The 56,756-nt window shown below is 60.0% G+C and carries 56 protein-coding genes (1 of these 56 running past the window's edge); 55 read left to right on the plus strand and 1 reads right to left on the minus strand.

Going from position 1 to position 56,756, the window contains the following annotated elements; genetic code table 11:
• The first annotated feature begins 786 nt into the window (after positions 1-786).
• The 44 genes from rfbF (at position 787) to FGA82_RS23930 (ending at position 43,294) form a co-directional block, all read left to right on the plus strand.
• On the plus strand, positions 787-1,560 hold the full coding sequence (rfbF, locus tag FGA82_RS23715) for a glucose-1-phosphate cytidylyltransferase (RefSeq protein WP_141128961.1): 774 nt from the start codon (positions 787-789) through the stop codon (positions 1,558-1,560).
• On the plus strand, positions 1,542-2,624 hold the full coding sequence (gene rfbG / locus FGA82_RS23720) for a CDP-glucose 4,6-dehydratase (RefSeq protein WP_141128962.1): 1,083 nt from the start codon (positions 1,542-1,544) through the stop codon (positions 2,622-2,624). The genes rfbF and rfbG overlap by 19 nt, the downstream gene beginning before the upstream one ends.
• Positions 2,621-3,181 (plus strand): dTDP-4-dehydrorhamnose 3,5-epimerase family protein, encoded by a 561-nt coding sequence (locus FGA82_RS23725; protein WP_141128963.1) that lies wholly within the window; start codon positions 2,621-2,623, stop codon positions 3,179-3,181. The genes rfbG and FGA82_RS23725 overlap by 4 nt, the downstream gene beginning before the upstream one ends.
• Positions 3,178-4,404 carry a class I SAM-dependent methyltransferase gene (locus FGA82_RS23730; RefSeq protein ID WP_141128964.1) on the plus strand — a complete coding sequence of 409 codons (1,227 nt, stop codon included), beginning with the start codon at positions 3,178-3,180 and terminating at the stop codon, positions 4,402-4,404. The genes FGA82_RS23725 and FGA82_RS23730 overlap by 4 nt, the downstream gene beginning before the upstream one ends.
• Positions 4,401-5,252, plus strand: coding sequence for an NAD-dependent epimerase/dehydratase family protein (locus FGA82_RS23735; protein ID WP_141128965.1), 852 nt, complete (start codon positions 4,401-4,403; stop codon positions 5,250-5,252). Before FGA82_RS23730 ends, FGA82_RS23735 begins: the two co-directional genes overlap by 4 nt.
• Positions 5,249-6,319, plus strand: coding sequence for a class I SAM-dependent methyltransferase (locus tag FGA82_RS23740; protein ID WP_141128966.1), 1,071 nt, complete (start codon positions 5,249-5,251; stop codon positions 6,317-6,319). The genes FGA82_RS23735 and FGA82_RS23740 overlap by 4 nt, the downstream gene beginning before the upstream one ends.
• A 17-nt stretch (positions 6,320-6,336) precedes the next feature.
• Positions 6,337-7,074: a cephalosporin hydroxylase family protein gene (locus FGA82_RS23745; protein WP_093439633.1), complete on the plus strand. Its 738-nt coding sequence runs from the start codon at positions 6,337-6,339 to the stop codon at positions 7,072-7,074.
• A 54-nt stretch (positions 7,075-7,128) separates the two neighbouring features.
• Positions 7,129-10,044, plus strand: a complete 2,916-nt coding sequence (locus tag FGA82_RS23750; RefSeq protein ID WP_141128967.1) for a glycosyltransferase family 2 protein — start codon at positions 7,129-7,131, stop codon at positions 10,042-10,044.
• A gap of 23 nt (positions 10,045-10,067) precedes the next feature.
• Positions 10,068-11,069: a UDP-N-acetylglucosamine 4,6-dehydratase (inverting) gene (gene pseB, locus FGA82_RS23755; protein WP_141128968.1), complete on the plus strand. Its 1,002-nt coding sequence runs from the start codon at positions 10,068-10,070 to the stop codon at positions 11,067-11,069.
• The gene (gene pseC / locus FGA82_RS23760) at positions 11,066-12,223 is read left to right on the plus strand and encodes a UDP-4-amino-4,6-dideoxy-N-acetyl-beta-L-altrosamine transaminase (RefSeq protein ID WP_141128969.1); all 1,158 of its coding nucleotides are present in this window, start codon (positions 11,066-11,068) and stop codon (positions 12,221-12,223) included. Before pseB ends, pseC begins: the two co-directional genes overlap by 4 nt.
• 31 nt (positions 12,224-12,254) lie before the next feature.
• Positions 12,255-12,875: a pseudaminic acid biosynthesis-associated methylase gene (locus FGA82_RS23765; protein ID WP_141128970.1), complete on the plus strand. Its 621-nt coding sequence runs from the start codon at positions 12,255-12,257 to the stop codon at positions 12,873-12,875.
• Complete coding sequence (pseF, locus tag FGA82_RS23770; RefSeq protein ID WP_141128971.1) at positions 12,872-13,567, plus strand: pseudaminic acid cytidylyltransferase; 696 nt, start codon at positions 12,872-12,874, stop codon at positions 13,565-13,567. Before FGA82_RS23765 ends, pseF begins: the two co-directional genes overlap by 4 nt.
• Entirely contained in the window at positions 13,564-15,069 is a 1,506-nt protein-coding gene (gene pseG / locus FGA82_RS23775; RefSeq protein WP_141128972.1) for a UDP-2,4-diacetamido-2,4,6-trideoxy-beta-L-altropyranose hydrolase, read from the plus strand. The genes pseF and pseG overlap by 4 nt, the downstream gene beginning before the upstream one ends.
• Positions 15,062-16,114 (plus strand): pseudaminic acid synthase, encoded by a 1,053-nt coding sequence (gene pseI / locus FGA82_RS23780; RefSeq protein ID WP_141128973.1) that lies wholly within the window; start codon positions 15,062-15,064, stop codon positions 16,112-16,114. Before pseG ends, pseI begins: the two co-directional genes overlap by 8 nt.
• A 226-nt stretch (positions 16,115-16,340) precedes the next feature.
• Positions 16,341-17,267 (plus strand): ketoacyl-ACP synthase III, encoded by a 927-nt coding sequence (locus FGA82_RS23785; RefSeq protein WP_095122707.1) that lies wholly within the window; start codon positions 16,341-16,343, stop codon positions 17,265-17,267.
• Positions 17,268-17,355: 88 nt separating this feature from the next.
• The gene (locus tag FGA82_RS23790; protein WP_141128974.1) at positions 17,356-18,645 is read left to right on the plus strand and encodes a motility associated factor glycosyltransferase family protein; all 1,290 of its coding nucleotides are present in this window, start codon (positions 17,356-17,358) and stop codon (positions 18,643-18,645) included.
• Complete coding sequence (locus tag FGA82_RS23795; RefSeq protein WP_141128975.1) at positions 18,642-18,908, plus strand: hypothetical protein; 267 nt, start codon at positions 18,642-18,644, stop codon at positions 18,906-18,908. Before FGA82_RS23790 ends, FGA82_RS23795 begins: the two co-directional genes overlap by 4 nt.
• Positions 18,909-19,150: 242 nt before the next feature.
• Positions 19,151-20,002, plus strand: coding sequence for a flagellin domain-containing protein (locus tag FGA82_RS23800; RefSeq protein WP_141128976.1), 852 nt, complete (start codon positions 19,151-19,153; stop codon positions 20,000-20,002).
• A gap of 72 nt (positions 20,003-20,074) precedes the next feature.
• Entirely contained in the window at positions 20,075-20,434 is a 360-nt protein-coding gene (locus tag FGA82_RS23805; protein ID WP_141128977.1) for a flagellar protein FlaG, read from the plus strand.
• An 82-nt stretch (positions 20,435-20,516) separates the two neighbouring features.
• Entirely contained in the window at positions 20,517-21,965 is a 1,449-nt protein-coding gene (gene fliD / locus FGA82_RS23810; RefSeq protein ID WP_141128978.1) for a flagellar filament capping protein FliD, read from the plus strand.
• Positions 21,966-22,094: 129 nt separating this feature from the next.
• Positions 22,095-22,493 (plus strand): flagellar export chaperone FliS, encoded by a 399-nt coding sequence (gene fliS, locus FGA82_RS23815; RefSeq protein WP_141128979.1) that lies wholly within the window; start codon positions 22,095-22,097, stop codon positions 22,491-22,493.
• 11 nt (positions 22,494-22,504) lie between these two features.
• Positions 22,505-22,801: a hypothetical protein gene (locus FGA82_RS23820; protein WP_007920054.1), complete on the plus strand. Its 297-nt coding sequence runs from the start codon at positions 22,505-22,507 to the stop codon at positions 22,799-22,801.
• A 172-nt stretch (positions 22,802-22,973) separates the two neighbouring features.
• Positions 22,974-24,449, plus strand: coding sequence for a sigma-54 dependent transcriptional regulator (locus tag FGA82_RS23825; RefSeq protein ID WP_007920053.1), 1,476 nt, complete (start codon positions 22,974-22,976; stop codon positions 24,447-24,449).
• A 123-nt stretch (positions 24,450-24,572) separates the two neighbouring features.
• A complete protein-coding gene (locus tag FGA82_RS23830; protein WP_171057352.1) occupies positions 24,573-25,766 on the plus strand; it encodes a sensor histidine kinase in 1,194 nt (397 codons plus the stop codon).
• Positions 25,767-25,771: 5 nt separating this feature from the next.
• Positions 25,772-27,163, plus strand: a complete 1,392-nt coding sequence (locus tag FGA82_RS23835) for a sigma-54-dependent transcriptional regulator (protein ID WP_141128981.1) — start codon at positions 25,772-25,774, stop codon at positions 27,161-27,163.
• A 128-nt stretch (positions 27,164-27,291) separates the two neighbouring features.
• Positions 27,292-27,621, plus strand: a complete 330-nt coding sequence (gene fliE / locus FGA82_RS23840; RefSeq protein WP_123452716.1) for a flagellar hook-basal body complex protein FliE — start codon at positions 27,292-27,294, stop codon at positions 27,619-27,621.
• A gap of 15 nt (positions 27,622-27,636) precedes the next feature.
• Complete coding sequence (gene fliF / locus FGA82_RS23845; protein ID WP_141128982.1) at positions 27,637-29,424, plus strand: flagellar basal-body MS-ring/collar protein FliF; 1,788 nt, start codon at positions 27,637-27,639, stop codon at positions 29,422-29,424.
• Positions 29,417-30,436: a flagellar motor switch protein FliG gene (fliG, locus tag FGA82_RS23850; protein WP_007920042.1), complete on the plus strand. Its 1,020-nt coding sequence runs from the start codon at positions 29,417-29,419 to the stop codon at positions 30,434-30,436. The genes fliF and fliG overlap by 8 nt, the downstream gene beginning before the upstream one ends.
• A 4-nt stretch (positions 30,437-30,440) precedes the next feature.
• Entirely contained in the window at positions 30,441-31,247 is an 807-nt protein-coding gene (fliH, locus tag FGA82_RS23855) for a flagellar assembly protein FliH (protein ID WP_141128983.1), read from the plus strand.
• Positions 31,237-32,595 (plus strand): flagellar protein export ATPase FliI, encoded by a 1,359-nt coding sequence (gene fliI / locus FGA82_RS23860; protein ID WP_141128984.1) that lies wholly within the window; start codon positions 31,237-31,239, stop codon positions 32,593-32,595. Before fliH ends, fliI begins: the two co-directional genes overlap by 11 nt.
• 6 nt (positions 32,596-32,601) lie before the next feature.
• Complete coding sequence (fliJ, locus tag FGA82_RS23865; RefSeq protein WP_141128985.1) at positions 32,602-33,051, plus strand: flagellar export protein FliJ; 450 nt, start codon at positions 32,602-32,604, stop codon at positions 33,049-33,051.
• Between the two features lie 159 nt (positions 33,052-33,210).
• A complete protein-coding gene (locus FGA82_RS23870; RefSeq protein WP_141128986.1) occupies positions 33,211-33,516 on the plus strand; it encodes an STAS domain-containing protein in 306 nt (101 codons plus the stop codon).
• Positions 33,517-33,521: 5 nt separating this feature from the next.
• Positions 33,522-35,225 carry an ATP-binding SpoIIE family protein phosphatase gene (locus FGA82_RS23875; protein ID WP_141129010.1) on the plus strand — a complete coding sequence of 568 codons (1,704 nt, stop codon included), beginning with the start codon at positions 33,522-33,524 and terminating at the stop codon, positions 35,223-35,225.
• 31 nt (positions 35,226-35,256) lie between these two features.
• On the plus strand, positions 35,257-35,604 hold the full coding sequence (locus FGA82_RS23880) for an Hpt domain-containing protein (RefSeq protein ID WP_141128987.1): 348 nt from the start codon (positions 35,257-35,259) through the stop codon (positions 35,602-35,604).
• Positions 35,605-35,708: 104 nt separating this feature from the next.
• On the plus strand, positions 35,709-37,076 hold the full coding sequence (locus FGA82_RS23885) for a flagellar hook-length control protein FliK (RefSeq protein ID WP_141128988.1): 1,368 nt from the start codon (positions 35,709-35,711) through the stop codon (positions 37,074-37,076).
• Positions 37,077-37,519: 443 nt separating this feature from the next.
• Positions 37,520-38,023 carry a flagellar basal body-associated protein FliL gene (gene fliL / locus FGA82_RS23890; RefSeq protein ID WP_007920033.1) on the plus strand — a complete coding sequence of 168 codons (504 nt, stop codon included), beginning with the start codon at positions 37,520-37,522 and terminating at the stop codon, positions 38,021-38,023.
• A gap of 9 nt (positions 38,024-38,032) precedes the next feature.
• A complete protein-coding gene (fliM, locus tag FGA82_RS23895; RefSeq protein WP_038363850.1) occupies positions 38,033-39,001 on the plus strand; it encodes a flagellar motor switch protein FliM in 969 nt (322 codons plus the stop codon).
• Positions 39,002-39,058: 57 nt separating this feature from the next.
• Positions 39,059-39,508, plus strand: coding sequence for a flagellar motor switch protein FliN (fliN, locus tag FGA82_RS23900; RefSeq protein ID WP_007920031.1), 450 nt, complete (start codon positions 39,059-39,061; stop codon positions 39,506-39,508).
• Positions 39,509-39,961, plus strand: coding sequence for a flagellar biosynthetic protein FliO (gene fliO, locus FGA82_RS23905; RefSeq protein WP_141128989.1), 453 nt, complete (start codon positions 39,509-39,511; stop codon positions 39,959-39,961).
• Complete coding sequence (fliP, locus tag FGA82_RS23910) at positions 39,961-40,719, plus strand: flagellar type III secretion system pore protein FliP (protein ID WP_003222895.1); 759 nt, start codon at positions 39,961-39,963, stop codon at positions 40,717-40,719. Before fliO ends, fliP begins: the two co-directional genes overlap by 1 nt.
• Positions 40,716-40,985: a flagellar biosynthesis protein FliQ gene (gene fliQ, locus FGA82_RS23915; RefSeq protein ID WP_007920026.1), complete on the plus strand. Its 270-nt coding sequence runs from the start codon at positions 40,716-40,718 to the stop codon at positions 40,983-40,985. The genes fliP and fliQ overlap by 4 nt, the downstream gene beginning before the upstream one ends.
• A gap of 3 nt (positions 40,986-40,988) precedes the next feature.
• Positions 40,989-41,774, plus strand: a complete 786-nt coding sequence (fliR, locus tag FGA82_RS23920) for a flagellar biosynthetic protein FliR (protein WP_016984315.1) — start codon at positions 40,989-40,991, stop codon at positions 41,772-41,774.
• A 3-nt stretch (positions 41,775-41,777) separates the two neighbouring features.
• Positions 41,778-42,917 (plus strand): flagellar biosynthesis protein FlhB, encoded by a 1,140-nt coding sequence (gene flhB, locus FGA82_RS23925; RefSeq protein ID WP_141128990.1) that lies wholly within the window; start codon positions 41,778-41,780, stop codon positions 42,915-42,917.
• A 140-nt stretch (positions 42,918-43,057) separates the two neighbouring features.
• Entirely contained in the window at positions 43,058-43,294 is a 237-nt protein-coding gene (locus FGA82_RS23930; protein WP_141128991.1) for a hypothetical protein, read from the plus strand.
• Positions 43,295-43,465: 171 nt separating this feature from the next.
• Here the strand turns inward: FGA82_RS23930 and FGA82_RS23935 are convergent, their stop codons facing one another.
• On the minus strand, positions 43,466-43,825 hold the full coding sequence (locus tag FGA82_RS23935; RefSeq protein ID WP_102900463.1) for a DUF6124 family protein: 360 nt from the start codon (positions 43,823-43,825) through the stop codon (positions 43,466-43,468).
• 609 nt (positions 43,826-44,434) lie between these two features.
• Between FGA82_RS23935 and flhA the strand changes: the two genes are divergently transcribed.
• From flhA to FGA82_RS23990, 11 genes are all read left to right on the plus strand, one after another.
• A complete protein-coding gene (gene flhA / locus FGA82_RS23940; RefSeq protein ID WP_064120994.1) occupies positions 44,435-46,564 on the plus strand; it encodes a flagellar biosynthesis protein FlhA in 2,130 nt (709 codons plus the stop codon).
• Positions 46,565-46,575: 11 nt separating this feature from the next.
• The gene (gene flhF, locus FGA82_RS23945) at positions 46,576-47,916 is read left to right on the plus strand and encodes a flagellar biosynthesis protein FlhF (protein WP_008077677.1); all 1,341 of its coding nucleotides are present in this window, start codon (positions 46,576-46,578) and stop codon (positions 47,914-47,916) included.
• Positions 47,917-48,032: 116 nt separating this feature from the next.
• Positions 48,033-48,863, plus strand: a complete 831-nt coding sequence (gene fleN, locus FGA82_RS23950) for a flagellar synthesis regulator FleN (protein ID WP_003222917.1) — start codon at positions 48,033-48,035, stop codon at positions 48,861-48,863.
• On the plus strand, positions 48,860-49,600 hold the full coding sequence (gene fliA, locus FGA82_RS23955) for an RNA polymerase sigma factor FliA (RefSeq protein ID WP_007920004.1): 741 nt from the start codon (positions 48,860-48,862) through the stop codon (positions 49,598-49,600). Before fleN ends, fliA begins: the two co-directional genes overlap by 4 nt.
• 166 nt (positions 49,601-49,766) lie before the next feature.
• Positions 49,767-50,138 (plus strand): chemotaxis response regulator CheY, encoded by a 372-nt coding sequence (locus FGA82_RS23960; protein ID WP_161986607.1) that lies wholly within the window; start codon positions 49,767-49,769, stop codon positions 50,136-50,138.
• Between the two features lie 18 nt (positions 50,139-50,156).
• Complete coding sequence (locus FGA82_RS23965) at positions 50,157-50,945, plus strand: protein phosphatase CheZ (RefSeq protein WP_007920000.1); 789 nt, start codon at positions 50,157-50,159, stop codon at positions 50,943-50,945.
• A 54-nt stretch (positions 50,946-50,999) separates the two neighbouring features.
• On the plus strand, positions 51,000-53,270 hold the full coding sequence (locus FGA82_RS23970; RefSeq protein WP_141128992.1) for a chemotaxis protein CheA: 2,271 nt from the start codon (positions 51,000-51,002) through the stop codon (positions 53,268-53,270).
• 49 nt (positions 53,271-53,319) lie between these two features.
• A complete protein-coding gene (locus FGA82_RS23975; RefSeq protein WP_141128993.1) occupies positions 53,320-54,474 on the plus strand; it encodes a protein-glutamate methylesterase/protein-glutamine glutaminase in 1,155 nt (384 codons plus the stop codon).
• Entirely contained in the window at positions 54,474-55,214 is a 741-nt protein-coding gene (locus FGA82_RS23980) for a flagellar motor protein (protein WP_016987476.1), read from the plus strand. The genes FGA82_RS23975 and FGA82_RS23980 overlap by 1 nt, the downstream gene beginning before the upstream one ends.
• A 12-nt stretch (positions 55,215-55,226) precedes the next feature.
• On the plus strand, positions 55,227-56,117 hold the full coding sequence (gene motD / locus FGA82_RS23985; RefSeq protein ID WP_108226834.1) for a flagellar motor protein MotD: 891 nt from the start codon (positions 55,227-55,229) through the stop codon (positions 56,115-56,117).
• Positions 56,118-56,160: 43 nt separating this feature from the next.
• On the plus strand, positions 56,161-56,756 hold the 5' portion of the coding sequence (locus FGA82_RS23990) for a ParA family protein (protein ID WP_008077691.1). 193 nt of this gene lie beyond the right edge of the window; 596 of the gene's 789 nt are visible here — the first part of the coding sequence; the start codon lies at positions 56,161-56,163; its stop codon lies beyond the right edge, outside the window.

Consider the following 56,756-nt stretch of genomic DNA (forward strand, 5'->3'; position numbering starts at 1 on the left):
GTTCCTTCGCTGCGGGATCGATCCGGGCGCAGCGCCTACGGTTTGCTTCGCTGCACCTCCTCTCGCTGTGTTTGGCTGCGCCAAACGGTCGCTGCGCTCCCACGCCCGGATCAATCCCTCCACTCAGCCTTCCGACGTCGCCCTACAGATCAAAAGCCGCAGCCGAGCTAACGCTCATCCTGTTGAGTGGTGAAGGGCATGCGGTCGGCTTTTGTTCGGTGTTGGATTTGCCCTTCATCGGAACGCTGCCCGCCCAGCCCTCTCCCTCCGGGAGAGGGCTGGGGTGAGGGGCTTTTGATCTGTTTCAGAATCTGAGTTCGACTCGATATTTCACGTCGGCGTACTTCTCGCAAACTCCTCGTTCAGTCCCCTCTCCTTTTGGGAGAGGGCTAGGGTGAGGGGCTTTTGATCTGTTTCAGAATCTGAGTTCGACTCGGTATTTCACGTCGGCGTACTTCTCGCAAACTCCTCGTTCAGTCCCCTCTCCTTTTGGGAGAGGGCTAGGGTGAGGGGCTTTTGATCTGTTTCAGAATCTGAGTTCGACTCGGTATCGCACGTCGGCGTATTTTTCCCAAACTCCTCGATCAGTCCCCTCTCCCTTTGGGAGAGGGTTAGGGTGAGGGGCTTGTGGAGCTGGCGCGTTTCCTGCAAGTCCCCTGTAAATCGCCATAAAACGAGCGCTCGCGGTCACTGCAGCGGCGCCCGGAACGGCAAGAGGTTTAGCCAGAAGGTCCGCGCAGCTCAAGCAAGCCGTGCGCAGCCCGCTGAAGAACAAGAGGGGAGACGATGAAGGCAGTTATTTTGGCGGGTGGCCTCGGCACGCGCATCAGTGAAGAGTCGCACCTCAAGCCCAAGCCAATGATCGAGATCGGTGGCAAGCCAATTCTCTGGCACATCATGAAGCAGTATTCCGCCCACGGAATTCACGACTTCGTGATCTGCCTCGGCTACAAGGGCTATGCGATCAAGGACTTCTTCGCCAACTACTTTCTGCACACCTCTGACGTCACCTTCAACATGCGCGAAAACCGCATGGACGTGCACCAGAACTACAGCGAACCGTGGAGCGTCACTCTCATCGACACCGGTGAAGAAACCATGACCGGCGGCCGACTGTTGCGCGCCAGCCGTTACCTCAAGGATGAAGAGGCGTTCTGCTTCACCTACGGCGACGGCGTTTCCGATATCAACATTGCGCAACTTGTGGATTTCCATAAAGGCCACGGCCGTCTCGCGACCGTCACTGCCGTGCAACCGCCGGGTCGTTACGGCGCCCTTGAGCGTCAGGGCGATCAGGTGCTGGGCTTTACCGAAAAACCTCGCGGTGACGGTGGTTGGATCAACGGCGGTTTCTTCGTGCTTTCGCCGAAAGTGCTGCCGTACATCGCCGATGACGCGACCACGTGGGAAGCCGAACCCTTGGCGCGTCTGGCTGCGGACGAACAACTGAAAGCCTTCGAACACGAAGGTTTCTGGCATCCGATGGACACCCTGCGCGACAAGAACCATCTCGAAGCGCTGTGGCAGAGCGGGGAGGCCCCATGGAAGCAATGGGCCTGAGTGCGGATTTCTGGCGCGGCAAACGCGTGCTGGTCACCGGACATACCGGTTTCAAAGGCAGTTGGCTGACCCTGTGGCTGCAAAGCCTCGGCGCGCAAGTCAGCGGCTTTTCCCTCGATCCGTCGACCGAGCCGAGCCTGTTTGAACTGGCGCGCGTGCACGAAGGCATCAACGATCAGCGCGGTGATCTGCGTGATCTGGGCGCTTTACTGGAAATCATCGCTGATACCGAGCCGGAGATCGTTCTGCACCTGGCCGCGCAGCCGTTGGTGCGCGAAGGCTATCGCGACCCGCTTGGCACTTATTCCAGCAACGTCATGGGCACGTTGAACCTGCTTGAAGCGATTCGTCAGGTCGGTTGCGTGCGCGCCTGTGTGCTGGTCACCACCGACAAGGTCTACGCCAACAAGGAATGGCTGTGGCCGTACCGCGAAGACGAAGCCCTCGGTGGCCACGACCCTTACAGCAGCAGCAAGGCCTGCTGTGAGTTGCTTGCACAATCCTATGCCGCGTCGTTTTTCCCGGCCGACAAGTACGCCGAACACGGTCTGGCCTTGGCCACCGCGCGCGCCGGCAACGTCCTCGGCGGCGGTGATTTTGCCCCAGAGCGACTGATTCCCGACGTGCTTAAAGCGTGGACCGCCGACGAGCCGGTGACCTTGCGCTACCCGCAAGCCGTGCGCCCGTGGCAGCACGCACTGGAGCCGCTGGCCGGTTACCTGCAACTGGCCGCCGGCCTCTACGAACAAGGCCCGGAATACGCCGGTGCGTGGAACTTCGGCCCGGGCGAGGCGGACATGTGCAGCGTCGGCGAAGTGGTCGAACTGCTCGCCAGCCGCTGGCCGCAGGCGCGCGGTCTGCGCATCGAAAAAAGCGAGCTGCACGAAGCCGGTCTGTTGCGTCTGGACAGCAGTCGCGCGCGGCAAGTGCTTGGCTGGCAGCCACGCTGGACCTTGCAGGCCTGCCTGACCCAGACCCTCGACTGGCATCTGGCGTGGCAGAACGGCGATGACATGCGCACCGTCACCCTCGGCCAACTGAACCTGTACCGAGGCGCGCTGTGAGTGAGTTTTCTCTGCAAGCGTTGCCGCTGGCCGGATTGTTCAGCGTTCAGCACAAACGTTTTGAAGACCAGCGCGGGCACTTCGCCCGGCTGTTCTGCGAAGGCAGCCTGAGTGCGTTCGGTAGCGAATTTCATATCCGCCAGATCAACCATTCCTGCACCCGCGAGAAGGGCAGTGTGCGCGGTCTGCATTATCAGAATGCCAACGCCCCGGAAGCCAAACTGATCACCTGCCTGCGCGGTGAAGTGTGGGACGTGGCGGTGGATCTGCGCCCGGACTCCGAAACGTTTCTGCACTGGCACGCCGAGCACCTGCAGGCCGGCGACGGTCGCAGCCTGCTGATCCCGGCCGGCTTCGCCCACGGTTTCCAGACCCTGACCGAAGACGCTGAATTGTTCTACCTGCACAGCACCGATTACGCGCCGGAGCATGAAGGCGGTCTGTCGGTAAACGATCCACGGCTGGCGATTGCCTGGCCGTTGCCTGTCAATAATTTGTCAGCGCGGGATTCCAGCCATCCCGCGCTCGATCAACACTTTGCTGGAGTGCGTCTATGAACTGCCGTGGGTGCGCCGCACCGCTGAGCCTGCCGCTGATCGACCTCGGCACCTCGCCACCGTCCAACGCCTACGTCCACGCCGATCGCCTGGAACAGGCTGAGCAATGGGTGCCGTTGAAGGTCGCGGTGTGCCAGCAATGCTGGCTGGTACAGACCGAGGATTACACTCGCGCCGACAGCCTGTTCGACGCGGAGTACGCCTACTTCAGTTCGTTCTCCAGCACCTGGCTGGCCCATGCCGAACGCTATGTCGCCGAGATGGTCGAGCGCTTCGGCCTGACTGCCGACAGTCGCGTGGTCGAAGTCGCCGCCAACGACGGTTATCTGCTTCAGTACGTTGCCGCTCGCGGCATCGCGTGCCTGGGCGTTGAGCCGACCCGCAGCACCGCACAAGCAGCACGCGAGAAGGGCCTGGAAATCCGCGAACTGTTTTTCGGTCGCGACACCGCCGCGCAGCTGCACAGCGAAGGCTGGGGCGCCGACCTGATGGCGGCCAACAACGTGCTCGCCCATGTGCCGGATATCAATGATTTCCTCGGTGGTTTCGCGACGTTGCTCAAGCCGACCGGCGTGGCTACGTTCGAATTCCCGCAACTGCTGACGCTGATGGCTGGCGCGCAGTTCGACACGCTGTATCACGAACACTATTCGTACCTGTCGCTGACCGCCGTGCAGACGCTGTGTGAACGCAATGGCCTGGAAGTGTTCGACGTCAGCCAACTGACCACGCACGGTGGATCGCTGCGCGTGTTTGTCCAGCGCAAGGATGGCGAACGTCGTCCGGTTCAACCCGCGGTGCAACAACAGCTGCAAGCCGAGCTGGAGGCCGGGGTGAAAACCGCCGAGTACTACGCGACCCTTGCGCCTGCCGCCGAACGTATCAAGCATGACTTGCTGCGCTTCCTGTTGCAGGCCAAGGCCGACGGCAAACGCGTGGTCGGTTATGGCGCGGCGGCCAAGGGCAACACCTTGCTCAACTACGCCGGGGTCAAACCCGACCTGCTGGCCTGGGTGGCTGATGCCAATCCGCACAAGCAGGGCAAGTTTTTGCCGGGCAGCCGTATTCCGATCGTGGCGCCGGCGCAGATCGATATCGACAAACCGGACTACGTGCTGGTGTTGCCGTGGAACCTGCTCCACGAAGTCAGCCAGCAACTGGCGCAAGTGCGTCAGTGGGATGGCCGCTTCGTGATCGCCGTGCCTGAGTTGAGCGTGCTGTGAAGGTTCTGGTCACTGGTGCCACAGGATTTGTCGGTCGGCATCTGGTCGCGGCATTGCTTGCACGCGGCTGCGATGTTCGTGCCGTGGCGCGTAACGCAGAAACCGCACAAGGCATGCAGTGGATCAACAACGTCGAGTTCATCGCAGCGGATATTCACGCCGCCGATCTCGATATCTACGCATTGACCGATGGCATCGACGCACTGGCGCATCTGGCCTGGCCGGGCTTGCCGAACTACCGGGCGCTGTTCCATTTCGAACACAACCTGATGGCCGACTATCGCTTTATCAAAAGCGCGGTCGAGGCGGGTGTGAAGCAGGTTCTGGTGACTGGCACCTGTTTCGAATACGGCATGCAAAGCGGCCCACTTAGCGAATGCACCGAACCACAGCCGAGCAATCCTTACGGTCTGGCCAAGCACACGCTGCACCTGTTTTTGCAAAATCTGCAGCAGGAACAGCCGTTTACTTTGCAGTGGGCGCGCTTGTTCTATCTGCATGGCGAAGGTCAGAACCCCAACAGTCTGTTGGCGGCACTGGACCGGGCGGTCGACGCCGGTGAGCCGTCGTTCAACATGTCCGCCGGTGAGCAACTGCGTGATTTTCTGCCGATTGAAAACGCTGCCGGTTACCTCGCCGCGATCTTGCAAAAACATGACTTCAACGGCGTGATCAATTGCGCCAGTGGCCAACCGGTCTCAGTCCGTTCATTGGTCGAACAACGCCTGCGCGAACGCGACGTGTCGCTGCATTTGAACCTCGGCCACTACCCATACCCAACCCACGAACCCCTGGCGTTCTGGGCGGTGACCGAGCGTTTGCAACAGTTACTGGGAGAGCCGCAATGAAGCACGAGTTGTACCGGGTCACCGACCTGCCGGTGCTGCAGAACCGCACCTTTGCCGATGCCGAAGCGGCGCAGGCCTCGGCCAGTGCCGACATGCTGTTGGTGCAGGATGAGCGCAGCGGTCTGATCTTCAATGCGGCGTTCGATGCCGACAAGCTCAGTTACGACGCCGATTACCAGAACGAGCAGGCGCATTCCGGCCAGTTCCAGAAGCACTTGAGCGACGTCGAAGGCATCATCGCCAAGCACTTCAAGGGTCAGGAACTGATCGAGGTCGGCTGCGGCAAAGGCTATTTCCTTGAGTTGCTCAAGGGCCTCGGTTATTCGATCACCGGCATCGACCCGGCGTACGAAGGCGAAAACGCCGACGTGATCAAGGCACCGTTCACCCGGGGCCTGGGACTGGCGGCAGACGCCATCGTGCTGCGCCATGTGCTGGAGCATATTCAGGATCCGGTGAGCTTCCTCGCCGAAATCGCCAATGCCAATCAGGGCGGGCAAATCTACGTCGAAGTGCCGTGCTTCGACTGGATTCTTGAGCACAAAGCCTGGTTCGACCTGTTCTACGAGCACGTCAATTATTTCCGCCTTGATGACTTGCGCCGGATGTTCGGCACCGTGCATGAGGCCGGTCATCTGTTCGGTGGCCAATACCTGTACATCGTCGCCGACCTGTCGACGTTGCGCCTGACCCCGGAACAACCGGTGCCGCGCCTCGCACTGCCTGACGGTTTTACGGCCAGCCTCGATCGTGCGGTGCAGATCATTCAGTCGGCGCCCGAGCAGGGTTCGGCCATCTGGGGAGCGTCCTCCAAAGGCGTGATCTATTCGCTGTTCCTGCAACGCGCAGGTGTCGCGGTGGATCGTGTGGTGGATATCAACCCTGCCAAACAGGGGCGTTATCTGCCACTGAGTGGCGCGCGTGTGTCTTCGCCGCAAGAGGCCATGGACGCGCTGCCTGAAGGCGCCCATCTGTTTGTGATGAATTCCAATTACCTCGAAGAGATCAAGCGGATGACCGGTGGACGCTATGTCTATCACGCCGTCGACAGCGCTTCGTTTCAGTGACCCTTGAGATTATTAAAATGACCGACAACAGCATCAACCAAGCCTTCGAAGCCGAATGCCGGGAACAAATTGCCCAGCAGGGTGACGACCAGAAACTGACCGGCCTGGCCCGCGATTTCTTCAATGAATCGGCCAAGCACAAATACAGCTACCACTTCTCGTGGATGGGCCGTCCGATCATCCAGCTGCCACAAGACATGATGGCCATGCAGGAGATCATCTGGCAGGTCAAACCGGATCTGGTCATCGAGTGCGGCATCGCCCACGGCGGTTCGATCATCTACTACGCCTCGTTGCTGGAGCTGCAAGGCCACGGCGAAGTGCTGGGCATCGACCTCGACATTCGCCCGCACAACCGCGAAGCGATCGAAAGCCACCCGATGGCCAAACGCATCAAGATGATCGAAGGTTCGAGCATCGATGCCGGCATTGCCGCTCAGGTGCAGGCTGCAGCGAAAGGCAAGAAAGTCATTCTGGTCCTCGACTCCAACCACACCCACGATCACGTCCTCGAAGAGCTGCGTCTGTACGCACCACTGGTGTCGGTCGACAGCTATTGCGTGGTGATGGACACCGTGGTTGAAGACATGCCGGCCGATTTCTTCCCGGATCGTCCATGGGGCCCGGGCGACAACCCGAAAACCGCCGTGTGGAAATACCTGGAAGAGAACCAGGATTTCGAGATCGACCAGCAGTTGCAGAACAAGCTGCTGATCACCGTGGCGCCGGACGGCTATCTGCGTCGCGTCCGTTAATTCGCAACATCACCAAGCGTTGTTTCGGCGAGTCGCCGGTTGTGGAGAGAAGTTATGCAAGGCAAGTACAGTACTGAAATGGCGCTACCGCTCGAAGAGCTATTGACCGTCGTCCTGATTACTCACAATCGGCCGGCGTTTTTGCGCCGGGCGGTGAAGTATTACAGCAGCTTGCCCTGCAGAATCATGGTGCTCGATTCGACTCTGGATCGACCTGAAGGCGACTTTTCCGCTGTCGACTACCACCACGTGCCGCAGTTCGCGTACTGGGGCATGCAGGCCAAACTGGCCTATGGTGTCGAGCATCTGACCACGCCGTACATGGTGCTGGCGGCCGACGACGACTTCATCCTGCATGATTCGCTGGCAGAGTCGGTCGGCTTCCTGCATGCCAATCCTGATTACGGTATGTGCCACGGCTATTGCCTGATGTACCTGTCATTGGCCCATGGCGTGAACTACTACCGCCGCGACAAGAAAGTCCAGGAAGACTATGCGTCCGAGCGAGCGCAGGATCGTGTCCTCGATTACATGCACCAGTACATCCCGCCGTTCTACGCGGTAACCCGTACTGACCTGATGAAAAACTGGCACGCGGCGTTGCCGCCGGGGACCAATTTCCAGTGGCAGGAAATTGGTCACGTCTACTACCTGCTGGCCAGTGCCAAAGCCCGCATCCTGCCGATTCCGTACGTGGTGCGCGAGATCAACTACGGTGTCTCCGAGCACAATACCGATGTGTATCACTCGCTGACCTACGTCGACGCCAAATCGGTCGCCGAACGCGAGGCCTTTGCCGAATTCCTCGTCTCGCTGCCTACCGCTATCGAAGGGCTGGCTGCCGGGCAGGCCAAGGCCTTTGCCCTGGAGAGTTTCGAGGCAATGGCCGACAGCCTGAAGTCCGGGCGGGCGTTGACTGCCGAGCTGATTATCGAGTCGACCTGGAACCAGGAACTGAAGGCGCCGGATCGTCGTTTTGGCCCGCTGCAGTATGTCGAAATGCCGTTTTACAACCAGGCATTCTTCGATCGTCTGGAGCAGTTCGAATTCATCTTGCACACGCTGCCGGCCGGTCGCATGCAACTGGAAGGGCTGGAAGGCGTGTGGACCCGTCAGGCGCACCTGTTGCAGGCGCGCAACAACGATACAGCGGAAAGTGTGCTGGACCGGTTGTGGCAGGCCCATGATCTCAATGCGTTCAACCAGACCGTGGTCAAACGTCTGGCGGCGCAACTGGACATCGTCGGGGACGAGACCGCCGCGCAAGCCATGCACGAGTGGATCGCCCGCCTCGAAGTGCTGACGGTCGATGATAATCAGCCGGCCTTCGATAAAATGAAGTCCGGTCGTCTGTTGCAGTGGCTGGCGGCTCGCGCGCCGGCAATCAAGCCACTCGAGTCGATCGGCCAACATCTGGCGACTGAAGGCGGTGGTCCGCAATTCGGCATTTTCGTGCTCGACCTGGACAACGACATCGACAAGTTGCAGGTAACGCTCGACAGCCTGCTCGAAGGTCACTGCAAAGCGTTCAGGGTGGTGGTGTTCACCACCGGTGAAGCGCCGGCGGCGACGACCGCGCAAAACACCCTGCACTTTGTGCGAGTCACCCAAAGCAACGTCGTCGACAAGCTCAACCTCAGCGCTCAACAGTCGCCAAGCGATTGGTTGCTGCTGTGTGAGGCGGGTGACCAGTTCACCACCAGCGGCCTGTTGCGCGCCAGTCTGGAACTGATGTCCGCCGACGGCGTGCGTGCCGTTGCCACCGATGAAATCCAGCGCAAGGACAATGGCGCACTGGTTGACGTGTTCCGCCCGGGCTTCAATCTGGATCTGCTGCAAAGCGTACCGTCACTGATGGCGCGCCACTGGTTGATTCGTCGCGAAGTGTTGCTCGACGCCGGTGGTTATCAGGCTGACTTCAGCAAGGCGCTGGAATTTGACCTGTTGCTGCGCATCATCGAGCAGGGCGGCCTCGACGGCCTGGCACACCTCGACGAGCCGCTGCTCATCACCCAGGCGGCGGAGCTGGAAGAAAACGCCCACGAACGTCAGGCGTTGCTGCGTCATCTGGGCAATCGCGGCTACAAGGCCAAGGTCACCTCGACGGCGCCGGGCACCTGGCAGATCGATTACCGCCACAGCGAACAGCCACTGGTGTCGATTATTCTGCCGGTCATCGACGATCTGCCGGTGCTGCGCCGCTGCCTGGAAGGCGTGCTGCTCAGAACCCGTTACAGCCGTTATGAAGTGTTGCTGGCGGCAAACGCTAATCAATCGGCAGCGGTCAACGACTGGCTGGGCACCCTGCGCCACGCCAAGGTCAATGTGCTGCGTGCCGATCAGCCACTGAGTGAGGTCGCGTTGTACAACGCCGCCAGCGAGCAGGCTCAGGGTGAGTATCTGGTGCTGTTGGCCGCTGACAGCGAGGTCGTCAATCCGAACTGGATCGATTCGCTGCTCAACCACGCCCAGCGTCCGGAAGTGGGCGTCGTCGGTGCCAAACTGGTCGACCGCGACGGCAACATCGCTCAGGCCGGTCTGATTCTTGGCCTCAACGATGGCGTGGGTTCGCCCTTCATCGGCGAAAAACACAGCGCAGACAGCTACATGCATCGTTTGACGGTCGAGCAGAATTACTCGGCTGTGTCGAAGGTGTGTCTGATGGTGCGCAAAGAGCTGTTCAACACCCTTGGCGGGCTGGATGAAGTGACGTTCGCCGAGGGTTATGCCGATGTCGATCTGTGCCTCAAGGCGGGTCAGTCCGGTTACCTCACCGTGTGGACGCCGTTGGTGCAGGTGCTGCATACCGGCGAGCTGCCACAGGCGCCGGAAGCACTGGCGGCATTGCGTGAAAAATGGAGCGGCGCCTTCGCCCAGGATCCGGCATACAACGCCAACCTGGCCCTGACCGGCAAAGGGTTCACCCTGGGTGAAAATGCCTCGATCAACTGGGCTCAGTTGCTCGCTTAAGCGTGCCGGACAGGAATCAGCATATGTTCAACGGTAAATCGATTTTCATCTCCGGCGGCACCGGCTCGTTCGGGCGCAAATTCATCGCCCGACTGCTTGAGCAATACCAGCCCAAGCGCGTGGTGGTGTTCTCGCGTGACGAGTTGAAACAGTACGAGATGCAGCAGACATTCAACGCACCGTGCATGCGTTACTTCATCGGTGATGTGCGTGACGCAGACCGTCTGCGTCAGGCCATGCGCGGCATCGACTACGTGGTGCATGCTGCGGCGTTGAAGCAGGTGCCGGCGGCGGAATACAACCCCACCGAATGCATTCGCACCAACGTCAACGGCGCGGAAAACATCATCGCCGCCGCCATCGATAACGGCGTGAAAAAAGTCGTGGCGCTGTCCACCGACAAAGCGGCCAGCCCGATCAACCTGTACGGCGCGACCAAGTTGCTCTCGGACAAATTGTTCGTCGCCGCCAACAATATTGCCGGTGAGCAGCAAACCCGTTTCGCCGTGGTGCGCTACGGCAATGTCGCCGGCTCGCGTGGCTCGGTGGTGCCGTTTTTCAGCAAGCTGATCACCGACGGCGCTACGGAGCTGCCAATCACCGACGAACGCATGACGCGGTTCTGGATCACCCTCGACCACGGCGTGCAGTTTGTCCTCGACAGCTTTGCGCGCATGCACGGTGGTGAAGTGTTCGTGCCGAAGATTCCGTCGATCCGCATTGTCGATCTGGCGCGCGGCATGGCCGAACAGCTGCCGCACAAGCACGTCGGCATTCGTCCCGGTGAAAAGCTGCATGAGTTGATGGTGCCGCTGGACGACGCGCGGATGACCCTTGAATTTGAGGATCACTACACCATCCAGCCGTCAATTCGCTTCACCAGCGTCGATGTCGATTTTGCCGTCGACAAACTCGGCGAGCAGGGGCGTGCCGTGAGCGAAGATTTCGAGTACCGCTCCGACACCAACCCGCATTTCCTTTCGGTCGGGCAGATCGCCGACCTGCACGCGAAGCTCTCGGCATGATTCCCTACGGTCGGCAGAGCCTCGATCAGGCAGACATCGATGCGGTCGTCGAGGTTCTGCAATCGGACTGGCTGACCCAGGGGCCGACCATCGAGCGCTTCGAGCAGGCGCTGGCCGAGCGTTGCCAGGCGGATTACGCCGTGGCGGTGTGCAACGCCACAGCGGCGCTGCACATCGCCTGTCTGGCCGCAGATCTGGGGCCGGGTGATCGCTTGTGGACGACGCCAAACACTTTCCTCGCTTCGGCCAATTGCGGGCGCTATTGCGGCGCTGAGGTCGATTTCGTCGACATCGATCCGCTGACCTGGAACCTTGATGCCTTCGCCCTTGCAGCGAAGCTCGACCAGGCCGAACAGGACGGCACTTTGCCGAAGGTGCTGGTGGCGGTGGCGTTTTCCGGGCAGAGCTGCGACATGCGGCGCATTGCTGAATTGGCCGAGCGCTACAACTTCACGGTGATCGAGGATGCCTCGCACGCCGTCGGTGCCCGTTACGCCGGGCGCCCGGTCGGCTGTGGTGAATTTGCGGCGATGACCGTGTTCAGTTTTCATCCGGTGAAAATCATCACCAGCGCCGAAGGCGGCATGGTGTTGACCAACCGTCCGCACCTGGCCGAGCGTCTGCAACGTCTGCGCAGCCATGGCATGACCCGTGATCCGCAGCAAATGACCGAACCCAGTCATGGCCCGTGGTACTACCAACAGGTCGAGCTGGGTTTCAACTACCGGATCACCGATATGCAGGCCGCGCTGGGCTTGTCTCAGCTGAGCAAGCTGGACGACTTCATCGCCCGGCGTCGCGAGCTGGCGGCGCGTTACGAGCGTCTGTTGGCGTACTTGCCGGTAACGCTGCCCAGCCCTCAGGTTGAAGCAGAGTCGGCGTGGCATCTGTACGTGATTCGCTTGCAGACCGAGCGCATCGGCCTCAGTCACCGGCAGGTGTTCGAAGGCTTGCGCGCCGCCGGGATCGGCGTAAACCTGCACTATATTCCCGTGCATTTGCAGCCCTACTATCGTGATCTGGGTTTTGCCGAGGGCGATTTCCCCGAGGCCGAACGCTATTACGCCGAGGCCATCAGCTTGCCGCTGTACCCGTTGCTGAGTGATCAGCAGCAGGATTATGTAGTCGAGCAATTGCGTCGACTGACCGAATGAATGCCGCCGTGGCGGTGGGTGAGACTGAGTCATGCGTGATCTGAGCGAGCAGGAAAAATTCTGGCAAGGTGAGTTCGGCAACCAATACGTTGAGCGCAATGTCGGCCAACCGCTGGTGGCGGCCAATCTCGCGCTGTTTGCCAAAGCGTTGAGCCGCGCCGGGCGTATTGAAAGCCTGGTGGAACTGGGCACCAACGCCGGCAACAATTTGCAGGCGCTGCATCAGTTGCTGCCGCGCTGTGAGCTGTTCGGCGTCGAGATCAATGACAGCGCCTGTGCTCAGGCGCGGGCGTTGAACATTGCGCAGATCTGGCACGGCTCGCTGTTCGATTTCCCACGTGAGCGCCGCTACGACCTGACCCTGAGCAAAGGCGTGCTGATCCATCTGGCCCCTGAACTGTTGCCGATGGCTTATGCGCAGTTGTACGCATTGAGCCAGCGCTACATTTTGATCGCCGAGTACTACAACCCGGCACCGGTGGAAGTGTCCTATCGCGGTAACAGCGGCAAGCTGTTCAAACGTGATTTTGCCGGTGAGATGCTTGATCGCTATGCTGATCTGCAACTGCTGGATTACGGTTTCGTCTATCACCGCGATGCGCAATTCCCGGCAGACGATGTCACCTGGTTCCTGTTGGAAAAACGTCCTTGAGCAACGTTGCAATCATCCCCGCACGCGGAGGCAGCAAGCGCATCCCGCGCAAGAATCTCTTGCCGTTCGACGGCGTGCCGATGATTGTCCGTTCGATCCGCACTGCGCTGGAGTCGGGTGTGTTCGATCAGGTCGTGGTCAGCACCGACGATGCCGAGATTGCCGATGTCGCGCGGGCCCATGGCGCGCAAGTGCCGTTCCTGCGCCCGGCAGAACTGGCTGACGATTTCACCGGTACGGCGGCAGTGATCGTGCATGCGTTGCAGCAATTGCCAACCTTCGATTTCGCCTGCTGTGTGTACGCCACGGCACCGCTGTTGCAGGCGCGCTATCTGCATCAGGGATTGGAATTGCTGGAACAGCATCCCGACCGGTCTTTTGCGTTTTCCGTGTGCAGTTTCGGTTTTCCGGTGCAGCGTGCGCTGACGCTGGACGGGCAGGGCGCGCTGACTGCGTTGTATCCCGAATTTCGCAATACCCGCTCGCAGGATCTGCCCGAAGCGTTTCAGGATGCCGGTCAGTTCTACTGGGGCCGCAGTGAGGCCTGGTTGCGTGGTGAGGTGGTTTATTCGCCGGCCAGTCTGCCGGTGGTTCTACCCCGGCACCTGGTGCAGGACATCGACACGCCCGAAGACTGGAAGCGCGCCGAATACTTGTACGCCGCGCTCAAGGCGGGCGGAGAGCTGCAATGAGGGTGCTGATTCGCGCCGACGCCTCGCCGACCATCGGCAGTGGCCATATTGCCCGTTGCCTGACGCTGGCGCGGGTGTTGCGCGGGCAGGGCAGCCATGTCGCGTTTGCCTGTCGGCAATTGCCCGGGCATCGGCTGGAGGCGTTGAGCGGCGAAGGGTTTGAAACCTTTGCGCTGCCGGATCGTTACACCGCTGAAGATCCACAGCAAGCCATCGAATCGATGCTGCCGTGGCAGGCCGACATCGACGCACTGGATCTGCTGCTGGCCGGCCATGCCGAATTCGACTGGATCATCGTCGATCATTACGGCCTCGATCATCACTGGCAAACCGCTGCACGCCGCTGGGCGCATCGCATCGCGGCGGTCGATGATCTGGCGACCCGACGCTACAGCGTTGATCTGTTGCTCAATCAGAACTTGTCCGGCCTCAGCGAACACTACTCACCTCTGCTGCCTGAGGGTTGCCGCACGTTGCTCGGCCCGCGCTACGCCATGCTGCGCGAAGAGTTCAATTGCCCGGCCATCGACATCAAACCCACGGCTCGCCGGGTACTGGTGAATTTCGGTGGCTTCGATGCGGCGATGCAGACTCATCACGCGATGCTCGCCCTCGCTGATTTCAGCGAGTTGCAGGTGGATTTCGTTGCTGGTGCCGACAACCCGGCGTGGGCGCAGATGCAGGCCTTGGCCGAGACGCGGCCGAACTGGCGCCTGCACAGTTTCGTCACAGATTTCTACCAACGCATGAGCGAAGCCGATCTGTTTATCGGCGCCGGCGGTGGTACCAGTTGGGAGCGCGCGGCGCTGGGTTTGCCGACGATTTGTATCGCGGTGTCGAACAACCAGCAGATCAACGGCGAAGTCATGGCCGCAGCGGGCGCACATGTGTTCATGGGCGCCCGTGAGCAGGTCAGTGTCGAGCAGTTACGTGACGCTGTCGGCTTTGTCGTGGGCAATCATTTTCTGCGCCAGAGCCTGGCCGAGCGTTCGCGGCAACTGGTCGATGGTCGCGGCGCCGAGCGTGTTGCGGCAGCGCTGGCCGGCGCAGTGCTCAAGCTGCGCCCGGCTACGCTGGACGATGCGCAGTTGCTGTTCGAGGGGCGTAATGCCGAAGCCGTGCGACGCTGGTCGCCGCAGACTGGCGTGATCGATTGGGTGCAACACCTCAACTGGCTGACGGCAAGTTTGCGTAATCCGCAGCGGTTGCTGTTGATCGCCGAGGCGGACGATGGCGCCGTCGGTGTTGTGCGTTATGACCTGCGCGGATTTGAAGCCGAAGTCTCGATCTACTTGCTGCAAGGGCGTATCGGCCTCGGCTGGGGCAGGGCGCTGTTGACCCGTGGTCAGGCATTTGTCGCCGCGCACTGGCCGCAACTGACAGTGATCAACGCCTGCGTCCTGCCGGACAATCTGCCCTCATTGAATGTGTTTCGTGACGCCGGGTTTACCCAAGGGGCCTGCGCGTTCACCCGTGTTTTGAAGGATCACCCCCATGACTAGTTTCAAGATCGGCAACCGCTTGATCGGCGCCGATGCGCCGCCCTTCATCATCGCCGAGATGAGCGGCAACCATAACCAGTCGCTGGATGTGGCCCTGCAAATCGTCGAAGCGGCGGCCAAGGCCGGCGCGCATGCCCTGAAGCTGCAGACCTACACCGCCGAAACCATGACCCTGGATCTGGCCGAAGGCGAGTTCTTTATCAAGGATCCGGGCAGTCTGTGGGCGGGTACTTCGCTCTACGACTTGTATGAAAAAGCCCACACGCCGTGGGAGTGGCATGCACCGATTTTCGCTCGCGCAAAAGAACTGGGCATGCTCGCGTTCTCGACACCGTTCGATGACACAGCGGTGGATTTTCTCGAAAGTCTTGATGTGCCGGCCTACAAGATCGCCAGTTTTGAAAACACCGACTTGCCGTTGATCCGTCGTGTGGCCGCCACCGGCAAGCCGCTGATTATCTCCACCGGCATGGCCAGCATCGCTGAGCTGGATGAAACCGTGCGTGCCGCCCGCGAGGCCGGCTGCAAGGATCTGGTCCTGCTCAAATGCACCAGCACCTACCCGGCGACGCCGCTCAACAGCAACGTGCGCACGATTCCTCACCTGCGTGAATTGTTCGGTTGCGAAGTGGGGCTGTCCGATCACTCGATGGGCGTTGGCGTGTCGGTGGCGGCGGTGGCACTGGGCGCGACGGTGGTGGAAAAACACTTCACCCTCGACCGTTCGGCAGGTGGCGTCGATGCGAGTTTTTCGCTGGAACCGGCGGAAATGGCCAGTCTGGTGCTGGAAACCGAGCGTGCCTGGCAAGCCTTGGGCCAGGTGCATTACGGTGCCACCGAAGCCGAGCGCAAGTCGGTGGTGTATCGCCGCTCGCTGTACGTCACCGCCGACATGGCCGCCGGTGACACCTTTAGCGGGGACAACCTGCGCGCCATTCGCCCCGGTCTCGGTCTGCCGCCCAAGCACACCGACGCCGTCCTCGGCCGCCGCGCACGCGCGCCGATCAAGCGCGGTACGCCGCTGGACTGGTCGTTGGTCGAATAAGCCGATCTGCACCGATTCGGCAAAATAGCGTGACCTGCGAGTCATAACGCGCATCTTCACTGTATTGTATTGATCGGGGAGATGGCGCCTGGCTCGTTTTCGATTCCAGTGATAGCCCTTTGCGCTCCCCGTGGCTGCCCGTTGTGGCGGCCGTTTTCTGTTTGTCGGCGCCCCTCGAAATCCTTGCGAGCGGTGGTCTTGGGCTGTTTTTTATTGGGAAGCCGTAATGATTGGCATAAAAAGCATTGCGAGCTACGTTCCTGTAGCCGGCGTGGACAATTACGCACAAGGTGCAAAATTCGAGAAGGATGAAGAATTCATCCTTGGCAAGATTGGCTCGGCGTTCCTGCCGCGCAAAGACGCTGAACAAGAAACCTCCGATCTGTGCGTGGAAGCGGCCAATGCGCTGTTTGCCAGCAACCCTGAACTGAAACGTGAATCGATCGACGCCTTGATCGTCGTCACTCAGAACGGTGACGAAGAAGGCCTGCCGCACACCGCAGCGATCGTGCAGGACAAGCTCGGTCTGCCGACCAACGTTGCCGCGTTCGACATTTCCCTGGGCTGCTCCGGTTATGTCTACGGCATCTACGCGATCAAGGGCTTCATGGAAGCCGCCGGCCTGAAGAACGGCCTGCTGATCACCGCTGACCCGTATTCGAAAATCGTCGATCCGGAAGACCGCAACACCACCATGCTGTTCGGCGATGCCGCCACCGCTACGTGGATGGGCGAAGATCCGACCTGGGCGCTGGGCAAGGCCAAGTTCGGCACTGACGGCTCCGGTGCGCCGCACTTGAAAGTCACCGATGGCGTATTCTTCATGAACGGTCGTCAGGTCTTCAACTTCGCGCTGCTCAAAGTCCCGGCACACTTGCACGAACTGCTGGATGATTCCGGTCTGAAGGCTGATGACATCGATGCCTTCTGCATTCACCAGGGCAGTGCAGCGATTGTCGATGCCGTGGCGCGGCGCTTCGAAGGCGAGCCGGAGAAGTTCATCAAGGACATGGTCGAGACCGGCAATACCGTGTCGTCGAGCATTCCGTTGCTGCTGGAAAAACACGTCATCGATTCCGACTGGCAGCGTATTGCGTTGAGCGGTTTTGGTGTCGGTCTGTCGTGGGGCTCGGCGATCATCTATCGTCCTTGAGCCGGAGCAAAAACGGCGGATACAAAAATAGCGTTCAAGGTTAACCTTGAACGCTATTTTTTTGCCTGAAGAGGGAGCGCGAGGCGCCATGAGCGAGTTTTTTCAAACCAATGCCGAGGTGTTGCAACGGCGCTGGCCGGCGCTGTTCGAGCGACTGATGGCTGAAGACAGTGCGGCCGTTCCAGCTCAATTGGTTGAGGGGCTTGGCTCGACACTGAGCATCAACGGCATTCAACTCACCAGCCGCCATGACCGCCTCCATGAAGCGCGGACTCAGGCAGCCAGCCTGCCCGACAAAGCGCAATTGCATGTTTATGGCACGGGGCTCGGTGATTTGCCCGGGGTGCTGCTTGAGCGCGAAGGGCTGCAGCGCTTGTATGTGCACATCCTCAACGGCGCGTTGTTTGCGCTGGTGGTGCAACTGCTAGATCAGCGTGAATGGCTGGACGATCCGCGCGTCGATTTGTTTTATGCCGGTGATCACGCAGATTTTTTCACGCCGTTTTTTGCCTTGCCTGCCGAGATGCTGCTGGCCGACGACTTCAACGCGAAAGTCCGTGATCGCTTGGTCAGTGAAGTGCACCTGAGTTTCAACAATCGGGATTTCGATCCGCAGTCGCCGGAGATTCAACAGCGTTTGCAGGCGTGTCTGCCGGTGCTGCTCGGCGATGCGGATGTGGCGCAGTTGTTCGGCACGTGCGCGGGTCGGGAAATCTACGTGATCGCCACCGGGCCGACACTGGAGCAGCATTACCAGCGTCTCGCTGCAATCCGCCAGCGCGCCGAACGCCCGTTATTCATCTGTGTCGACACTGCGTATCGACCGCTGCGCGAACACGGGATTGTGCCTGATCTGGTGGTAAGCATTGATCAGCGCATCAGTTTTCGTCATCTGCCTTTCGAGGAGTCCGACGGCATCCCGCTGGTGTATCTGCCGATGAGCGATCCGGCGGTGTTGAAGGCGTGGAAGGGCAAACGTTACGGTGGTTATTCCGCAAGTCCGATCTACGCGAACTTGCGTGAGCAGCATCCGCGAGCGCAGTTGCACGTTGGCGGCAGTGTGATTCACCCGGCGGTGGATCTGGCGGTAGAGATGGGGGCCGCCAGCATCACGCTGTTTGGCGCTGACTTCGCCTTTCCGATGAACAAGACCCATGCCGGCTGGAACGACGGCGAGCTGGGGCCGTCGGTGAATCAGGCGCGGCATTGGGTGCGCGATGGCCATGGCCAACGGGTCAGCACGCAACTCAATTTTCGCGGTTATCTGTGCGTGCTGGAGCGCTACATCGCTGCGCATCCACAGGTCGGGTTTCTCAACAGCAGCCGCTGCGGGGCGCTGATCGCCGGAACCGCTTTCAATCCGGAGTTTGTGCAATGAGTGCGCTGAGTGTCTGTAAGGATGAATGTCGCCAGTGCGCAGGGTTGTTTCGCCTGGGTCGCGATGTTGAGGCGGCGCTGGCGATGGTCGATGTGTTTGAAAAGGCCCAGCAGTGTTTATCGTCTGCTTCTACAGAGGTGCAGCAGATGTGGGCGCAGCTATTACTGCAAATGCTCGAATCCCAAGAGCGCCAGGACTGGCTGGGGCTGGCTGACGTTATGGAGTATGAACTGGTGGATTTGCTGGAAAGTGTCCCGGCCTGAGTGTGCCGACAGCACTGGCCCGCAGGTTTGCGCGGCAGTCGGTTTTATGACGTCATTTATTCGCGGTGGATGGACTGCTAAGTCTTTGTTTTCTCGGGGGTGGCAGGGTGATGGCAAATTTTTTTCAAAAAGCCCTCAAGCAACCTGCAAACCCGACGATAACTATTACGAAGGTTCTCTAGGCCATACCCGGCGGTTGCCAGGGCCGGAAGCCGCAGTACCCAACCAACGAGGAATTCGTCATGGCTTTAACAGTAAACACCAACACCACGTCGTTGAACGTTCAGAAAAACCTGAACCGCGCTTCCGACGCTCTGTCGACTTCGATGCAGCGCCTGTCTTCCGGCCTGAAAATCAACAGCGCTAAAGACGACGCCGCTGGCCTGCAAATCTCCAACCGTATGTCTTCCCAGATCCGCGGTAACACCCAGGCCATCCAGAACGCCAACGACGGTATCTCCGTAGCTCAGACCGCTGAAGGCGCTCTGCAAGCCACTACCGACATTCTGCAGCGTATGCGTGAACTGGCTGTTAAAGCACGTAACGGTACCAACGGCACTGCTGACCAGACCGCTACCAACGCTGAATTCGCTCAGATGTCTGACGAAATCACCCGTATCTCGGCTTCGACCAACCTGAACGGCAAAAACCTGCTGGACGGTTCGGCTGGTACTGTGACCCTGCAAGTGGGCGCAAACACCGGTTCGGCTAACCACATCGACCTGGTACTGAGCTCCAAGTTCGACGCAGTAAGCCTGTCGGTAGGCAGCGGTACTCTGTCCCTGACCGGTGCTAGCGTTTCTGGCGCTGCTACCAACATCGACAGCGCTATCACTGCAATCGACGCCGCTATCGCTGCAATCGGTTCGACTCGTGCCAGCCTGGGTGCTTCGCAAAACCGTCTGACCAGCACCATCCAGAACTTGCAGAACATCACCGAGAACACCACTGCTGCACAAGGTCGCGTACAAGATACCGACTTCGCCGCAGAGACTGCTAACCTGACCAAGCAGCAAACCCTGCAACAGGCTTCGACCTCTGTTCTGGCTCAAGCCAACCAACTGCCTTCCGCTGTACTGAAGCTGCTTCAGTAATTTCGGAATAAGTTTAAGCGGGGGAGTGTGCTTGTCGCGCTCTCTCGCTTTTTTCGTTAAGAGGTGATGGGCATGGACATGAGCGTAAAGCTTAACGTGTCTTATCCGGCTCCCAAGCCAGCGACACCTGTTGCTGACAAGCCGCCAGAGACACCAAAAGTTGCGAAGGCCGATGCTCCGGTTGCTGACCGCAAAAGTCAGGACACGGATGACGCCAAGTTGAAACTGGCTGTGCAGGAGATCGAGAAGTTCGTTCAATCGATCAAGCGCAATCTGGAGTTCTCGATCGATGAGCATTCCGGTAAGGTCATCGTCAAGGTGATCGCAAGCGAGACGGGTGAGGTCGTTCGACAGATTCCCTCCGCAGAAGCCCTCAAGCTGGCAGACAGTCTCGCCAATGCGAGCCACGTTTTGTTCGACGCCAAAGTCTGATAGCTGGCATGAATAATGTTTGTACGTTCTCAGGACGCCTGTAACGGTCAAAAGAATGGCAACAATCTGAAGGGAGATGCACATGGCAAGTCCAATTCTACCGGGTTCCGGACTGGGTTCCGGCCTGGACATCGGCGCGATCGTGACCGCGCTGGTCAACGCCGACAAGTCTGCCAAGCAGACGCAGATCGACACTCAGACGAAAACCAACTCGCTGAAGATTTCCGGTGTCGGTTCGCTGAAAAGCGCACTGGCGGCGTATCAGAAGGCGATGACCGACCTTAATAAAGCGTCGAGCCCGGCATTTGCCGGTTTTACCGCAACGTCGGACACACCAACGATTGTCGGTGCAACATCGGACAAAACGGCCGTACCGGGTACTTACAGCGTTGTTGTGAAGAACCTGGCCACCGGCTCGAAAGTCGCCAGTGCCGCATTTGCCGGCGGTGCCGCCAGTGCCATTCCGAGTGGTACTCTGAAAATCAGTCAGAATGGCATTGATTACAATGTTGCGATTCCGGCCAATGCCACCTTGCAGTCCACGCGGGACGCGATCAACACGGCGCAGGCCAGCAACGGTATTTCCGCCAACATCGTGACGGACAGTAGCGGTTCCTCGCGCCTGGTGCTGAGCTCGAACAAGACGGGCGCCGGCATGGACCTGCAGGTCAGCGGTATCGCGGGTCTTGAGATCGATGGCACCCAGGAAATGGGTGACAATCCCGCGGCAGGCGCTTCCGGGGCGGTCGGTAAGGTTGCCAAAGATGCCAACCTCACCATTGACGGGCTGGCTGTCAGCAGCAAGACCAACACGGTGACGGGCGCCATCAGCGGCATGACGCTGAATCTGGTGGCTGCGAGTCCTGTGGTCAACGGCACGGCAACCCCGGCCACGGTTTCGGTTGCGACCAATACCGCCGGTATCCAGACGTCGCTGCAGACGTTCATCGATGCCTATAACACCCTGAAGAAAACCGTCGACACGCTGTCCAAGGCGACGCCGGATGCCGATGGCAAGCTGACCGTTTCATCGGCTTTCACCGGTGACGCGTTGCCGCGCTCGTTGATGGCTGATGTGCGTGCTCAGCTGACTGATCCAGGGGCTGGTGGCCAAGGGCAATTGTCCGTGCTGTCGCAGATGGGTGTTCTGACTGACAGCAAGACCGGTTTGCTGACGCTCGACACTGCGGTGTTCAACAAGCGTATGGAACTCCCGGGCATGGCTGGTCAGGTTCAGCAGCTGTTCAGTGGCACCGACGCCAAAAACGGTCTGTTGGCGCGCATGAACGCGGCGGTTGATCCGTACGTCAAGACCGGTGGCCTGCTCGATCAGCGCAGTTCCAACCTGACGAACATCACCTCGGCCCTGCAAAAGCAGCAGACGGCCCTGGACTTGCGCGTCGATAACCTGACGAAGACGTTGACGGCCAAGTACAACGCCATGGACCTGCTGGTCGGGCAGATGAAAGCAACGGCGAGTAATATCACGTCGTTCTTCAGCTCCCTGAATGCTCAGCAGTCCGCGAAGTAACAGGCAGTAACGACAAAAACCCGGCTACGCTTTATCGGCGTGCGCCGGGTTTTTGTCTTTTGATCTAAAGTTATGTGATTCGTTGGCGATACACTGGTTATACGAGTCATTGTGGCAATGAGGTAGAACATGAATCCGATGTTAGCCCTTCGGCAGTACCAGAAAGTCGGCGCACACGCTCAGACATCCGAAGCGAGCCCGCACCGTCTGGTGCAAATGTTGATGGAAGGTGGACTGGCCCGTATCGCTCAGGCCAAAGGCGCCATCGAGCGCAAGGATATTCCTGGCAAGTGCACTTCGATCAGCAAGGCGATTGGCATTGTCAGCGGTCTGCGCGAAGGCCTCGATCTGGAGAACAGCGCAGACACTCTGGCTGATCTGGACGGGCTGTATATCTACATGATGAAGCGCCTCGCCGAGGCGAACATCAGCAGCGATCCGCGCATTCTCGATGAGGTTGCAGGCTTGCTGGGCACGGTGAAAGAAGGCTGGGATGCCATTGCTCCTGTGCCAGCACCGCAGTTCTGAAGGAGATCGTCATGAGTCTAGTATTGCAGCGAATCGCCGATACCCGTGAAGCGTTGGTCACTGCGCTGGCCGAACGCAACTGGGAAGCCATTGGCGAGCTGGATCTGGCGTGCCGTTCCTGCATGGAAGACGTCATGGCTGAAGCTGCGCTGGATGAGGACGCGTTGCGCAACAATCTTGAGGAGTTGCTCCATGTCTACAAGGAGCTTCTTGAGGTGGCGATGGGTGAGCGGCAGGCGATAGCCAACGAGATGTCGCAGATCACCCAAGCGCAAAAGGCGGCAAAGGTTTACCATCTGTTTGGTTAATTAACCTCCAGTTAATCCAGACATGTGCGCCATAAATTTGACTGTGCACGGTTTTTTGACTTAACTAGTGGCTGTTTTCAGATTTCAGGCGTCTACAGGCACATGGTGTCCTGCAAGCGTCTCGCTTGCCCCTTATTTTGGGCATTGAGTTGACTAGGGAAGTTGCTATTGCATGTGGCGTGAAACCAAAATTCTGCTGATCGATGACGATAGCGTCCGCCGCCGCGACCTGGCGGTGATTCTAAATTTTCTCGGCGAAGAAAATTTACCCTGCGGCAGCCATGACTGGCAGCAGGCAGTCGGCTCTTTGTCGTCTAGTCGTGAGGTCATTTGCGTACTGATCGGGACCGTTAATGCTCCTGGTGCGCTTTTGGGCTTGCTAAAGACACTCTCAACCTGGGATGAGTTCCTTCCGGTTTTGTTGATGGGCGATAATTCTTCCGTTGACTTGCCTGAAGATCAGCGTCGCCGTGTGCTTTCGACCCTCGAAATGCCACCCAGCTACAGCAAATTGCTCGACTCCCTGCACCGTGCCCAGGTCTATCGCGAGATGTATGACCAGGCCCGCGAGCGCGGTCGTCATCGCGAACCCAATCTGTTCCGTAGCCTCGTCGGCACCAGTCGTGCGATCCAGCACGTGCGCCAGATGATGCAGCAAGTGGCCGACACCGACGCCAGTGTGCTGATCCTCGGCGAGTCCGGGACCGGCAAGGAAGTGGTCGCGCGCAACCTGCATTACCACTCCAAGCGTCGCGATGCGCCATTCGTGCCGGTCAACTGCGGGGCGATCCCGGCAGAGCTGCTCGAAAGCGAATTGTTCGGCCACGAGAAGGGCGCCTTCACCGGTGCGATCACCAGTCGTGCCGGGCGTTTCGAACTGGCCAATGGCGGTACGCTGTTCCTCGATGAAATCGGCGACATGCCGCTGCCGATGCAGGTCAAACTGCTGCGCGTGCTGCAGGAGCGCACCTTCGAACGCGTGGGCAGTAACAAGACCCAAAGCGTCGATGTGCGCATCATCGCTGCGACGCACAAGAATCTCGAAAGCATGATCGAGATCGGCACCTTCCGCGAAGACCTCTACTATCGCCTGAACGTGTTCCCGATCGAGATGGCGCCGCTGCGTGAACGCGTCGAAGACATTCCGTTGTTGATGAACGAGCTGATCTCGCGCATGGAGCACGAGAAGCGTGGTTCGATCCGCTTCAACTCGGCGGCGATCATGTCGCTGTGCCGTCACGGCTGGCCGGGAAATGTCCGCGAATTGGCCAACCTGGTGGAGCGCATGGCGATCATGCATCCGTACGGGGTGATTGGCGTGGTCGAACTGCCGAAGAAATTCCGCTACGTCGATGACGAAGACGAGCAAATGGTCGACAGCCTGCGCAGTGATCTCGAAGAGCGCGTGGCGATCAATGGCCATACGCCGGACTTCACCGCCAACGCTATGCTGCCGCCGGAAGGCCTGGACCTGAAAGACTACCTCGGCGGTCTGGAACAGGGTCTGATTCAGCAGGCGCTGGACGATGCCAATGGCATTGTTGCGCGTGCGGCTGAACGTCTGCGTATCCGTCGGACCACCCTGGTCGAGAAGATGCGCAAGTACGGCATGAGCCGACGCGATGGAGATGAACAGGCGGAGGATTGACGCCTGTTTTTCAACTGCTTCATTTATAAGCAGTTTTTTTTAGGCACGGGTATTGCTACAGCCCTCGCAACGTTCCGTTTAACTGACGGTCAGCCAAGCGAGAAAACAATGCCCCACGCCCAGATGTCTTCTGCCTCCAGTCCCGAGGGGCAGCCGTCCTCCGTAGAGCAGGCAAGCCGGCAGGGCCTTGAGCAGGCTTTCGAGCTGTTCAGCCAAATGTCCAGCCAACTGACGGATTCCTACAGCATGCTTGAAGCGCGGGTAACCGAGCTCAAGGGTGAGTTGGCGGTGGTCAGCGCTCAGCGTATGCAGGAGCTGGCGGAAAAAGAACGCTTGGCCAACCGTCTGCAAAACCTTCTTGATCTGTTGCCCGGTGGCGTCATCGTTATCGACGGTCACGGCATGGTGCGCGAAGCCAATCCGGCCGCCATCGAACTGCTCGGTCTGCCGCTTGAGGGCGAGTTGTGGCGCCAGGTGATTGCGCGTTGCTTCGCCCCGCGTGAAGACGATGGTCATGAAATTTCCCTGAAAAACGGTCGGCGCCTGTCGATTGCTACCCGCTCGCTGGATGCCGAGCCGGGGCAATTGGTGCTGCTCAACGACCTGACAGAAACCCGTCATCTGCAAGATCAACTGGCGCGCCACGAGCGCCTGTCCTCGCTGGGGCGGATGGTTGCCTCTCTGGCGCATCAGATCCGCACGCCGTTGTCCGCCGCGTTGCTCTACGCCAGTCATTTGACTGAGCAGGAGTTGCCGGTGGCCACTCAGCAGCGTTTCGCCGGGCGTCTGAAAGAGCGCCTGCACGAGCTGGAGCACCAGGTGCGCGACATGCTGGTGTTCGCTCGCGGTGAATTGCCGCTGACCGATCGCCTCACCCCGAATGCCTTGATGCAAGCGCTGCAAGCGGCGGCGTTGACCCATGTGCAGGATTTGCCAATCCGCTGGCAGTGCGACAGTCATACCGGTGAATTGCTGTGCAATCGCGACACGCTGGTCGGCGCGCTGTTGAATCTGATCGAGAACGCGATTCAGGCCAGTGCCGGCGACGTCCGCCTGAAAGTCCATTGCTACACCCGCGACAACAGCCTGCGCTTGAGCGTCAGCGACAGTGGCAGCGGCATCGAGCCGGCGGTTCTGGCGCGGCTCGGCGAACCCTTTTTTACCACCAAAGTCACCGGCACCGGTCTGGGCCTGACCGTGGTCAAGGCAGTGGCCCGGGCGCATCAGGGAGAATTGCGCCTGCGTTCGCAAGTTGGGCGCGGCACGTGCGCGCAGGTGATTCTGCCGCTGTTTTCCGATGTACAGGGAGCTGAGTGAAAGACATGGGCATCAAGGTTTTGCTGGTCGAGGATGACCGCTCGTTGCGCGAGGCGCTGGCCGACACGTTGTTGCTGGCCGGCCACGATTACCACGCGGTCGGTAGCGCTGAGGATGCGCTGACGGCGGTGGCGCGCGAGGCGTTCAGTCTGGTGGTCAGCGACGTCAACATGCCCGGCATGGACGGTCATCAATTGCTTTCCCTGCTGCGTGCCCGCCAACCGCAATTACCGGTGCTGCTGATGACGGCGCACGGTGCAGTCGAGCGCGCGGTCGATGCGATGCGTCAAGGTGCGGCGGATTATCTGGTCAAACCGTTTGAGCCCAAGGCCTTGCTGGATCTGGTGGCGCGGCATGCGCTGGGCAGCATTGGCGCAAGCGATGGCGAAGGTCCGGTGGCAGTCGAGCCGGCCAGTGCGCAGTTGCTGGAACTGGCAGCACGGGTGGCACGCAGCGATTCCACAGTGTTGATCTCCGGCGAATCCGGCACCGGTAAAGAAGTGCTGGCGCGCTACATTCATCAGCAATCCCATCGCGCCAGCCAGCCGTTCATTGCGATCAACTGTGCGGCGATCCCTGACAACATGCTCGAAGCGACGTTGTTCGGTCACGAAAAGGGTTCGTTCACCGGCGCCATCGCGGCGCAGGCCGGTAAGTTCGAGCAGGCTGACGGCGGCACGCTGCTGCTCGACGAAATCTCCGAAATGCCCCTCGGCCTGCAAGCCAAACTGCTGCGCGTGTTGCAGGAGCGTGAGGTCGAGCGTGTTGGTGCGCGTAAACCGATTGCTCTGGATATACGCGTAGTCGCCACCACCAACCGTGATCTGGCCGGCGAAGTGGCGGCGGGGCGTTTCCGCGAGGACCTTTTTTACCGTCTGTCGGTTTTCCCCTTGGCTTGGCGTCCACTTCGCGAGCGCACTGCCGATATCCTGCCGCTGGCCGAAAGGTTGCTGGCCAAACACGTCAATAAAATGAAGCACGCGTCGGCGAAACTATCGCCTGACGCGCAAGCCTGCCTGACCGCTTACCCGTGGCCAGGCAACGTGCGTGAGCTGGATAACGCCATTCAGCGTGCGCTGATCCTGCAGCAGGGCGGTTTGATTCAGCCGCAGGATTTCTGTCTGGCCGGTCCTGTGACGTACACCGCGATGCCCGTCGCTGCGCCGGTTTCTGCGGTGATTCGTGAGGTGGAAATCGATGCAGATTCGGCCGGTGCTCTGGGCGATGACCTGCGCCGCCGGGAGTTTCAGATGATCATCGACACCCTGCGCGCCGAGCGTGGACGACGCAAGGAAGCTGCAGAAAAGCTCGGCATCAGCCCGCGCACCCTGCGCTACAAACTGGCGCAAATGCGTGATGCCGGAATGGACGTCGAAGGCTATCTGTTCGCCACCTGAGCTGTGCTGCAAAAAGTTGAAAACGCTTTTCTGAAAGGGGTGCCCATGAGCTGGCACCCTTGTTGCTAATACCTGTGTACCCGCCGAGTGAGTGTCAAAAAATTGCGGGCCGCCCAAGAGAGTAGACCATGAGCCAAGGTATTGAATTTAATCGGTTGATGACAGACATGAAGGCCATGAAGCTGGATGCCATGTCTGCACCGAAATCGACGACCGCTGTCCCTGAACTGGCGGGCAGCAGCTTTTCCGACATGCTCGGTCAGGCGATCAACAAGGTCAGCGATACCCAGCAGGCGTCGACTCAGTTGGCCAATGCATTCGAAGTGGGCAAAAGCGGCGTCGATCTGACGGACGTGATGATCGCTTCGCAAAAAGCCAGCGTGTCGTTCCAGGCTCTGACCCAGGTGCGCAACAAGCTGGTTCAGGCTTATCAAGACATCATGCAGATGCCGGTTTAAGGACGAGATTGAGTCATGGCAGAAGCAGTCGCCGATAACGTTCCGGCCAAGGCCACCCCGATAGACGGCAAACCGCCGCTGTTCGGCCTGTCCTTCCTGGAAAACCTCTCCGAGATGACCATGCTGCGTCAGGTGGGCCTGTTGGTCGGCCTGGCTGCGAGCGTGGCGATTGGCTTTGCCGTGGTGCTGTGGTCGCAGCAGCCGGATTACCGTCCGTTGTACGGCAGCCTTGCCGGCATGGACGCCAAGCAGGTCATGGACACCCTGGCCGCTGCCGACATTCCTTACAACGTCGAACCGAACTCCGGTGCCTTGCTGGTCAAGGCCGACGACCTGTCCCGTGCGCGGATGAAACTCGCTGCTGCTGGTGTCACTCCCAGCGACGGCAATATCGGTTTCGAAATCCTCGACAAGGAACAGGGTCTGGGCACCAGCCAGTTCATGGAAGCGACGCGCTATCGTCGCGGCCTCGAAGGTGAACTGGCGCGGACCATTTCCAGCCTGAACAACGTCAAAGGTGCCCGCGTGCACCTGGCGATTCCGAAAAGCTCGGTGTTCGTCCGTGACGAACGCAAGCCAAGTGCTTCGGTTCTGGTTGAGCTGTACTCCGGTCGTTCGCTGGAGCCGGGTCAGGTGATTGCGATCATCAACCTGGTCGCGACTTCCGTTCCCGAGCTGAGCAAATCGCAGATCACCGTCGTCGACCAGAAGGGCACCTTGCTCTCTGATCAGGCGGAAAACTCCGAAATGACCATGGCCGGCAAGCAGTTCGATTACAGCCGTCGCATGGAAAGCATGCTCACCCAGCGCGTGCACAACATTCTGCAACCGGTACTGGGCAACGACCGCTACAAGGCGGAAGTCTCGGCCGATATCGATTTCAATGCCGTCGAGTCGACTGCCGAGCAGTTCAACCCGGATCAACCGGCGTTGCGCAGCGAGCAGTCGGTCAACGAACAACGCACTGCCAGCAATGGCCCGCAAGGCGTGCCGGGTGCCCTGAGCAACCAGCCGCCAGCGCCTGCCTCGGCGCCGCAAACCACCGGTGGTGCCGCAGCGCCAGCCGCGATGGTGCAGCCAGGTCAGCCATTGGTTGACGCCAACGGTCAGCAGATCATGGACCCGGCCACCGGCCAGCCAATGCTCGCGCCGTACCCGGCCGACAAACGTCAACAATCGACCAAGAACTTCGAGCTCGACCGTTCCATCAGCCACACCAAACAGCAGCAGGGTCGCCTGAATCGTCTGTCGGTGTCGGTGGTGGTTGACGATCAGGTCAAGGTCAACGCGGCCAACGGTGAAACCACCCGCGCGCCGTGGAGCGCCGACGAATTGGCGCGCTTCACCCGTCTGGTGCAGGACGCCGTCGGTTTCGACGCCAGCCGTGGCGACAGCGTCAGCGTGATCAACATGCCGTTCTCCGCCGAGCGCGGCGAAGTGATTGCCGATATTCCGTTCTACTCCCAGCCATGGTTCTGGGACATCGTCAAACAAGTGCTGGGTGTGTTGTTCATCCTGGTGCTGGTGTTTGGTGTGCTGCGTCCGGTGCTCAACAACATCACCGGCGGCGGCAAAGGCAAGGAGCTGGCCGGTCTTGGCAGCGACGTGGAACTCGGCGGGATGGGCGGCCTGGACGGCGAACTTTCCAACGACCGCGTGAGCCTCGGTGGTCCGCAGAGCATTCTGTTGCCGAGCCCAAGTGAGGGTTATGACGCGCAACTGAATGCAATCAAGAGTCTGGTGGCCGAGGATCCGGGTCGCGTGGCTCAGGTCGTGAAAGAGTGGATTAACGCAGATGAGTGATAACCGAGCCGCAACCGTCAAACTGAACAAGGTCGACAAAGCCGCGATTCTGCTGCTGTCCCTGGGTTCGACCGATGCCGCGCAAGTGCTGCGCCACATGGGCCCGAAAGAGGTTCAGCGCGTCGGCGTGGCCATGGCGCAGATGGGCAACGTCCATCGCGAACAGGTCGAGCAGGTCATGAGCGAGTTCGTCGACATCGTCGGCGACCAGACCAGCCTCGGCGTCGGTTCCGACGACTACGTGCGCAAAATGCTCACTCAGGCATTGGGTGAAGACAAGGCCAACGGCCTGATCGACCGCATCCTGCTCGGTGGCAACACCAGCGGCCTCGACAGCCTGAAATGGATGGAGCCGCGCGCCGTTGCCGACGTGATCCGTTACGAACACCCGCAGATTCAGGCGATCGTGGTCGCGTACCTCGACCCGGATCAGGCCGGTGAAGTGCTCGGCAACTTCGACCACAAAGTGCGTCTGGACATCATCCTGCGCGTCTCGTCGTTGAACACCGTGCAGCCAGCAGCACTGAAAGAGCTCAACCAGATTCTCGAGAAACAGTTCTCCGGCAACTCGAATGCCTCGCGCACCACCCTGGGTGGCATCAAGCGTGCGGCGGACATCATGAACTTCCTCGACAGCTCGATCGAGGGCCAGCTCATGGACTCGATCCGCGAAGTCGACGAAGACCTGTCCGGTCAGATCGAAGACCTCATGTTCGTGTTCAACAACCTCGCTGATGTCGACGACCGTGGCATTCAGGCGTTGCTGCGAGAAGTGTCTTCCGACGTGCTGGTACTGGCCCTCAAGGGTTCCGACGAAGGCGTCAAAGAAAAGATCTTCAAAAACATGTCCAAACGTGCTGCCGAACTGTTGCGCGACGACCTCGAGGCCAAAGGCCCGGTACGCGTCAGCGACGTCGAAACGGCACAGAAAGAAATCCTCACCATTGCCCGTCGTATGGCCGAAGCTGGCGAAATCGTACTCGGTGGCAAAGGTGGCGAGGAAATGATCTAAGCCCATGGACAAGCACGACGACGATGTGACGGATCTGATCCGTGCCCGCGATGTCCGTGGTTTCGAATCCTGGGCCATGCCCAGCTTCGATCCGCCGAAGCCGGAACCCGAGCCAGAGCCGGAACCCGAACCGCCGGAAATGGAAGAAGTGCCGCTGGAAGAAGTCCAGCCACTGACCCTGGAAGAACTCGAAAGCATCCGTCAGGAGGCTTACAACGAGGGCTTCGGCATCGGCGAGAAAGAAGGCTTTCACAGCGCCACGCTCAAGGTCCGTCAGGAAGCTGAAGTGGCACTGGCGGCAAAACTTGCCAGCCTTGAGCAGCTGATGGCGAACCTGTTCGAACCTATCGCCGAGCAAGACACGCAGATCGAAAAGTCGCTGGTCGACCTCGTGCAACACGTCACCAAACAGGTGATCAAGCGCGAACTGGCCATCGATTCCAGCCAGATCGAACACGTCATGCGCGATGCGCTCAAACTGTTGCCGCTGGGCGTCGACAATGTGCGCCTGTACGTCAATCCGCAGGACTTCGAACAGGCCAAAGCCCTGCGCGAACGTCATGAGGAAACCTGGCGCATCGTCGAAGATGAATCGCTGCTGCCGGGCGGCTGCCGGGTTGAAACCGAGCACAGCCGCATCGATGCGAGCATTGAAACCCGCGTTACTCAGGTCATGGCCAAACTGTTCGATCAGTTGCACGAACAGGCTTTGCACCCGGCTGAAGCGGATCTGACTCTGGACATTCCAGAAGACGTAAAACCGGCGGCCATACCTGAAGAACCGCTCGCGGACGAACCCGATGCGCCTTGAACGCACCAGTTTCGCCAAGCGCCTGAGCAGTTATGCCGAGGCCGTTGAAATTGCCGGTGCGCCGATTCTTGAAGGTCGCCTGCTGCGCATGGTCGGCCTCACCCTCGAAGCCGAAGGCCTGCGCGCCGCCATGGGCACGCGTTGCCTGGTGATCAATGACGACAGCTATCACCCCTCGCAGGTGGAAGCGGAAGTCATGGGGTTTTCCGGCAGCAAAGTCTTTCTGATGCCGGTCGGCAGTGTCGCTGGTATCGCCCCTGGCGCCCGTGTGGTGCCACTGGCTGATACCGGGCGTTTGCCGATGGGCATGAGCATGCTCGGTCGCGTGCTTGACGGCGCCGGCCGTGCGCTGGATGGCAAGGGCGGCATGAAAGCCGAAGACTGGGTGCCGATGGACGGCCCGACGATCAACCCGCTCAACCGTGACCCGATCAGCGTGCCGCTGGATGTCGGTATCCGTTGCATCAACGGTTTGCTGACGGTCGGCCGTGGTCAGCGTTTGGGACTGTTCGCCGGTACCGGTGTTGGTAAGTCCGTACTGCTGGGCATGATGACCCGCTTCACCGAGGCCGACATTATCGTCGTCGGCCTGATCGGTGAGCGGGGGCGAGAAGTTAAGGAATTCATCGAACACATTCTCGGTGAAGAAGGCCTCAAGCGCTCTGTGGTGGTCGCTTCGCCGGCGGACGATGCGCCGTTGATGCGTCTGCGCGCGGCGATGTATTGCACGCGCATCGCCGAGTATTTCCGCGACAAGGGCAAGAACGTCCTGTTGCTGATGGATTCGCTGACACGTTTCGCTCAAGCCCAGCGGGAAATTGCTTTGGCCATCGGCGAGCCGCCGGCGACCAAGGGTTATCCGCCATCGGTGTTCGCCAAGTTGCCGAAACTGGTGGAGCGCGCTGGTAACGCGGAGAAGGGCGGTGGTTCGATTACCGCGTTCTATACCGTGTTGTCCGAAGGCGATGATCAGCAGGACCCGATTGCCGACTCGGCCCGAGGCGTACTCGACGGCCACATCGTGCTGTCCCGGCGCTTGGCTGAGGAGGGGCACTATCCGGCCATCGACATCGAAGCGTCGATCAGCCGGGTGATGCCGGCGGTGGTTTCGCCAGAGCACATGCAGCGCGCGCAGTACTTCAAGCAGTTGTGGTCGCGTTATCAGCAGAGTCGCGATCTGATCAGCGTCGGTGCCTACGTTGCCGGCGGCGACCGCGAGACCGATCTGGCGATTTCCCTGCAACCGCAGTTGGTCCGCTACCAGCGTCAGGGTCTCAACGACAAAATCAACATGGGTGAAAGCCAGGCCTACCTCGAGACCTTGTTCGCCCCGGCGGCGGGCGGGTAAACGGTCATGGCCTTCAGCCGCGCCGCACGCCTGGCACCGGTGGTGGACATGGCCGAACAGGCCGAGAAAACCGCCGTGCAACGGCTGGGCTATTTTCAGGGCCAGGTGAAGGTCGCTGAAAGCAAGCTTGCCGACCTCAATGCCTTCCGTCTGGACTACTCCGAGCAATGGATCGTGCGCGGCGCCACTGGCGTGAGCGGGCAATGGCTGCTCGGTTTTCAGGGCTTTCTGGCGCAACTCGACACCGCCGTCGATCAGCAGCGCCAGAGTCTGGTCTGGCACCAGAACAAGCTCGATAAGGCGCGTGAAGAATGGCAACAGGCGTTCGCCAAGGTCGAAGGTTTGCGCAAACTGGTGCAGCGTTATCGCGAAGAGGCGCAACGCCTTGAAGACAAGCGCGAGCAGAAGTTGCTCGACGAGTTGTCGCAGCGCTTGCCACGGCAGAATCCGTTTTAAAACAAAATCAAAAGATCGCAGCCTTCGGCAGCTCCTACAGGGGGATCAGTGTAGGAGCTACCGAAGGCTGCGATCTTTTGATCTGGCTTCTAACCTTGCTGCAACCCTGTGCAGGTGCTAAACCTTGTACAGGTTCGTCAATGACAAGGAAGCCAGTCAATGTCAGTCGTTACAGAAGTCTCTCCAGATGGTCAAAAACTGACGATCTCGGTCAAGGGGCGATTTGATTTCGGTCGTCATCAGGAATTTCGCGATTCCTATGAGCGACTCCAAAAGAAACCTGAGTCCATCGTGGTCGATCTGAAAGAGGCCACCTACCTCGACAGCTCCGCACTGGGCATGCTGCTCCTGCTGCGGGATCACGCCGGTGGCGATAACTCGGACGTGCGAGTAGTCAACAGCAGCTCCGACGTGAAAAAGATCCTCGCCATCTCCAATTTCGACAAGCTCTTCGACATCACTTGACGGCCATGCAGGCGCAAGAGCCGTTGACCATCCTGATCGCCGAAGACAGCGCCGCCGATCGTTTATTGCTGTCGACCATCGTCCGCCGCCAGGGTCACGAAGTCCTGACGGCGGCCAACGGTGCCGAAGCGGTCGAGCTGTTTCGCCGGCAGTTACCTGATCTGGTGCTGATGGACGCAATGATGCCGGTCATGGACGGCTTCGAAGCCGCGCGGCAGATCAAGGCGCTGGCGGGCGAGATGCTGGTGCCGATCATCTTTCTGACGTCGCTGACCGAAAGCGAAGCGCTGGCCCGTTGTCTGGAGGCCGGCGGCGACGACTTTCTGGCGAAGCCTTACAACCAGGTGATCCTCGCCGCCAAAATCAAGGCGATGGATCGCTTGCGCCGTTTGCAAGCGACCGTGCTGCAACAGCGCGACCTGATCGCTAAACATCATGATTACCTGCTCAACGAACAGCGCGTCGCCAAAGCGGTGTTCGATAAGGTTGCGCATTCCGGCTGCCTGAGTGCGCCTAACATCCGCTACCTGCAATCACCTTATGCGCTGTTCAACGGTGACCTGCTGCTGGCGGCCTACACGCCAGCGGGCGACATGCATGTGTTGCTGGGCGATTTCACCGGTCATGGTTTGCCGGCAGCGGTCGGGGCGATGCCCTTGGCCGAGGTGTTCTACGGCATGACCGCCAAGGGCTATGGTCTGGCTGAAACCCTGCGCGAGATGAACGCCAAGCTCAAGCGCATCCTGCCGGTGGACATGTTCTGCTGCGCCACGTTGCTGTGCCTGAGTTTTCAGCGACGCTCGGTCGAAGTGTGGAACGGCGGTATGCCTGACGGCTATCTGCATCGGATCGCCAGTGGTGAGCGTGTGCCGCTGGCGGCGCGGCATTTGCCGTTGGGCGTGCTGAGCGCGCAGGCGTTTGACGACTGTACGGAAGTGCATCCGATGGCCATCGGTGATCGTGTGTTCCTGTTGTCCGACGGGGTGATCGACACCAGCGATGCCAGCGATCAACTGTTCGGTGTCGAGCGTTTGCAGCAGGTGTTCGCCGCCAACCGCGAGCCGGATCGCTTGTTCGAGGACATCGAGCAGGCATTGCGCGATTTCCGCGGAGAGGCCCGTGACGACGTGAGCATGGTCGAGGTCAGCCTGCTCGAACCGGCGCATGTCAAGCCGTCGGCGCCGGTGTATTCCGACAGCGGCCAGTCGTGCCCGCTCGACTGGTCGGTGAGTTTCGAATTCCGTGGTACCACACTAAAACGTTTCAATCCTTTGCCGTACCTGTTGCAGTTGCTGCTTGAGGTGCATGGGTTGCGGGCGCAGAGTGGTGCTTTGTACAGCGTGCTTGCCGAGTTGTATTCCAATGCCCTGGAGCATGGCGTACTCGGTCTGGATTCCAGCCTCAAACGCGATGCGGCGGGTTTCGCTCGCTACTATCAGCAGCGCAACGATCGTCTGGAGGCGTTGCAGGATGGTTTCGTGCGCGTGCATTTGCAGGTGCAACCACGAGGCAAGGGCGGTTGTCTGGTGATTCGGGTTGAGGACAGTGGCAAGGGTTTCGATGTGGCGCGAGTCATGGAGCGGCCGCTGGACGGTGTCCGTTTGTCGGGACGCGGCGTTAGTCTGGTCCGGCAATTGGGGCATAACGCTAGCTGGTCGGACGAAGGTCGTAGTGCCCGCGTAGAGTTTTCCTGGGAGGTTGAGGCATAATTCGCGCAATTCTTGATCAAGGAGTGAACAAGTGGCTGACAAACATATTGATCGCGAGGCGCTGAGCGTACTGCGCGAAGTCATGGAGGAGGGTTATCCGGAGCTTCTGGATACCTTTCTGACGGATTCCGAAAGTCGCTTGGGCGAGTTGCAAAAAACAGCGGATGCCAAGGTGTTGTCGGAAGTTGCCCATAGTTTCAAGGGCAGCGCCAGCAACATGGGAGCTGTCCGCTTGGCGGCGCTCTGCCAGGAGCTCGAATCGGACGCCAAAGACAAGAGCCCGGCGGAAATAGTCAAACTGGTCGCTGAGATCAGTGGCGAATTTGCTGAAGTTCGCCCGGTTTACGAAAGCGAAAAACATCCCGCTCACACGCACTGATCCCGCCGTCCGGCGCTTTTCTCAAGCGCCGGACAAAACTGGCCCGGCACTTGCATTTATCTCCGCAACTGTACCTACGATTCCAGTGCAGCGGAGACCGTTTCATGCCTGCGACCCCCAACATCCTTCTTCAGAGTGCCGCTCAGGCCAAGGCGCAAGCCGCCTCGGCCAAAGCGTCGGCCATGGCCGTCGATACCGGGGATAAAGCCTCTAGCTTCGCCAAAGTGTTCGCCGATCAGGGGTCGAGCAAGCCTGTCGCCAGCGCTGACAATTCGCCCAAGTCGTCGCGTGACAAGGTCGCTGACAACAGCGGCAAAAAGGATCTCGGCAAGGATCAGTCTGCCGCTGCGCAACCGGCGGTTGCCGATAGCGGCAACGGCTTGCCTGCCGACAAAACCGCAGCGACCGATGACACCACCGCCAGCAGCGACGACGGCAAGGACACTTCCCAGACGCCAGTGGTGGATGCTGCGCCGGTTGACCCGACACTTGATCCGGCATTGGCCACGGCTGTGCAGCCTGTGGTGACGGCGCCTGTGGTGCCCGCTCCGGCTGTAACCCCTGCGCAGCCTGAAGCCGAAACTCCTGCGCTCGCCGCATTGCCGGGTATGGTCAAAGATCCGGCACCAGCCACCGGCAGCGATTTCGACCCTTCGGCCGATCCGCTCGACTCGATGCCGGCCGTGCGCATGGCGATGGAGCAGGGCGGGCACATTTCTGCCGCCAGTCAGGCGCAACCGAAGGCTTCGCCGGCTCAGGCTCAGGCCGACGGCGAATTGACTGCCGCCCAAAACTTCGCCGCCGGCATGGCGAGCATGCTCGACGTGCAAGCCGACAAGGACAGCACTAGCCAAGGTGGCGACAAAGCCTTCAGCGGCTTGATCGACGACGGCCTCAAAGATCTCAAGACAGCCACCAGCGATACGCGCGTGGACGACTTCGCCAACCGTCTGGCGGCACTGACTCAAGCCGCCACGCCTAAGACCGCGAACGCGGTGCCGGTGAATCAGCCGATCGCCATGCACCAGAGTGGCTGGACCGAAGAAGTGGTCAACCGCGTCATGTATCTGTCGAGCGCCAACCTGAAGGCGGCGGACATTCAGTTGCAACCAGCCGAACTGGGTCGTCTGGACATTCGCGTGAACATGGTCCCGGATCAACAGACCCAAGTGACCTTCATGAGTGCGCATCCAAGTGTGCGAGAAGCGCTGGACGGCCAGATGCATCGTCTGCGCGAGATGTTTAACCAGCAGGGCATGGGCCAGGTCGACGTCAATGTCTCCGACCAGAGCCGTGGCTGGCAGGGTCAGCAGGGTCAGGAACAGGCGCAGCAGGGCCAGAGTGGCCGCACCAGCGCTGCCGGCGGTCGCCTCGATTCGGCGGATGAAGAATTGGCGCCTGCCGCCATTGCTGAAACCGCTGCGCAAACCACCAGCGTGATCGGCAGCAGCGCGGTCGACTATTACGCCTGATCAAATCAAGAGCCCCTCACCCTAGCCCTCCCGAAACGTCGGACCGCCCGGAGGGAGAGGGGACTGATTGGGGGATGCTCGCGAAGTACGCCGACCGCACGCTTCGGCAGTGAATCCATAATCGACTCGGTGTATCAGGTCGATGTTTCACGACAGAACTCCTCACGCTAGCCCTCTCCCGGAGGGAGAGGGGACTGATTGGAGGATGCTTGCGAAGTACGCCGCCCGGATACTTCTGCTGTAAATCCATAATCGACTCGGTATTTCAGGTCGGCGTATCACGACAAAGCAACTCACCCCAGCCCTCTCCCTCCGGGAGAGGGCTGGGGTGAGGGTGCCTTTGACTTTAGCGTTGTCTCCACTACCACCGACACTTCTGGCATAACACTTGCTCTTGCCTTGGCGTGCGACTGTGAAAACCCGAATAGTGACGGATTATTGGCATGGCGAAGAGCGAAACAGCAGCAGTGAAAGACCCCGCAACCAAAGGCAAACTCAAGCTGATCATTGTGATCGTGCTGGCGTTGCTGTTGGCCATTGGTGCATCCGTGGGAGCGACCTGGTTCTTCATGCACAGTGCCCAGAGCAAACCTGCCGAGGCCGCTGATGCAGCGCCTGTCGGCAAACAACCGGCGATTTTCGAGCCGATGGCGCCAGCCTTCGTTGCCAACTACAACCAGAACGGCCGTCAGCGCTATATGCAGGTGAGCATCACCATGCTGGCGCGCAATCAGGCCGATCTGGAAGCGCTCAAAGTGCACATGCCGGTGATCCGCAACAACCTGGTGATGCTCTTCTCCGGTCAGGATTTCGCCACTTTGGCGACCCCGGTCGGCCAAGAGATGTTGCGCCAGAAGGCCACAGCCAGCGTCCAGGAAGTGGCGCAGAAAGAGCTGGGCAAAGTGGTGATCGAACAGTTGCTTTTCACTAATTTCGTACTGCAGTAGGAACACGACATGGCCGTGCAGGATCTGCTGTCCCAGGATGAAATCGACGCGCTGTTGCATGGCGTCGACGATGGTCTGGTACAGACCGATAACGCTGCCGAACCCGGCAGTGTCAAAAGCTACGACCTGACCAGCCAGGATCGCATCGTCCGTGGACGCATGCCGACTCTGGAAATGATCAACGAGCGTTTTGCCCGCTACACCCGCATCAGCATGTTCAACATGCTGCGCCGCTCGGCGGACGTTGCCGTCGGTGGCGTGCAGGTGATGAAGTTCGGCGAATACGTGCACTCGCTGTACGTACCGACCAGCCTCAACCTGGTCAAGATCAAACCGTTGCGCGGCACCGCGCTGTTCATCCTCGACGCCAAACTGGTGTTCAAACTGGTGGACAACTTCTTCGGCGGTGACGGCCGTCACGCCAAGATTGAAGGGCGTGAATTCACCCCGACCGAACTGCGTGTGGTGCGCATGGTGCTGGAGCAGGCCTTCGTCGATTTGAAGGAGGCCTGGCAGGCAATCATGGAAGTCAATTTCGAGTACATCAACTCGGAAGTGAACCCGGCCATGGCCAACATCGTCGGCCCGAGCGAAGCGATCGTGGTCTCCACCTTCCACATCGAACTCGATGGCGGTGGCGGCGATCTGCACGTGACCATGCCGTACTCGATGATCGAACCGGTGCGCGAAATGCTCGACGCCGGTTTCCAGTCCGACCTCGACGATCAGGACGAGCGCTGGGTCAATGCCCTGCGCCAGGACGTGCTCGATGTCGACGTGCCGATCGGTGCCACCGTCGCTCGCCGCCAGTTGAAGCTGCGCGACATCCTCCACATGCAGCCGGGGGATGTGATCCCGGTCGAGATGCCGGAAGAAATGATCATGCGCGCCAACGGCGTGCCGGCCTTCAAGGTCAAGATGGGCTCGCACAAAGGCAACCTCGCGTTGCAGGTAATCGAGCCGATCGAGCGACGCTGAAGCGGCGCTCCAACCCCCCAAGCATTTAACTGAATTTTTGCCCGCCGAGGACAAATGATGAACGACGATATGAACGCCCAGGACGACCAGGCACTGGCTGACGAATGGGCTGCGGCCCTGGAAGAAACCGGTGATGGTCAAGCTGACATCGACGCCCTGCTGGCCGCCGACGCAGCCAGCGGCTCGCGTCTGCCGATGGAAGAATTCGGCAGCGTGCCGAAGAACAACGATCCGGTGACCCTCGACGGCCCGAACCTGGACGTGATCCTCGACATCCCGGTCTCGATCTCGATGGAAGTGGGCAGCACCGACATCAACATCCGCAACCTGCTGCAACTCAACCAAGGGTCGGTGATCGAGCTTGACCGTCTGGCCGGTGAGCCGCTGGACGTGCTGGTCAACGGCACCTTGATCGCGCACGGAGAAGTGGTAGTGGTCAACGAAAAGTTCGGCATCCGCCTGACCGACGTGATCAGCCCAAGCGAACGCATCAAGAAGCTGCGCTGAGTGAAACGGTTTCTCTGGGCTTTGCTGGCATTGCCATTGAGCGTGCTGGCCGCCGAACCGTCGACCGCCACCACCGTGCCTGCCGCCACCGCGCCGATGGTCAGCAGCGGCGTGGCCGGGCAACTGACGCAACTGGTGTTCGGCCTGCTGCTGGTGCTGGGGTTGATCTTCTTCCTCGCCTGGCTGTTGCGCCGCGTGCAGCAGGCAGGTCCGGCCGGCAAGGGCCAGGTGATCGAGCTGATCGGTTCGCGCGCGCTCGGGCCGCGTGATCGGTTGATGCTGGTGCAGGTCGGCAATGAGCAGATTCTGCTCGGCCTGAGCCCCGGCACGATCACCGCGCTGCATGTGCTCAAGGAGCCGGTTGAAGTACCCAGTGCCAGTGAGAAAGCGACGCCGGAATTTGCCCAGCATCTGCTGAAGATTCTCGGCAAGGATCAGAAGGATAAGAAGTAATGGGTGCGTTACGCATCGTCTTGACGCTGGCCCTGATGCTGGCCGCGCCGCTGGCGTTCGCCGCCGATCCGTTGTCGATCCCGGCGATCACGCTGGGCACCAACGCCGATGGCGCGCAGGAGTATTCGGTCAGTCTGCAGATCCTGCTGATCATGACCGCCCTGAGCTTCATTCCGGCGGCCGTGATTCTGATGACCAGTTTCACCCGGATCATCATTGTCTTCTCGATCCTGCGTCAGGCCCTCGGCCTGCAACAGACGCCGTCGAACCAGATCCTCACCGGCATGGCGCTGTTTCTGACCATGTTCATCATGGCCCCGGTGTTCGACCGGGTGAACAACGATGCCCTGCAACCGTATCTGGCGGAAAAACTCACCGCTCAGCAAGCGGTAGAAAAAGCCCAGGTGCCGATCAAGGACTTCATGCTCGCCCAGACCCGCACCAGTGATCTGGAGCTGTTCATGCGTTTGTCCAAGCGCACCGACATCGCCACGCCGGATCAGGCACCGCTGACCATTCTGGTGCCCGCGTTCGTCACCTCCGAACTTAAAACCGCGTTCCAGATCGGCTTCATGATCTTCATTCCGTTCCTGATCATCGACCTCGTCGTGGCCAGTGTGCTGATGGCGATGGGTATGATGATGCTCTCGCCGCTGATCATCTCGCTGCCGTTCAAGATCATGCTGTTCGTGCTGGTGGATGGTTGGGCGCTGATCATCGGCACCCTGGCCAGCAGTTTCGGAGGTGTCTCGCCATGACGCCGGAAGTTGCGGTCGATATCTTTCGTGAAGCCCTTTGGCTGACCACATTGATGGTCGCGATTCTGGTGGTGCCGAGCCTGTTGGTCGGCTTGCTGGTGGCGATGTTCCAGGCTGCCACGCAGATCAACGAACAGACGTTGAGCTTCCTGCCGCGTCTGCTGGTGATGCTGGTGACGTTGATCGTCGCCGGCCCATGGATCGTGCAGACCTTCATGGAATACATCATTCAGTTGTACAAAAACATCCCGATGGTCATCGGCTAAGCCATGCAATCGCTGCTTCAGCTGACCGACACCCAGATCAGTTCCTGGGTGGCGTCGTTCATGTTGCCGCTGTTTCGCGTGGCGTCGATGCTGATGGTCATGCCGGTGTTCGGCACCACGCTGGTGTCACGGCGGATCCGCCTGTATTTCGCCGTGGCGATCACCGTGTGCATTGCCCCGAGCCTGCCGCCGATGCCGGCGGTCAGTCCGCTGGATCTGAGTGGCTTGATGTTGATTGCCGAACAGATCCTCGTCGGTGCGGTGCTCGGTTTTTCCCTGCAACTGTTTTTCCAGGCGTTTGCCGTGGCCGGGCAGATTGTCGCGATCCAGATGGGCATGGGTTTCGCCTCGATGGTCGATCCGGCTAACGGTGTGTCGGTGGCGGTGATCGGGCAGTTCTTCACCATGCTGGTGACGCTGTTGTTCCTGTCGATGAACGGCCACCTGGTGGTGTTCGAAGTGCTCACCGAAAGCTTCACCACGCTACCGGTCGGCAGCGGTCTGATGACTGCCCATTACTGGGAGCTGGCCGGCAAACTCGGCTGGGTCCTTGGTGCGGCGTTGCTGCTGGTATTGCCGGCGGTCACCGCGCTGCTGGTGGTCAACATCGCGTTTGGCGTGATGACCCGCGCGGCGCCACAACTGAACATTTTCTCCATCGGTTTTCCGCTGACCCTGGTGCTCGGGCTGTTCATCGTCTGGGTCGGTCTGGCGGACATTCTCAATCAGTACCAGCCGCTAGCCACCGAGGCCTTGCAGTTGTTACGCGAACTGGCACGGGCGCGCTGAGTCATGGCAGAGAGCGAAAGCGGTCAGGACAAAACAGAAGACCCCACGGACAAACGCAAAAAAGACTCCCGTGAGAAGGGCGAGATCGCCCGTTCCAAAGAACTCAATACCCTTGCCGTAATGATGGCCGGCGCCGGTGCGCTGCTGGTGTTTGGCGGCATGCTGGCCGAAGACCTGATGGAACTGATGCGCCTGAACTTCACGCTGTCGCGCGAAGTGATCATGGATCAGGGCTCCATGGGCGCATTTCTATTGCAGTCGGGCCAGATGGCGCTGCTGGCGATCCAGCCGATCATGATCACGCTGTTGCTCGCGGCGCTGATCGGGCCGATCTCTCTCGGCGGCTGGCTGTTCGCCGCAGGCTCCATGGCGCCCAAGTTCAGCCGGATGAACCCGGCGGCAGGCCTGAAGCGGATGTTCTCGTTCAAGGCTGTGGTCGAACTGCTCAAGGCCCTGGCCAAGTTCCTGATCACACTGGGTGTGGCGTTGGCAGTGTTGTCGGCGGACGTCGATGACTTTTTGCGTATCGCCCACGAGCCGCTGGAGATGGCGATTATCCACAGCGTCACGCTGGTCGGCTGGAGCACCTTGTGGCTGGCGTGCGGCCTGATCATCATCGCCGCCGTCGACGTGCCGGTACAACTCTGGGAAGCGCACAAGAAACTGCTGATGACCAAGCAGGAAGTGCGCGACGAGCACAAGGATCAGGAGGGTCGCCCGGAAGTCAAACAGCGCATCCGCCAGACCCAGCGCGAAATGTCCCAACGCCGCATGATGGCGGCGATTCCCGACGCCGACGTGGTCATCACCAACCCGACCCACTACGCCGTGGCACTCAAGTACGACTCGGAGAAGGGCGGCGCGCCGATGCTGATCGCCAAGGGCAGCGACTTCCTCGCGCTGAAAATCCGCGAAATCGCCGTGGCCAACAACGTCATGCTCCTCGAATCGCCGGGGCTGGCGCGCTCGATCTACTACTCCACTGAGCTCGACCAGGAAATCCCCGGTGGGCTGTATCTGGCGGTTGCGCAGGTCTTGGCCTACGTCTACCAGATCCGCCAGTACCGCGCGGGCAAGGGCAAGCGTCCGGATCCGCTCAAGGACGACTTGCCGATTCCGCCGGATCTGCGGCGTGATTCTTGACGGTGCTGTGCAGCCATTGGTCTGAGATCTCCCTTTACTGTCAACTCTGACAGGTGCGCTTCCCGTGATTTTGCAGTTTGATGCAAGGTGGCGCCGCCTACGTGGCGCGGTCAGGCGAGCGAGTGCAAGGGAGCACGACAATGAAAGGTATTTTCAGCAGTTATGACGAAAAAACCGGAAGGGGCACCATCACGCCGAAGCCCTCGGGACGATGTATTTCCTTTGCTGAGGCAACCGGTTTTTTTCTGACCGCCAAAGAATACCGATTCAGCATTCCATTGGCCGATGCCCGGCAGGCGAACGTCAAAGTGGGCGGCGAGGTCGAGTTCGAATTGCCCAAGAGCAAGAATGGAAAGGTAAAAATCCTTCGGTATTGAACAATCGATCGCAAAGCCGCTGAAACGGGGCGGCGGTTTTTTATGATCGTTCCCACGCGCAGCAAAGGAATGCAGCCCGGGACGCTCCGCGTCCCTTCCAAAGCCGAACGCGGAGCGTCCATTGAGGCATTCCCACGCAGGAGCGTGGGAACGATCATCGAGCGGGAGGCGCTACTGCGGCAACTCCAGATTATCCATCACCCGATTCACCGCCAGTTCCCCCAGCATGATCAGCTGCGCGATCCCCAACAGCGTCCTGCGCTGCGACGCCGGTATGAGATGGGCAAAGTCATGGGCGATGGTTCTGGCTGAGGCGAGGGTTTCGCTGGCATCGGCCAGCAGTTCCTCGTTTTTGAAGTCGGCGGTGACGGCGTACATCCGACGGGTTTTACGTGGCGGAGGCGTGGAGCCGGGTGGGCAGAGGTAGTGATCGAGGGCGCGGTCGGCGGCTTCGTGGAGTTTTTTTGAATCGAGGGATTCGTAGGGGGAAGTGGGGTCGGTTTCGGGTGGGTTTGGCGTTGGTTTGATCATCGGTAAAGCCTCTAGAGTAGTGAAGCTGCCACCGTTCGCTGCTAACGAAGGAGGTGGCGGCTGTACGCGGGTTAGCAGACCAGGACTCTAGAACCCGGCGCACCGAAGTGCCCCACGCAAAGCCGCCATAACTGCAACGGACTTTGTGCGTCTAGAGTTAATCCGGGCTGCTAAACCCGATCGCTGAAATAATCAGCGACCGACCCACAATAGAACCCGACCCCAAGGCGCACAAGCCGGCGGATTCTGGCTTGGCTGTAGGCAAAGGCGCAAGGATTTGTAGCCTCGAAGGCGTGTCTGAAGGTGTCTTTTAAACACCTGGGTTTAAAAGGCGATTTGCGCTGACTTCACCGGCCCCTTCGCGAGCAAGCTCGCTCCCACATCTGGAATGCAGTCCCCTGTAGGCCTTCGCCTGCTCGCGATGGGGCTTTTTCAGTCGATGGATTCGAACCAGACAGACCGCTATCGCGAGCAGGCTCACTCCTACAGGGGGCGTGTTCATTCCCTCGCTATTTCGTTCCTTGGCAAAAGTTGGAAAGCTTCTTGCAGTACCCGCCGTGAGCCCGCTCTGGGCGTCAAAAGTTTGCTTTAAAGGAACGGGGAAAACCGGTGGATCGCTCTCAGTTATTCAACACAGCTCGCACGAATGTTGCCGACCTCAGTCGAGGCAATCTGGGCGTGCCGTTGCTGTTGCTGGTGATGCTGGCGATGATGATGTTGCCGGTGCCGCCGTTCCTGCTCGACGTGTTTTTCACCTTCAACATTGCCCTGTCGATCGTCGTCCTGCTGGTCTGCGTGTACGCGCTGCGGCCGCTGGATTTCGCCGTGTTCCCGACGATTCTGCTGGTCGCGACGTTGTTGCGGCTGGCGTTGAACGTGGCCTCGACGCGGGTGGTGATGCTCCACGGTCAGGACGGCCACGCCGCCGCCGGTAAGGTGATTCAGGCCTTCGGTGAGGTGGTGATCGGCGGTAACTACGTGGTCGGTATCGTGGTCTTCGCGATCCTGATGATCATCAACTTCGTCGTGGTGACCAAGGGTGCCGGGCGGATTTCCGAGGTGAGCGCGCGTTTCACCCTCGATGCGATGCCCGGCAAACAAATGGCGATCGACGCCGACCTCAACGCCGGTCTGATCGACCAGAACCAGGCCAAGGCGCGCCGTCAGGAAGTCGCCCAAGAGGCTGAGTTCTACGGTTCGATGGACGGTGCCAGCAAGTTCGTCCGTGGTGACGCCATCGCTGGCCTGCTGATTCTGTTCATCAACCTCATCGGCGGCATGGCCGTCGGTATCTTCCAGCACAACATGAGCTTCGGTGATGCCGGCCGGGTTTACGCCTTGCTGACCATCGGTGACGGTTTAGTGGCGCAATTGCCATCACTGTTGTTATCGACAGCGGCGGCGATCATGGTGACCCGTGCTTCCGGTTCGGAAGACATGGGCAAGCAGATCAATCGCCAGATGTTCGCCTCGCCGAAAGCGCTGGCGGTGGCGGCTGGTTTGATGGCAGTCATGGGCCTGGTGCCGGGCATGCCGCATTTCTCGTTCCTGAGCATGGCCGCGCTGGCCGCTGGCGGCGCGTACCTGTTCTGGAAAAAACAGAATGTGGCCAAGGTCGTGGCGCTGGAAGAGGTCAAGCGTCAGCAGGATTTGCTGCCGTCGCCGGCCCGTGCCATGGAAACCAAGGAGCTGGGCTGGGACGACGTAACGCCAATCGACATGATCGGCCTGGAAGTCGGCTATCGCCTGATTCCGCTGGTGGATCGCAACCAGGGCGGGCAATTGCTGGCGCGGATCAAGGGCGTGCGCAAGAAGCTCTCGCAGGATCTGGGCTTCCTGATGCCGACCGTGCACATCCGCGACAACCTCGATCTGGCGCCGAGCGCTTATCGCCTGACCCTGATGGGCGTGATCCTCGCCGAAGCCGAGATCTATCCGGATCGCGAACTGGCGATCAACCCGGGCCAGGTCTACGGCACGCTCAACGGCATCAACGCCAAAGATCCGGCTTTCGGCCTGGAAGCGGTGTGGATCGAAATCAGCCAGCGTGCGCAGGCACAATCGCTCGGTTACACGGTGGTCGATGCCAGCACCGTGGTCGCGACGCACTTGAACCAGATTCTGTACAAGCACTCCAGCGAGCTGATCGGCCACGAAGAAGTGCAGCAACTCATGCAATTGCTGGCCAAAAGCTCGCCGAAACTGGCGGAAGAGCTGGTGCCGGGCGTGGTGTCGTTGTCGCAGTTGCTCAAAGTGCTGCAAGCGTTGCTCGCCGAACACGTGCCGGTGCGCGATATCCGCAGCATCGCCGAGGCCATCGCCAACAACGCCGCGAAGAGTCAAGATACCGCCGCGTTGGTGGCTGCTGTGCGGGTCGGCGTATCCCGTGCCATCGTCCAAAGCATTGTAGGCACTGAGTCCGAGCTGCCTGTGATCACCTTGGAACCAAGGTTGGAACAAATATTGCTCAATAGTCTGCAGAAGGCAGGACAAGGCTCTGAAGAGGGCGTTCTGCTGGAGCCAAGCATGGCCGAGAAGCTGCAGCGTTCGCTCATCGAAGCGGCGCAGCGTCAGGAAATGCAAGGTCAGCCGGTGATCCTTTTGGTCGCTGGCCCGATCCGCGCGATGCTCTCGCGCTTTGGCCGCCTCGCAGTCCCTGGATTGCATGTGCTGGCCTACCAGGAAATACCGGACAACAAGCAAGTGACCATCGTTGCGACAGTAGGGCCCAACGGCTGAGGTAGTGGTTTATGCAAGTTAAGCGTTTCTTTGCCGCCGATATGCGTCAGGCCATGAAGCTGGTTCGTGATGAGCTGGGCGCTGATGCCGCCATCATTGGCAATCGCCGCATTGCCGGCGGTGTCGAGTTGACGGCGGCACTGGATTACAAATTGTCGGCGCTGGCGCCACGGGTTCCGAACATGGAACTCGAAGACGAGCTGCGCAAGACCCAGTCGCGCATCGTCACCGCTCAGGCCGAACTGAGCCTGCGTGGCGAAGCCGACGGCAACAGCAATCGCCAGATTTTCGCCGGGCTGCCGTTGACGGCTGGCCTGCCGTTGACCGCCGCTGAACCGCTGAGCGAGCCGACTTACGCCGCCCCGGCGCGTCCGGCCCCGGCACCTGCGCAGTCCTCTGGCGGTGTTGACCCGCGTGCACTGGATTCGATGCGTTTTGAATTGAACAGCCTGCGCGAGCTGATGGAAGTTCAGCTCGGCACCCTGGCCTGGAATCAGCTGCAAGGCAGCCGTCCGGCGCAAGCCAATCTGTATCGCCGTCTGCAACGTATCGGTTTGTCCGGGCCGTTGTCGCGCGATCTGCTGGCGATGATCACTGACATCGAAGAGCCGCGTCAGGCCTGGCGCATGTTGCTCGCGCACCTGGCTCGGATGATTGCCGTACCGGAAGTCGAGCCGTTGGAAGAGGGCGGTGTGATTGCCATGGTCGGCCCTGCCGGCATGGGCAAGACCACCACGCTGGCCAAGCTTGCCGCGCGTTACGTGCTCAAGTACGGCGCGCAGAATGTCGCGCTGGTGAGCATGGACAGTTTCCGTATCGGCGCTCAGGAACAACTGAAGACCCTTGGCCGTATTCTCAATGTGCCAGTGACTCACGTCGATCCGGGCCAATCGCTGGTGCAGGCGCTGGATCCGTTGCTGCGCAAACGCGTGGTGCTGATCGATACCGCCGGCCTGCAAGCCAGCGATCCAGCCTTGCGCATGCAGCTCGAAAGTCTGGCCGGGCGTGGCATTCGCTCAAAAAATTATCTGGTCTTGGCAACCACCAGCCAGAAACAGGTTCTAACCGCCGCTTATCACAGTTACAAGCGTTGCGGGCTCGCCGGGTGCATCCTGACTAAACTGGATGAAACGGCCAGCCTTGGCGAAGTGTTGAGCCTGGCGATCAGTCATGAATTGCCGGTCGCGTACCTGACCGATGGCCCACGGATTCCGGATGATTTGCATCTGCCGCGCCGTCATCAACTGGTCAGCCGCGCCGTCAGCGTGCAAATGCAGGAAGAACCCAGCGAAGAAGCCATGGCCGACATGTTCGCTGATATCTATCACAGCCCGACCAAGCAGGTAGGCTGAGGTATTCATGAACAGTTTTTGTACCTACATCGATGGTCTGCCATGCATTGTTCCGGTTGTGAACGCGCAGCCAGTAATGTGGCCTCCGTCTATGCAAGACAAGGTAAAGAAATAACATGGGCAGCATGCATCCCGTACAGGTGATCGCGGTGACCGGCGGCAAAGGTGGCGTCGGCAAGACTAACGTGTCAGTGAACTTGTCCCTGGCGCTGGCAGAGCTTGGCCGTCGGGTCATGTTGCTGGACGCCGATCTGGGGCTGGCGAACGTCGACGTATTGTTGGGTCTGACCCCTAAACGCACGCTGGCCGACGTCATCGAAGGCCGTTGCGAATTGCGCGACGTGCTGTTGCAAGGCCCCGGTGGCATTCGCATCGTCCCGGCCGCGTCCGGCACGCAGAGCATGGTGCACCTGAGCCCGGCGCAGCACGCCGGCCTGATTCAGGCATTCAGCGACATCGGCGACAATCTCGATGTGCTGGTGATCGACACCGCTGCGGGTATTGGTGACTCGGTAGTCAGTTTTGTTCGCGCCGCGCAAGAAGTGTTGCTGGTGGTCTGCGACGAGCCAACCTCGATCACTGATGCCTACGCACTGATCAAACTGCTCAACCGCGATTACGGCATGAACCGCTTCCGCGTCCTCGCCAACATGGCGCAGAGCCCGCAGGAAGGTCGCAACCTGTTCGCCAAGTTGACCAAGGTCACGGATCGTTTCCTTGACGTGGCCCTACAATACGTCGGCGCCGTGCCTTACGACGAAAGCGTGCGTAAAGCGGTGCAGAAGCAGCGTGCGGTGTACGAAGCCTTCCCGCGTTCCAAGTGCGCGCTGGCGTTCAAGGCGATCGCGCAGAAGGTCGACACCTGGCCGCTGCCCGCCAATCCGCGTGGCCACCTTGAGTTTTTCGTCGAGCGCCTCGTGCAGCAAACGGCAGGGCCCGTGCTATGACCGCAAGCGGTATGAACTACTACAAGAAGTCGGCACGTGACGCGCAGTACGAACTGATCGAGCGTTACGCGCCACTGGTCAAGCGCATTGCCTATCACTTGCTGGCACGCTTGCCGGCCAGTGTGCAGGTTGAAGATTTGATCCAGGCGGGGATGATCGGCCTGCTTGAAGTCTCGACCAAATACGACGCCAGCAAAGGCGCCAGTTTCGAAACGTACGCGGGCATTCGAATCCGCGGCGCGATGCTCGACGAAGTGCGCAAAGGGGACTGGGCGCCACGCTCGGTTCACCGCAATACCCGTATGGTCAGTGACGCAATTCGCTCAATTGAAGCTAAAACCGGCCGTGACGCTAAAGATCACGAGGTTGCAGCCGAACTCCAATTGAGTCTCGACGATTACTACGGGATTTTGAATGACACCTTGGGCAGCCGCCTGTTCAGTTTCGACGATCTCTTGCAGGACGGCGAACACGAAGGGCTGCACGAGGATGGCGCGAGTGCTCATCTCGAGCCGTCACGCGATCTGGAAGATGAACGTTTCCAGGCAGCGCTGGCGGACGCGATTGCCAATTTGCCGGAGCGTGAGCGACTGGTGTTGGCGCTGTACTACGACGAAGAGCTGAACCTCAAGGAGATCGGTGAAGTCCTTGGCGTCAGTGAATCGCGGGTCAGCCAGTTACACAGCCAGTGCGCGGCCCGTTTGCGGGGGCGTTTGGGGGAGTGGCGAGCGCGCTGAAGGCAGTGTGGGGACACTGCGAACGAGGCTGGTGCGGTGATGAACGGCACCGGTCTTGCTCTGTTGTGCTCCAGACAGTCTTCGAGTGCTGCGCCGATTGATTGAAGTGGCGTGTCCAGGTGCTGGGCGCGTTTAAGACTGCTTGGAGGTCGAATTGAACAAAGACATGAAAATCCTCATCGTTGATGACTTCTCAACGATGCGGCGGATCATCAAGAACCTGCTGCGTGATCTTGGGTTCACCAACACCGTCGAGGCTGACGATGGCGTGACTGCCATTCCAGTGCTCAACAGCGGAAGCATCGACTTTCTGGTAACGGACTGGAACATGCCGGGCATGACCGGTATCGACCTGCTGCGCCACGTGCGTGCCGATGAAAAACTCAAGCACCTGCCAGTGCTGATGGTGACGGCTGAAGCCAAGCGCGAGCAGATCATCGAAGCCGCTCAGGCTGGTGTGAACGGCTACGTAGTCAAACCTTTCACGGCTCAGGCGTTGAAAGACAAAATCGAGAAGATTTTCGAACGCATCGGCTGATGAACGCGCGGGGGAGCTATGGAGCATAACGAATCTTCACAGGGCGATTTCGAGTCGACCCTGAAAAAACACGCGGTCGAACTGGTCGAAAGCCTTGAAAAAGGCAGGTTCGGCGACGCTGTGCAACTGATCCATGAGCTCAATCAGACCCGTGACCGTGGCCTGTATCAGGAAGTCGGCAAGCTCACACGTGAACTGCACAGTGCGATCGTCAACTTCCAGATCGACCCGAACATGCCGCAGGCCGAGGAAGTGTCGCAAATCACCGACGCCACCGAACGCCTGGGCTATGTGGTCAAGCTGACGGAAGCCGCGGCCAACCGCACCATGGATCTGGTGGAAAGCGCCACGCCGGTGGTCAACAGTCTGGCTGATGAAGCGCAGACCTTGAGTGCCGATTGGGGGCGCTTCATGCGTCGCGAGGTCGGGGCTGAAGAGTTCCGTGAACTGGCGCGCCGGGTCGACGGTTTTCTGTCACGCAGCAGCACGGACAACCGTGCGGTGTCGAGCAATCTCAACGACATCCTGCTGGCCCAGGATTACCAGGACCTGACCGGTCAGGTGATCAAGCGTGTGACCCAACTGGTCACCGAAGTCGAAAGCAATTTGCTCAAACTTGTGCTCATGGCCAGTCAGGTCGACCGCTTTGCGGGCATCGAACATGACCGCGCCGCGATGCTTGCAGAAAAAGATCCACAAAAACATCTCTCGCAGGGTGAAGGTCCGCAGATTCATGCCGATAAACGAGAAGACGTTGTGTCCGGTCAGGACGATGTGGACGATTTGTTATCCAGCCTCGGGTTCTAGAGTTTTGGAATTTTAGGTTTTTTGGGTTTTTAGACCTGTAGGAGCACCCCATTAATGAGCTTCGGCGCCGATGAAGAGATCCTTCAGGATTTCCTGGTTGAGGCCGGCGAGATTCTTGAGCAACTGTCCGAACAACTGGTCGAGCTGGAAAGCCGTCCGGATGACGCAGATTTGCTCAACGCAATTTTTCGCGGTTTCCACACTGTAAAAGGGGGCGCCGGCTTCCTTCAGCTCAATGAGCTGGTGGAGTGCTGTCACATCGCCGAAAACGTGTTCGACATCCTCCGTAAGGGTGAGCGTCGCGTTGATGCAGAACTGATGGACGTTGTCCTCGAAGCACTGGACGCGGTGAACAGCATGTTCACTGAGGTTCGTGAGCGTGCTCCGATCACCGCTGCCACCCCGGAACTGCTGGCCGCCCTGGCGCGTCTGGCCGAACCGCAATCGGCGGACGCAGCCCCGGCTTCGCCAGTGGCCGAGATGATCGAAGAACTGGTCGTCGAAGGCGACTCGTCGGGCGACATCACTGATAACGAATTCGAACAACTGCTGGACTCGCTGAACGCCGTCAAGGCTGAAGCCGAAGCCCCGGCCGCTGCTGCGCCTGCACAAACGGCCGCTGAAGCCGCGAGCGATGAAATCACCGATGCCGAGTTCGAGTCGTTGCTCGATCAACTGCACGGCAAGGGCCAGTTCGCGGTGGACGCGGTTGCGCCAGCGGCGGCAGCGCCTGCGGCTCCGGCCAAGGGCGACAGCTCTGACATCACCGACGACGAATTCGAAGCCTTGCTCGATCAACTGCATGGCAAGGGCAACTTTGCCGTGGATGCACTGGAGTCGGCGATTGCCTCGGCACCTGTGCCGGCTGCTCCAGCGGCCGCCGCTGCCGGCAGCGATCTGATCAGCGATCACGAGTTCGAATCGCTGCTCGACGAATTGCACGGCAAAGGCAAGTTCACTGAGGTCGGCACCGCCGCTGCTGGCAGTGCTTCGACCGTCGCCACGCCTGCTGCCAAGGCACCGGCCGCTGCGGCAGCGCCCAAGCCTGCCGCCAAGCCTGAGCCAAAAGCCGAAGCGCCAAAACCGGCTGCCGCTGCTGCACCGGCTCCGGCCCGTGCGCCGGCGACACCGCCACCGGAAAAACCGGCGAGCGAAGCCGAAACCACCGTGCGCGTTGACACTGCACGTCTCGACGAAATCATGAACATGGTCGGCGAGCTGGTGCTGGTGCGTAACCGTCTGGTGCGTCTGGGCCTGAACAGCGGCGATGAAGCCATGCAAAAGGCCGTGTCGAACCTCGACGTGGTCACGGCTGACTTGCAGACCGCCGTCATGAAGACGCGGATGCAGCCGATCAAGAAGGTCTTCGGGCGCTTCCCGCGTCTGGTTCGTGACCTCGCGCGTCAGCTCAAGAAAGAGATCAACCTGGAACTGGTGGGTGAAGAAACCGACCTCGACAAAAACCTTGTCGAGGCCCTGGCCGACCCGCTGGTCCACTTGGTGCGCAACGCCGTCGACCACGGCATCGAGTCGCCGGAAGAACGCGAAGCGTCGGGCAAGGCCCGTGGCGGTCGCGTGGTACTGGCGGCCGAGCAAGAGGGCGACCATATCCTGCTGTCGATTTCCGATGACGGCAAAGGCATGGACCCGAACGTCCTGCGCGCCATCGCGGTAAAACGCGGCGTGATGGACAAGGACGCGGCCGATCGCCTCAGCGATACCGAGTGCTACAACCTGATTTTCGCCCCGGGTTTCTCGACCAAGACCGAGATCTCCGACGTCTCCGGCCGCGGTGTCGGCATGGACGTGGTGAAGACCAAGATTTCCCAGCTCAACGGTTCGATCAACATCTACTCGACCAAGGGCCAGGGCTCGAAGATCGTCATCAAGGTGCCGCTGACCCTCGCGATCATGCCAACCCTGATGGTCATGCTTGGCAATCAGGCGTTTGCGTTCCCGTTGGTCAACGTCAACGAAATCTTCCACCTCGACCTGTCGACCACCAACGTCGTCGACGGCCAGGAAGTGGTGATCGTGCGGGACAAGGCGCTGCCATTGTTCTACCTCAAGCGCTGGCTGGTCAGCTCCGCCGCTCACGAAGAGCAGCGTGAAGGCCACGTGGTGATCCTTTCGGTGGGCACTCAGCGGATCGGCTTTGTCGTCGATCAACTGGTCGGTCAGGAAGAAGTGGTCATCAAGCCATTGGGCAAAATGCTGCAGGGCACTCCGGGCATGTCCGGCGCCACCATCACTGGTGACGGCCGCATCGCGCTGATTCTCGATGTTCCAAGCATGCTCAAGCGTTACGCCGCACGGCGTATTTGAATCCGGGGCGGCGGGGCGACAACGTCCCGCTGCACCTAATGGAGTGTTTATGGCAGTCAAAGTCCTGGTGGTGGACGATTCGGGTTTTTTCCGCCGCCGCGTCTCGGAGATTCTTTCAGCGGATCCGAGCATCCAGGTGGTCGGTACGGCCACCAACGGTAAAGAGGCGATTGATCAGGCGCTGGCACTCAAGCCAGACGTGATCACCATGGACTACGAGATGCCGATGATGGACGGCATCACGGCAGTGCGGCACATCATGCAGCGCTGCCCGACCCCGGTGTTGATGTTCTCCTCGCTGACGCACGAAGGCGCCCGGGTAACCCTCGATGCGCTGGACGCTGGCGCTGTGGATTTCCTGCCGAAGAATTTCGAAGACATCTCGCGTAACCCCGAGAAGGTCAAGCAACTGCTGTGCGAAAAGGTGCATAGCATCTCGCGCAGTAACCGTCGTTTCAGTGCCTACAGCGCGCCGGCTCCAGTGGCTGCGCCAGCACCGACGCCTGCTCCGGCGCCGTCGAGTTTCGGCAGCCACAGCAGTCACAGCAGTCACAGCACCAGCGCGCCAACGCGTCCGGCTCCAGCGCCGGCACCGACTCGCGCCCCGACCGCCAGCGCGTCGTCGCCAGCGCCGAAACGCAAAGCCTACAAACTGGTTGCCATCGGTACCTCGACGGGCGGCCCGGTGGCCCTGCAACGTGTGTTGACTCAGTTGCCGGCGAATTTCCCGGCGCCGATCGTGCTGATCCAGCACATGCCGGCGGCGTTCACCAAGGCTTTCGCCGAACGTCTCGACAAGCTCTGCCGCATCAGCGTCAAGGAAGCCGAGGATGGCGACATTCTGCGTCCGGGCCTGGCGTTGCTCGCGCCGGGTGGCAAGCAAATGATGATCGATGGCCGTGGCGCGGTGAAAATCCTGCCGGGCGACGAGCGTCTGAACTACAAGCCGTGCGTGGACATCACCTTCGGTTCTGCAGCGAAATCCTACGGCGACAAAGTTCTGGCGGTGGTGTTGACCGGCATGGGCGCCGATGGCCGTGAAGGCGCGCGTCTGCTCAAGCAGGGCGGCAGCGCGGTCTGGGCACAAGATGAGGCAAGTTGCGTGATCTACGGCATGCCGATGGCCATCGTTAAAGCCGACCTCGCCGACGCGGTATACAGCCTCGACGACATCGGCAAACACATTGTCGAGGCGTGTATCTGATGGATGTTTTAAGCCTTATCGGGATCATCATGGCGTTCGTCGCCATCATCGGCGGTAACTACCTTGAAGGTGGTCACCTCGGTGCGCTGGCCAACGGCCCGGCGGCATTGATCGTACTGGGCGGCACCATCGGTGCCGCACTGCTGCAATCGCCGATGAGCGCGTTCAAACGCGCCATGCAGATCCTTGCCTGGATCCTGTTTCCGCCACGGGTCGATCTGGCCGGTGGCATCGATCGCGTCGTCAACTGGAGCCTCACCGCACGCAAGGAAGGCCTGCTGGGCCTGGAAGGCGTGGCGGATGCCGAACCCGACAATTACTCGCGCAAAGGCCTGCAACTGCTGGTCGACGGTGCCGAACCGGAAGCGATCCGCAGCATCCTCGAAGTGGATTTCTACACTCAGGAAGCGCGCGACATCGAAGCCGCCAAGGTCTTCGAAAGCATGGGCGGCTACGCGCCGACCATCGGCATCATCGGTGCGGTGATGGGCCTGATCCACGTGATGGGCAACCTGGCGGATCCAACACAACTGGGCAGCGGTATCGCCGTCGCCTTCGTTGCGACCATTTACGGTGTGGCCAGTGCCAACCTGGTGTTGCTGCCGATCGCCGCCAAGCTCAAGTCAATTGCGTTGCGGCAGTCGCGTTATCGCGAAATGTTGTTGGAAGGGATCTTGTCGATCGCCGAAGGTGAAAACCCTCGCTCCATTGAGTTGAAGCTGCAAGGCTTCATGGATTAAGGGAATAACCTCATGGCCCGTCGTCGCCACCAGGAAGAACACGTCAATCACGAGCGCTGGCTCGTGTCCTACGCGGATTTCATCACGTTGCTGTTCGCGTTCTTCGTGGTGATGTACTCGATCTCGTCGATCAACGAAGGCAAGTACAAAGAAATTTCCGAAGCGCTGGTCGGCGTCTTCAAAGACTCCGACCGCGCGCTAAAACCGATCCAGATCGGCGACGAACGGCCAAAAACCGTGACCCCGGCCAAGCCGCTGGTCAAGGACGCCGAGCAGATCGATGCCGGTATCGCCGGCGCCAGCGATCCGCTGAAAAGCATCGCCGATGACATCAGCGCCGCGTTCGGTGACCTGATCAGCTCCAACCAGATGACCGTGCGTGGCAACGAGTTGTGGGTCGAGATCGAACTCAACTCCAGCCTGTTGTTCGGCAGTGGCGACGCCATGCCAAGCGACATCGCCTTCAACATCATCGACAAGGTCGCGGCGATTCTGAAACCGTTCGACAACCCGATCCACGTCGAAGGCTTCACCGACGATCAGCCAATCCGCACGGCGCAGTACCCGACCAACTGGGAACTGTCCTCGGCGCGCTCAGCAAGCATCGTGCGCATGCTGGCAATGCAGGGCGTGAACCCTGGTCGTCTGGCGTCGGTGGGTTACGGTGAGTTTCAACCGGTGGCCAATAACGCCACTGTTGAAGGCCGCGCGAAAAACCGTCGCGTGGTCCTGGTGGTGTCGCGCAATCTCGATGTGCGTCGCAGCCTCACGGGTACCGGAACCGCCAACGCGCAACCGGATGCCGCGTTGAAGCGTGCTGGCACACAAACTGCACCGACCCCGGTCAAGACGCCGGGACGCGAGAGTGCCGTCAATTCTCCGTCACCCGCATTAACACGCTGAGCTATGTCTCGGTCGAGCATATCGGCCGGGAGGAACGAACTGAATGAGAGTCTGGGCAGTCGCCAATCAAAAGGGTGGTGTCGGTAAAACCACATCTTCCATCGCTTTAGCCGGATTGCTGGCCGAGGCGGGCAAGCGCGTGGTTGTGGTCGATCTCGACCCGCACGGCTCGATGACCAGCTATTTCGGCTACGACCCCGACAGCCTGGAACACAGCAACTACGACCTGTTTCTGCACAAGGGCAGCGTGCCGCAAGGCCTGCCGGGGCAGTTGCTGTTGTCGACCAGTGACGAACGCATTTCCCTGCTGCCATCGAGCACCGCGCTGGCAACCCTTGAGCGTCAGTCGCCGGGACAGAGTGGCTTGGGTCTGGTAATCGCCAAGAGTCTGGCGCAGTTGTGGCAGGACTTTGATTACGCGGTGATCGACAGCCCGCCGTTGCTCGGCGTGCTGATGGTCAACGCCCTCGCTGCGAGCCAGCAGCTGGTGATCCCGGTGCAGACCGAACACCTGGCCGTCAAAGGTCTGGAGCGCATGGTCAACACTCTGGCGATGATCAACCGCTCGCGCAAACAGGCGCTGCCGTTCAGCATCGTGCCGACCCTGTTCGACCGCCGTACGCAGGCATCGATGCATAC

Origin of the sequence: Pseudomonas fluorescens (assembly GCF_005938625.1) — a bacterium.
Lineage (GTDB): Bacteria > Pseudomonadota > Gammaproteobacteria > Pseudomonadales > Pseudomonadaceae > Aquipseudomonas > Aquipseudomonas fluorescens_BD.

What these genes read in the sequence shown, in the direction of transcription:
- fliL (WP_007920033.1), top strand. Translation starts at nt 37,520, where the DNA reads ATGGCGAAGAGCGAAACAGCAGCAGTGAAAGACCCCGCAACCAAAGGC.
- FGA82_RS23830 (WP_171057352.1), top strand. Translation starts at nt 24,573, where the DNA reads ATGTCTTCTGCCTCCAGTCCCGAGGGGCAGCCGTCCTCCGTAGAGCAG.
- FGA82_RS23975 (WP_141128993.1), top strand. Translation starts at nt 53,320, where the DNA reads ATGGCAGTCAAAGTCCTGGTGGTGGACGATTCGGGTTTTTTCCGCCGC.
- fliD (WP_141128978.1), top strand. Translation starts at nt 20,517, where the DNA reads ATGGCAAGTCCAATTCTACCGGGTTCCGGACTGGGTTCCGGCCTGGAC.
- FGA82_RS23960 (WP_161986607.1), top strand. Translation starts at nt 49,767, where the DNA reads ATGAAAATCCTCATCGTTGATGACTTCTCAACGATGCGGCGGATCATC.
- fliQ (WP_007920026.1), top strand. Translation starts at nt 40,716, where the DNA reads ATGACGCCGGAAGTTGCGGTCGATATCTTTCGTGAAGCCCTTTGGCTG.
- fleN (WP_003222917.1), top strand. Translation starts at nt 48,033, where the DNA reads ATGGGCAGCATGCATCCCGTACAGGTGATCGCGGTGACCGGCGGCAAA.
- pseB (WP_141128968.1), top strand. Translation starts at nt 10,068, where the DNA reads ATGTTCAACGGTAAATCGATTTTCATCTCCGGCGGCACCGGCTCGTTC.
- FGA82_RS23750 (WP_141128967.1), top strand. Translation starts at nt 7,129, where the DNA reads ATGCAAGGCAAGTACAGTACTGAAATGGCGCTACCGCTCGAAGAGCTA.
- fliP (WP_003222895.1), top strand. Translation starts at nt 39,961, where the DNA reads ATGGGTGCGTTACGCATCGTCTTGACGCTGGCCCTGATGCTGGCCGCG.
- fliG (WP_007920042.1), top strand. Translation starts at nt 29,417, where the DNA reads ATGAGTGATAACCGAGCCGCAACCGTCAAACTGAACAAGGTCGACAAA.
- flhF (WP_008077677.1), top strand. Translation starts at nt 46,576, where the DNA reads ATGCAAGTTAAGCGTTTCTTTGCCGCCGATATGCGTCAGGCCATGAAG.
- FGA82_RS23785 (WP_095122707.1), top strand. Translation starts at nt 16,341, where the DNA reads ATGATTGGCATAAAAAGCATTGCGAGCTACGTTCCTGTAGCCGGCGTG.
- FGA82_RS23825 (WP_007920053.1), top strand. Translation starts at nt 22,974, where the DNA reads ATGTGGCGTGAAACCAAAATTCTGCTGATCGATGACGATAGCGTCCGC.
- motD (WP_108226834.1), top strand. Translation starts at nt 55,227, where the DNA reads ATGGCCCGTCGTCGCCACCAGGAAGAACACGTCAATCACGAGCGCTGG.
- fliR (WP_016984315.1), top strand. Translation starts at nt 40,989, where the DNA reads ATGCAATCGCTGCTTCAGCTGACCGACACCCAGATCAGTTCCTGGGTG.
- fliJ (WP_141128985.1), top strand. Translation starts at nt 32,602, where the DNA reads ATGGCCTTCAGCCGCGCCGCACGCCTGGCACCGGTGGTGGACATGGCC.
- FGA82_RS23935 (WP_102900463.1), bottom strand. Translation starts at nt 43,825, where the DNA reads ATGATCAAACCAACGCCAAACCCACCCGAAACCGACCCCACTTCCCCC.
- FGA82_RS23820 (WP_007920054.1), top strand. Translation starts at nt 22,505, where the DNA reads ATGAGTCTAGTATTGCAGCGAATCGCCGATACCCGTGAAGCGTTGGTC.
- FGA82_RS23745 (WP_093439633.1), top strand. Translation starts at nt 6,337, where the DNA reads ATGACCGACAACAGCATCAACCAAGCCTTCGAAGCCGAATGCCGGGAA.
- FGA82_RS23885 (WP_141128988.1), top strand. Translation starts at nt 35,709, where the DNA reads ATGCCTGCGACCCCCAACATCCTTCTTCAGAGTGCCGCTCAGGCCAAG.
- FGA82_RS23930 (WP_141128991.1), top strand. Translation starts at nt 43,058, where the DNA reads ATGAAAGGTATTTTCAGCAGTTATGACGAAAAAACCGGAAGGGGCACC.
- fliH (WP_141128983.1), top strand. Translation starts at nt 30,441, where the DNA reads ATGGACAAGCACGACGACGATGTGACGGATCTGATCCGTGCCCGCGAT.
- FGA82_RS23765 (WP_141128970.1), top strand. Translation starts at nt 12,255, where the DNA reads ATGCGTGATCTGAGCGAGCAGGAAAAATTCTGGCAAGGTGAGTTCGGC.
- fliN (WP_007920031.1), top strand. Translation starts at nt 39,059, where the DNA reads ATGAACGACGATATGAACGCCCAGGACGACCAGGCACTGGCTGACGAA.
- pseC (WP_141128969.1), top strand. Translation starts at nt 11,066, where the DNA reads ATGATTCCCTACGGTCGGCAGAGCCTCGATCAGGCAGACATCGATGCG.
- FGA82_RS23740 (WP_141128966.1), top strand. Translation starts at nt 5,249, where the DNA reads ATGAAGCACGAGTTGTACCGGGTCACCGACCTGCCGGTGCTGCAGAAC.
- pseG (WP_141128972.1), top strand. Translation starts at nt 13,564, where the DNA reads ATGAGGGTGCTGATTCGCGCCGACGCCTCGCCGACCATCGGCAGTGGC.
- rfbG (WP_141128962.1), top strand. Translation starts at nt 1,542, where the DNA reads ATGGAAGCAATGGGCCTGAGTGCGGATTTCTGGCGCGGCAAACGCGTG.
- fliE (WP_123452716.1), top strand. Translation starts at nt 27,292, where the DNA reads ATGAGCCAAGGTATTGAATTTAATCGGTTGATGACAGACATGAAGGCC.
- FGA82_RS23790 (WP_141128974.1), top strand. Translation starts at nt 17,356, where the DNA reads ATGAGCGAGTTTTTTCAAACCAATGCCGAGGTGTTGCAACGGCGCTGG.
- fliF (WP_141128982.1), top strand. Translation starts at nt 27,637, where the DNA reads ATGGCAGAAGCAGTCGCCGATAACGTTCCGGCCAAGGCCACCCCGATA.
- FGA82_RS23965 (WP_007920000.1), top strand. Translation starts at nt 50,157, where the DNA reads ATGGAGCATAACGAATCTTCACAGGGCGATTTCGAGTCGACCCTGAAA.
- FGA82_RS23730 (WP_141128964.1), top strand. Translation starts at nt 3,178, where the DNA reads ATGAACTGCCGTGGGTGCGCCGCACCGCTGAGCCTGCCGCTGATCGAC.
- rfbF (WP_141128961.1), top strand. Translation starts at nt 787, where the DNA reads ATGAAGGCAGTTATTTTGGCGGGTGGCCTCGGCACGCGCATCAGTGAA.
- FGA82_RS23970 (WP_141128992.1), top strand. Translation starts at nt 51,000, where the DNA reads ATGAGCTTCGGCGCCGATGAAGAGATCCTTCAGGATTTCCTGGTTGAG.
- fliA (WP_007920004.1), top strand. Translation starts at nt 48,860, where the DNA reads ATGACCGCAAGCGGTATGAACTACTACAAGAAGTCGGCACGTGACGCG.
- fliS (WP_141128979.1), top strand. Translation starts at nt 22,095, where the DNA reads ATGAATCCGATGTTAGCCCTTCGGCAGTACCAGAAAGTCGGCGCACAC.
- FGA82_RS23980 (WP_016987476.1), top strand. Translation starts at nt 54,474, where the DNA reads ATGGATGTTTTAAGCCTTATCGGGATCATCATGGCGTTCGTCGCCATC.
- FGA82_RS23805 (WP_141128977.1), top strand. Translation starts at nt 20,075, where the DNA reads ATGGACATGAGCGTAAAGCTTAACGTGTCTTATCCGGCTCCCAAGCCA.
- FGA82_RS23875 (WP_141129010.1), top strand. Translation starts at nt 33,522, where the DNA reads ATGCAGGCGCAAGAGCCGTTGACCATCCTGATCGCCGAAGACAGCGCC.
- FGA82_RS23870 (WP_141128986.1), top strand. Translation starts at nt 33,211, where the DNA reads ATGTCAGTCGTTACAGAAGTCTCTCCAGATGGTCAAAAACTGACGATC.
- FGA82_RS23800 (WP_141128976.1), top strand. Translation starts at nt 19,151, where the DNA reads ATGGCTTTAACAGTAAACACCAACACCACGTCGTTGAACGTTCAGAAA.
- FGA82_RS23835 (WP_141128981.1), top strand. Translation starts at nt 25,772, where the DNA reads ATGGGCATCAAGGTTTTGCTGGTCGAGGATGACCGCTCGTTGCGCGAG.
- fliI (WP_141128984.1), top strand. Translation starts at nt 31,237, where the DNA reads ATGCGCCTTGAACGCACCAGTTTCGCCAAGCGCCTGAGCAGTTATGCC.
- fliM (WP_038363850.1), top strand. Translation starts at nt 38,033, where the DNA reads ATGGCCGTGCAGGATCTGCTGTCCCAGGATGAAATCGACGCGCTGTTG.
- FGA82_RS23795 (WP_141128975.1), top strand. Translation starts at nt 18,642, where the DNA reads ATGAGTGCGCTGAGTGTCTGTAAGGATGAATGTCGCCAGTGCGCAGGG.
- flhB (WP_141128990.1), top strand. Translation starts at nt 41,778, where the DNA reads ATGGCAGAGAGCGAAAGCGGTCAGGACAAAACAGAAGACCCCACGGAC.
- pseI (WP_141128973.1), top strand. Translation starts at nt 15,062, where the DNA reads ATGACTAGTTTCAAGATCGGCAACCGCTTGATCGGCGCCGATGCGCCG.